This is a genomic window from Streptomyces sp. NPDC051020 (genome assembly GCF_040683105.1).
Classification (GTDB): Bacteria; Actinomycetota; Actinomycetes; order Streptomycetales; family Streptomycetaceae; genus Streptomyces.
Map to the genome: position 1 here is coordinate 57,672 of NZ_JBFBCG010000025.1, position 41,479 is coordinate 99,150.

35 protein-coding genes and 1 tRNA gene (1 of these 36 running past the window's edge) are annotated in these 41,479 nt (G+C 69.3%); 18 read left to right on the plus strand and 18 right to left on the minus strand.

Annotation, left to right across the window (positions count from 1 at the left end):
* Positions 1-484, plus strand: partial view of a DUF3574 domain-containing protein gene (locus AB0N06_RS16135; RefSeq protein WP_366135307.1) — the 3' portion only. 32 nt of this gene lie to the left of the window's left edge; the window shows 484 of its 516 coding nt (coding positions 33-516); the start codon falls outside the window, past its left edge; its stop codon occupies positions 482-484.
* A gap of 18 nt (positions 485-502) precedes the next feature.
* On the opposite strand, the gene AB0N06_RS16140 is transcribed toward AB0N06_RS16135, so the two are convergent.
* Complete coding sequence (locus AB0N06_RS16140; RefSeq protein ID WP_366135308.1) at positions 503-1,051, minus strand: HXXEE domain-containing protein; 549 nt, start codon at positions 1,049-1,051, stop codon at positions 503-505.
* An 80-nt stretch (positions 1,052-1,131) separates the two neighbouring features.
* On the opposite strand from AB0N06_RS16140, the gene AB0N06_RS16145 reads away from it, so the two are divergent.
* The gene (locus AB0N06_RS16145) at positions 1,132-1,713 is read left to right on the plus strand and encodes a TetR/AcrR family transcriptional regulator (protein ID WP_366135309.1); all 582 of its coding nucleotides are present in this window, start codon (positions 1,132-1,134) and stop codon (positions 1,711-1,713) included.
* A 132-nt stretch (positions 1,714-1,845) separates the two neighbouring features.
* On the opposite strand, the gene AB0N06_RS16150 is transcribed toward AB0N06_RS16145, so the two are convergent.
* From AB0N06_RS16150 to AB0N06_RS16160, 3 genes are all read right to left on the minus strand, one after another.
* A complete protein-coding gene (locus AB0N06_RS16150; RefSeq protein WP_366135310.1) occupies positions 1,846-3,138 on the minus strand; it encodes an SWIM zinc finger family protein in 1,293 nt (430 codons plus the stop codon).
* The gene (locus AB0N06_RS16155; protein WP_366135311.1) at positions 3,135-6,041 is read right to left on the minus strand and encodes an SNF2-related protein; all 2,907 of its coding nucleotides are present in this window, start codon (positions 6,039-6,041) and stop codon (positions 3,135-3,137) included. The genes AB0N06_RS16150 and AB0N06_RS16155 overlap by 4 nt, the downstream gene beginning before the upstream one ends.
* A gap of 99 nt (positions 6,042-6,140) precedes the next feature.
* A complete protein-coding gene (locus AB0N06_RS16160; RefSeq protein ID WP_366135312.1) occupies positions 6,141-7,115 on the minus strand; it encodes a slipin family protein in 975 nt (324 codons plus the stop codon).
* 205 nt (positions 7,116-7,320) lie between these two features.
* Between AB0N06_RS16160 and AB0N06_RS16165 the strand changes: the two genes are divergently transcribed.
* The gene (locus AB0N06_RS16165; protein WP_366135313.1) at positions 7,321-7,665 is read left to right on the plus strand and encodes a hypothetical protein; all 345 of its coding nucleotides are present in this window, start codon (positions 7,321-7,323) and stop codon (positions 7,663-7,665) included.
* Positions 7,666-7,765: 100 nt separating this feature from the next.
* On the opposite strand, the gene AB0N06_RS16170 is transcribed toward AB0N06_RS16165, so the two are convergent.
* The 3 genes from AB0N06_RS16170 to AB0N06_RS16180 all read right to left on the minus strand — a co-directional run bounded on the left by AB0N06_RS16170 (position 7,766) and on the right by AB0N06_RS16180 (position 10,262).
* The gene (locus AB0N06_RS16170) at positions 7,766-8,209 is read right to left on the minus strand and encodes a DoxX family protein (RefSeq protein ID WP_366135314.1); all 444 of its coding nucleotides are present in this window, start codon (positions 8,207-8,209) and stop codon (positions 7,766-7,768) included.
* A 155-nt stretch (positions 8,210-8,364) separates the two neighbouring features.
* Positions 8,365-9,060: a class I SAM-dependent methyltransferase gene (locus tag AB0N06_RS16175; protein WP_366135315.1), complete on the minus strand. Its 696-nt coding sequence runs from the start codon at positions 9,058-9,060 to the stop codon at positions 8,365-8,367.
* 83 nt (positions 9,061-9,143) lie between these two features.
* Positions 9,144-10,262 (minus strand): ADP-ribosylglycohydrolase family protein, encoded by a 1,119-nt coding sequence (locus tag AB0N06_RS16180; RefSeq protein WP_366135316.1) that lies wholly within the window; start codon positions 10,260-10,262, stop codon positions 9,144-9,146.
* Between the two features lie 79 nt (positions 10,263-10,341).
* Between AB0N06_RS16180 and AB0N06_RS16185 the strand changes: the two genes are divergently transcribed.
* Entirely contained in the window at positions 10,342-10,620 is a 279-nt protein-coding gene (locus tag AB0N06_RS16185; protein WP_326792199.1) for a DUF6343 family protein, read from the plus strand.
* Between the two features lie 201 nt (positions 10,621-10,821).
* On the opposite strand, the gene AB0N06_RS16190 is transcribed toward AB0N06_RS16185, so the two are convergent.
* The 4 genes from AB0N06_RS16190 to rpsA form a co-directional block, all read right to left on the minus strand.
* Positions 10,822-11,190, minus strand: a complete 369-nt coding sequence (locus tag AB0N06_RS16190) for a tetratricopeptide repeat protein (RefSeq protein WP_037691838.1) — start codon at positions 11,188-11,190, stop codon at positions 10,822-10,824.
* A gap of 91 nt (positions 11,191-11,281) precedes the next feature.
* Positions 11,282-11,896, minus strand: a complete 615-nt coding sequence (gene coaE, locus AB0N06_RS16195; protein ID WP_366135317.1) for a dephospho-CoA kinase — start codon at positions 11,894-11,896, stop codon at positions 11,282-11,284.
* Between the two features lie 64 nt (positions 11,897-11,960).
* The gene (locus AB0N06_RS16200) at positions 11,961-12,899 is read right to left on the minus strand and encodes a PAC2 family protein (protein ID WP_358860802.1); all 939 of its coding nucleotides are present in this window, start codon (positions 12,897-12,899) and stop codon (positions 11,961-11,963) included.
* A gap of 218 nt (positions 12,900-13,117) precedes the next feature.
* Positions 13,118-14,623 (minus strand): 30S ribosomal protein S1, encoded by a 1,506-nt coding sequence (rpsA, locus tag AB0N06_RS16205; protein WP_358860801.1) that lies wholly within the window; start codon positions 14,621-14,623, stop codon positions 13,118-13,120.
* Between the two features lie 397 nt (positions 14,624-15,020).
* Between rpsA and AB0N06_RS16210 the strand changes: the two genes are divergently transcribed.
* A complete protein-coding gene (locus AB0N06_RS16210; protein WP_366135318.1) occupies positions 15,021-15,833 on the plus strand; it encodes a class I SAM-dependent methyltransferase in 813 nt (270 codons plus the stop codon).
* Positions 15,834-15,922: 89 nt separating this feature from the next.
* Entirely contained in the window at positions 15,923-18,433 is a 2,511-nt protein-coding gene (gene hrpB, locus AB0N06_RS16215; protein WP_366135319.1) for an ATP-dependent helicase HrpB, read from the plus strand.
* On the opposite strand, the gene AB0N06_RS16220 is transcribed toward hrpB, so the two are convergent.
* The 3 genes from AB0N06_RS16220 to AB0N06_RS16230 all read right to left on the minus strand — a co-directional run bounded on the left by AB0N06_RS16220 (position 18,420) and on the right by AB0N06_RS16230 (position 21,591).
* Positions 18,420-19,430: a DUF3068 domain-containing protein gene (locus tag AB0N06_RS16220; RefSeq protein ID WP_366135320.1), complete on the minus strand. Its 1,011-nt coding sequence runs from the start codon at positions 19,428-19,430 to the stop codon at positions 18,420-18,422. The genes hrpB and AB0N06_RS16220 overlap by 14 nt on opposite strands.
* Before the next feature lie 12 nt (positions 19,431-19,442).
* Positions 19,443-19,580, minus strand: coding sequence for an SPW_0924 family protein (locus AB0N06_RS16225; RefSeq protein WP_266986840.1), 138 nt, complete (start codon positions 19,578-19,580; stop codon positions 19,443-19,445).
* Positions 19,581-19,932: 352 nt separating this feature from the next.
* Entirely contained in the window at positions 19,933-21,591 is a 1,659-nt protein-coding gene (locus AB0N06_RS16230; RefSeq protein WP_366135321.1) for a lytic transglycosylase domain-containing protein, read from the minus strand.
* A 209-nt stretch (positions 21,592-21,800) separates the two neighbouring features.
* Between AB0N06_RS16230 and AB0N06_RS16235 the strand changes: the two genes are divergently transcribed.
* Positions 21,801-22,670, plus strand: coding sequence for a DUF4184 family protein (locus tag AB0N06_RS16235; protein WP_366135322.1), 870 nt, complete (start codon positions 21,801-21,803; stop codon positions 22,668-22,670).
* A 44-nt stretch (positions 22,671-22,714) separates the two neighbouring features.
* Here AB0N06_RS16235 and polA read toward each other — a convergent pair whose 3' ends face one another.
* On the minus strand, positions 22,715-25,426 hold the full coding sequence (polA, locus tag AB0N06_RS16240) for a DNA polymerase I (protein WP_366135323.1): 2,712 nt from the start codon (positions 25,424-25,426) through the stop codon (positions 22,715-22,717).
* 158 nt (positions 25,427-25,584) lie between these two features.
* Here polA and AB0N06_RS16245 point away from each other — a divergent pair, with 158 nt between their 5' ends.
* From AB0N06_RS16245 to AB0N06_RS16280, 8 genes are all read left to right on the plus strand, one after another.
* Positions 25,585-27,861 (plus strand): FdhF/YdeP family oxidoreductase, encoded by a 2,277-nt coding sequence (locus AB0N06_RS16245; protein WP_366135324.1) that lies wholly within the window; start codon positions 25,585-25,587, stop codon positions 27,859-27,861.
* 361 nt (positions 27,862-28,222) lie between these two features.
* A complete protein-coding gene (locus AB0N06_RS16250) occupies positions 28,223-28,423 on the plus strand; it encodes a hypothetical protein (protein ID WP_366135325.1) in 201 nt (66 codons plus the stop codon).
* Between the two features lie 82 nt (positions 28,424-28,505).
* Positions 28,506-28,976, plus strand: a complete 471-nt coding sequence (locus AB0N06_RS16255; protein ID WP_366135326.1) for a hotdog fold thioesterase — start codon at positions 28,506-28,508, stop codon at positions 28,974-28,976.
* Positions 28,977-29,611: 635 nt separating this feature from the next.
* Positions 29,612-30,820, plus strand: a complete 1,209-nt coding sequence (locus AB0N06_RS16260) for a branched-chain amino acid ABC transporter substrate-binding protein (protein WP_366135338.1) — start codon at positions 29,612-29,614, stop codon at positions 30,818-30,820.
* A 108-nt stretch (positions 30,821-30,928) separates the two neighbouring features.
* Entirely contained in the window at positions 30,929-31,858 is a 930-nt protein-coding gene (locus AB0N06_RS16265) for a branched-chain amino acid ABC transporter permease (protein ID WP_366135327.1), read from the plus strand.
* Between the two features lie 5 nt (positions 31,859-31,863).
* A complete protein-coding gene (locus AB0N06_RS16270; protein ID WP_366135328.1) occupies positions 31,864-33,660 on the plus strand; it encodes a branched-chain amino acid ABC transporter permease in 1,797 nt (598 codons plus the stop codon).
* 5 nt (positions 33,661-33,665) lie between these two features.
* Positions 33,666-34,568 (plus strand): ABC transporter ATP-binding protein, encoded by a 903-nt coding sequence (locus AB0N06_RS16275; protein WP_366135339.1) that lies wholly within the window; start codon positions 33,666-33,668, stop codon positions 34,566-34,568.
* Positions 34,565-35,281, plus strand: a complete 717-nt coding sequence (locus AB0N06_RS16280) for an ABC transporter ATP-binding protein (RefSeq protein WP_366135330.1) — start codon at positions 34,565-34,567, stop codon at positions 35,279-35,281. The genes AB0N06_RS16275 and AB0N06_RS16280 overlap by 4 nt, the downstream gene beginning before the upstream one ends.
* Before the next feature lie 78 nt (positions 35,282-35,359).
* Here the strand turns inward: AB0N06_RS16280 and AB0N06_RS16285 are convergent, their stop codons facing one another.
* A complete protein-coding gene (locus AB0N06_RS16285) occupies positions 35,360-36,019 on the minus strand; it encodes a response regulator (protein WP_366135331.1) in 660 nt (219 codons plus the stop codon).
* A gap of 97 nt (positions 36,020-36,116) precedes the next feature.
* Here AB0N06_RS16285 and AB0N06_RS16290 point away from each other — a divergent pair.
* Together AB0N06_RS16290 and AB0N06_RS16295 are read left to right on the plus strand one after the other, a co-directional pair.
* Positions 36,117-36,191: transfer RNA gene (locus AB0N06_RS16290), tRNA-Leu, on the plus strand.
* A 109-nt stretch (positions 36,192-36,300) separates the two neighbouring features.
* Entirely contained in the window at positions 36,301-37,077 is a 777-nt protein-coding gene (locus AB0N06_RS16295) for a transcriptional regulator (protein ID WP_366135332.1), read from the plus strand.
* An 8-nt stretch (positions 37,078-37,085) separates the two neighbouring features.
* Here the strand turns inward: AB0N06_RS16295 and pyk are convergent, their stop codons facing one another.
* A complete protein-coding gene (gene pyk / locus AB0N06_RS16300) occupies positions 37,086-38,519 on the minus strand; it encodes a pyruvate kinase (RefSeq protein WP_366135333.1) in 1,434 nt (477 codons plus the stop codon).
* A gap of 126 nt (positions 38,520-38,645) precedes the next feature.
* Entirely contained in the window at positions 38,646-39,350 is a 705-nt protein-coding gene (locus AB0N06_RS16305) for an SIMPL domain-containing protein (RefSeq protein WP_366135334.1), read from the minus strand.
* A gap of 177 nt (positions 39,351-39,527) precedes the next feature.
* Here AB0N06_RS16305 and AB0N06_RS16310 point away from each other — a divergent pair, with 177 nt between their 5' ends.
* Positions 39,528-41,327: a 5'-nucleotidase C-terminal domain-containing protein gene (locus AB0N06_RS16310; protein WP_366135335.1), complete on the plus strand. Its 1,800-nt coding sequence runs from the start codon at positions 39,528-39,530 to the stop codon at positions 41,325-41,327.
* Positions 41,328-41,479 lie beyond the last annotated feature (152 nt).

The following is a 41,479-nucleotide window of genomic DNA, read 5'->3' on the forward strand; positions in this document are numbered from 1 at the left end:
GGATCTCACCGACCCGAAGCAGCACACCGCACTCACCGCGGCCGCCGCGGCCCTGGCCGTACTGGCCGTGGGCACGCCCGTCGCGTACGCCACCCTCGGCAACGATGCCCCCTCCGCCTCGAAGTCGGCGACATCGGCCGGCGCCGCTCGCGGGAAGGCCTACATCGAGACCCGGTTGCTCTTCGGTACCGAACGTCCCGATGGCGGGCCTGATGTGACAGACCGTCAATTTCTTGCGTTCATCGACGAGGAAGTCACGCCACGCTTCCCGAACGGCCTGACCATCCAGGACGGCCGCGGGCAGTGGCGGGATTCCCACGGATCGATCGAACGTGAGCGCCGTTACGAACTGACCCTGCTCTACCCGGCGTCCGAGGCACGCGTGCGCGACGTCCAGATCGAGCGGATCCGGAACGCCTACGAGAAGGCGTACGCCCAGGAATCGGTGGCTCGGATCGAGGAGCGCGCGAACGCCGACTTCTGACCCCGCGCCGCACCCCGCTCATGTGGCCGTACGGGCCCCGCGCCCGTGCGGCCGATTGATCCGGCGCGCCAGCCCGTGCGCTCCCGCGACGGCCACCGGGAAGAACGCCAGCGCCGCAGCCGCCGTACCGACGCCGCCGCTCTCGATACCGGCCGCCTTCAACCGCCGCAGGGCCCACAGCGAGTACGGGATGACAACGGTCGGCGACGTGGCGACCCCCGGTGTGTAGCCGCGGTACGCCACTGCCTGCGCCATGTGCACGACGCCGTGCAGCCCGAATCCGACCAGCACGGTCCGGAAGAACGGGCTGCGACCGCCGGTGCGCGCCCCGTCCGCCGACGCTGCCGCCATGACTCCACCCATGAGGCCGATGGCGACATTGGCGTCCCGCTGCGAGAGCTCCATTCGCGCCCAGACCCGTTCGGGCACTCTCGGGAATCGCTTCTGGAGCCGCGGCCGGGCGGACCGCGCCCAGCCGGCCATGGTGGCCAGCTCCTCCAGATCGTTGGCCACCCAGGCGGCGAGCAGCCCCCAGGTCACCGCCTTGGAAACCTCGGTCTCCGTCATACCAGCCCCCCACCGTCGCAGTACGATGACGACACCATACAACACAACGCAACGTTGCGTTGCTTTTCTCTGGAGTGCCCATGGCCGCCGATCAGACCGTGAACCGCCGCCCGGGCAAGGGCCCTCGTGCCGCCGAAGCGATCTTCGACACCACACTGCGCCATCTCGCGGAACGCGGATACGCCCGTCTCACCATTGAGTCCGTAGCTCAGGACTCCGGGGTCAACAAGACGACGATCTACCGTTGGTGGCCCTCGAAACCGGCGCTGCTGCGGGCGGCCATGCTCCATGCCCGGGTCCTCGACTTCGACATCCCCGATACGGGCAGTCTCCGCGGTGACCTGATCGCCCTCACCGAACAGATCGTCGGCCTGCTCACCGACGAGCGTACGGAACCGGTCGCCCGCGCCATGACCGCGGGCACCGGCCTGCCGGACGACGAACTCGCCGCGCTCACCCGCGACTTCTTCGCCGACCGGTTCTCCCGCGAGCAGCCGGTCTTCGCCCGCGCCGTCGCCCGTGGTGAACTCCCGGAGGACGCCGACCCGATGCTGCTGATGGACCTGATCGCGGGGGCGGTCTGGATGCGGGTGCTGCTCCGCCGCGAACCGGTACCGCCGGACTTCGCCCGCGATGTCGTCGCTGCCGTGCTGCCTCGCTGAGTGCGGTCCCGGCACGGTCCAGTGGTGTGCCGCGGCCGGGTCACCGGGACCAGTCGCATGCGCGGAACAGGGCTGTCTTCGTCTCTGCCTGCGCAGCTGACAGACAGCCAGGGAGTTCTGGCTGAGCCGGTGTCAGCGGCCGAGCAGCGCCATGAGTGCGCCCACCGGGTCGGAGTCCGGCATCGCGCGAGGCCACCAGTCGTCCTTGTCCCGGTCCGATTCGTAGCCGTACCAACGGCCGTCGCGCCCGAAGCGGAGCTGAAGGGTGCCGCCGGGGCGGGTGAGGCGGTTGCGCCAGGGGTGGAAGCGGGGGAAGTCGGTGGCTGCGAGCGCGGGGCGGGCCCGGTCGAAGGGACCGGCCGGGGGGTCCCAGGGAGTTTCCAGGACGTCCAGCCCTTCGGCACCACCCTGGCGCCAGGCGGCGACGGCGCGGGCCAGGTCGGTGGTGGTACGGCCGGTGGCGTAGGCGAGCTCGCGGTAGAGGGCACGGGTGGTGGCGGTGAGCCCGGCGGTGGGGCGGGCGGCGGCCAGCCGGACGGCGTCCTGCCAGGGGGTGAACCCGGCGAGCGGATCGTTTCCGCTGGTGAGGAGCGTGAGCGCGCGGGCCGCCGCGTCAGTGGCGAGGTGGTCGAGGGCGAGCGGGTCGCGGGCGCCGGGCAGTTCGGGGTACGAGGGCGGCTGGCCGGGATGCGCGGGTTCCGGGAGCGGGGAGGGCAGCGGCGGCAGGAATCGGTCGGCGAACGCGTCACGCGCCGGCACGGAAGGGATGGCGGCGGCCGTGGGCCGTTCCCGGGCGGAGTGCGCGGCGTTGCGCCGGCCCAGTTCCTCGACGAGTTCGCGCTCGCCCCGGCCGCGCAGCAGCAGCAGGACGAACGGGTCGGTGTCGAGCAGGCGGGCCATCTGGTAGCAGAGGGCGGCAACGTGCTTGCAGGGCCAGCCGTGGTCGGGGCAGGAGCAGCTCGGGTCGAGGTCGTCCGCGGCGGGCAGCAGTCCGACGCCGGCCTCGGCCGCCGTGTCGACCAGTCCGTGCGGCATCTCCTTGGCAAGCAGCGCAGAGAGATGGCCAGGCCGCTCGGCGACGGCGTCGAGGAAGGTGTCCCAGCAGGTTTCGGTGAGGGTCCGCAGCCGCAGTTCGGTCCGGTACGGGCGGGGGCGGCTGCCCTGGACGTAGGCGACGACGCGGCCGGGAGTCACGGTGATCGCGGCGACATGGCCACTGTCGGCGTACGTACGGCCGCGAGCGAGGCGCCCCTCGTCCATCGACAGGGACTCCAGCGCCGCCACCCAGGACCGGCCCCACCAGCTGTCCGCGAACGGTGCGCCGCCGTCGGACGTGCGGGGCGGCACGGCGTCGAAGGTGCGCCGCAGGTCGTCGGGGCCCGGGCGGGCGCGGACATACGACGCGGGCCGGGACCGGGGGCTCATGACGGCCTCCGGAGCGAGACGAGATCGGCGAGGTCACGATCGCTGAGTTCGGTCAGCGCGGTCTCGCCGGTGCCGAGCACCGCGTCGGCCAGGGCCTGCTTGGCCGCCAGCATCTCGCCGATCCGGTCCTCGACGGTGCCCTCCGCGATCAGCCGGTGCACCTGGACGGGCTGGGTCTGGCCGATGCGGTACGCGCGGTCGGTGGCCTGCTCCTCGACCGCCGGGTTCCACCAGCGGTCGTAGTGGATGACGTGAGCGGCGCGGGTGAGGTTCAGTCCGGTGCCCGCCGCCTTGAGGGAGAGCAGGAAGACGGGTACCTCGCCGGACTGGAAGCGGTCCACCATCCGTTCCCGTTCGGCCACCGGCGTACCGCCGTGCAGGAGCTGGGACGGGACGGCGCGCGAGGCGAGGTGGGCGGAGAGGATCCGGGCCATCGTCACGTATTGGGTGAAGATCAGCACGGAGCCGTCCTCGGCGAGGATCGTGTCGAGGAGTTCGTCCAGCAGAGCAAGCTTGCCGGAGCGACCGATGAGGCGGGTCGGCTCCTCCTTCAGGTACTGCGCGGGATGGTTGCAGATCTGCTTGAGCGAGGCCAGCAGCTTCATGATCAGTCCGCGGCGGGCGATGCCTTCGGAGGCCTCGATGAACGCCATGGTCTCGCGTACCGCCGCCTCGTACAGCGTGGCCTGTTCGCGGGTGAGGAAGACGGGGTGGTCGGTCTCCGTCTTGGGTGGCAGCTCCGGGGCGATGCCTGGATCGGACTTCTTGCGGCGCAGCAGGAACGGCCTGACCAGCCGGGAGAGACGCTCGATTGCTTCCTCGTTACCGAGTCCTGCCGCGGTGCCGGTGTTCTCGACGATCCGGGCGTGCCGGGCACGGAACGCCTTGAGGGGGCCGAGGAGCCCGGGGGTGGTCCAGTCGAGCAGGGCCCAGAGCTCGGAGAGGTTGTTCTCCACGGGGGTGCCGGTGAGGGCGATCCTGGCCGGGGCCGGGATGGTGCGCAGCGCCTTCGCGGTGGACGAGTGCGGATTCTTCACGTGCTGCGCCTCGTCGGCGACGACAAGTCCCCAGCTGTGCTGGGCGAGTTCGGCGGCGCTGGACCGCATCGTTCCGTACGTGGTCAGGACGAAGCCGTCGTCGGGGTCGTCGAGCGTGCGGTCGGTGCCGTGGAAGCGGCGGACGGGAACACCCGGGGCGAAGCGGTTGATCTCCCGGTGCCAGTTGCCCAGGAGGGAGGCGGGGCAGATCACCAGGGTGGGTGCGGGGTGCGCGCGGCGCAGATGCAGGGCGATGACGGTGATGGTCTTGCCCAGTCCCATGTCGTCGGCGAGGCAGCCGCCGAGGCCGAGCGATGTCATCCGGTCGAGCCAGGCCAGCCCGCGCAGTTGGTAGTCGCGGAGCGTGGCGTCCAGCCCGGGCGGCGGCTCGATGGTGGCGTCGTCGGCGAGGATGCGGGTGCGGAGTTCGGCGAGGGCACCGGCGGGCACCGCCTCGACCTGTTCGCCGTCCACCTCCGCGCTGCCGGTCAGCGCGACGGCGAGGGCGTCCACCGGGTCGAGCAGGCCGAGCTCACGCTTGCGTGCCTTGCGTACGAGCGCGGGGTCGACGACGACCCACTGGTCCCGCAGGCGCACCACCGGGCGGTGGGCCTCCGCGAGGATGTCCATCTCCCGCTCGGTGAGCTGCTCGGCGCCAAGCGACAGCTGCCAGTTGAAGGAGAAGAGCTGCTCGGCGTCGAAGAACGAGGTGCCGTCGGTGGCCGAGCCGGGCGCGGGCCGTACGACGGCGGCGGCCGTGAGGGAGCGGACGAGTTCGCGCGGCCAGTGGACGCTCACGCCTGCCGCCGCCAGCCGCGTCCCGGCGTCGCTCAGCAGCTCGTACAGCTCGTCCTCGGTGAGGGCGAGCACGTCGGGGACCGGCTGGTCCAGCAGCCGTTCCAGCGGCGCCCAGACGCGGGCGGCGCGGCGCAGTGCGAGCACGGCGTCGATCCTGGCCCGCGGCCCGAAGGGTTCTCCGCCACCGCCGTCCCACAGTGCGGCGGCGTCGATGACGTATGTCGGGTCGGCCAGGCTGTGCACCTGCGTGACCGCCGCGGCGGCATGCCGCGCGGCGCCGCGGTGGATGTCCGCGGCGTCTTCGGCGGAATCGGCGTCGGGGCCGCCGTACGTGTCGGCGGTGTCGAAGAGTTCGTACGCCGACAGGTCGAGCCGGAGCGACACCCGCACCCCCGCGTCCAGACCGGCAGCGACCTCGGCGGCCCAGTCGCGGGCGCGGGGCAGATGCTGGGCCTCGCGGGCCGCGAAAGGGGCCCCCATCGCGTACGCCGACGCAGGTGTCCGGGGCAGGGTGTCGGCGACCGCGTCGAGGAACGCACCGACCAGCGACTCGGGGTCCGGGAGCTGAAGCGGTGTGCGGCCCGGGAGCGGGACGGCATGCGCCTCGGGCGGCATGGCCGCGGCGATCGCGCGCAGATGGGCGATGTCCTCGGCGTCGCGCGGACCGGCCCGCCAGGCGTCGTGGTCCTCGGCCGTGAGACCGGGGACGAGCCGGCCGCGCGCCACCAGGTTGAGCCCATGGAGTGCGGCCGCTCCCCAGCAGCGGGCGGCCGGATGAGCGGACTGCCGGTGCCGGGCGCGGACCAGCAGGGGCAGGGCGTCGGCGACGGGCAGCAGGACAGCCGGCACCGCACCGACACGGACTTCGCCCTGCTGCCCGCGCCGCACGACGGTGATCTCGGCGCCCTCGGCCGGCCCGGCATCCGGAAGCGGACCGTCGTCCGGGTCCCAGAAAGCGACTCGCCCGTCCCTCGGCAGCGAGGCGGGCAGGAAGACGGCAGCGCACCGCAGGAAGCGAGCCGTGGCCGCGCCCTGCGCGTCCTGTTGCACACGTCCTGCCGAGGTCATCGCACCCCTCCCGTCCCGCGCTCGATCGTCTGATCTCACTGACTCCGCGAGTCTAGGCGGGAGGTCTGACAACCGGTCCTCGGCCGGCATTCGCTCAGGTCAGTGCCTGGCGAGTGGCTTCGGGCGGGCGACCCGCGTGGGCCCGGAGGCCACCGGCGCGGCGGCGGGTGCAGGTGCAGACGGAGGCGGCGGCGCGGCCGCAGGCACCCCGGGCGACATCTGTTGCGGCTGCGGCTCCGGCTGCGGTTGTTGTTGCTGCTGCGGTTGTTGTTGCTGCTGCGGTTGTTGTTGCGGTTGCTGCTGCAGCTGTCCGGGCTGCTGCGCCCGCTCCAGGAAGCGGAGCAGTTCCACCGGGAACGGCAGCACCAGTGTGGAGTTCTTCTCCGCCGCGACCGCGACCACGGTCTGCAGCAGTCGCAGCTGCAGCGCGGCCGGCTGGGCGGACATCTGGCCGGCCGCTTCGGCCAGTTTCTTCGATGCCTGCAGCTCCGCGTCCGCGTTGATGACCCGCGCGCGCCGCTCGCGGTCGGCCTCGGCCTGGCGCGCCATGGAGCGCTTCATCGTCTCCGGCAGCGATACGTCCTTGATCTCCACCCGGTCGATCTGGACGCCCCAGCCCACCGCAGGGCTGTCGATCATGAGCTCCAGTCCCTGGTTCAGCTTCTCCCGGTTGGACAGCAAGTCGTCGAGGTCACTCTTGCCGATGATCGACCGCAGGGATGTCTGCGCCATCTGCGACACCGCGAACCGGTAGTCCTCGACCTCCACGACCGCGCTCGCGGCGTCGACCACCTTGAAGTAGATGACCGCATCCACCCGCACCGTCACGTTGTCCCTCGTGATGCCGTCCTGTGCGGGCACGGGCATCGTCACGATCTGCATATTGACCTTCCGCATGTGCTCGATGCCGGGAAGGATCATGGTGAATCCGGGGCCGCGCACATCGTTGCGCAGCCTGCCGAGCCGCAGCACAACGCCCCGTTCGTACTGCTTCACGATCCGCGCAGCGGCCAACGCGTAGACCACACCCGCGGACGCCGTCGCCGCTATCGCGACCACCAGTTCTTCGACCATGACGGACCCCTGAAAGCCGGAAACGCCTAATTTGCACCCCTATTATCACGTTATGCCCATTAAGTACACGGGGCGAACCTCGGCCCACGCGATGATCACCCGGCAGGCCCTGCACCGGATGCCGGCGCCGCCGGGAGCGGGCAGGGTGACCATCGTCAGCACCTGATGTACGGACGAGCCGGACGAAACAGACGAGGACCCGCCCATGCCCGTGATCGATCAACGACGCCGCCGTCTCGGCATCGCAGCCGGGACCGCGCTGCTGACCCTCACCGTCGCCGGCTGTTCCGGACTCGGTCGTACCGCGGTCGGGCCGGTCACCTACGTCACCGAGCGAAATTCCGTGATCAGGTTGAACAGCCCCTTGGTGAAGGGCTGCCACCGGCTCTTCCCGGGTGCCAAAGCAGTGAGCAACGGGACCCTGATCGACATCATCCTGTACCGGACACAGGACTGCACGGGCCCGGGGACGACGTATCTCGCCACCACGTTCACCGATGTGAACGCAGCGACCTCCCTCCCCTGGCGCAGCTTCAGCACGGTCCACTGACCGCGGTGGCGGCGAGCCGCCGCAGCCCGGCACCGAGGCGCATCCGCGGGACGCCGTTCGGTGCCGGGCTGCGGCGGTGCACGTACGGAGGCCGCTCGCCCTACGCGCGCCTGCGGATGAGCGCGACCAGCCGTGCCGTTCTGTCCCGCTGCTCCCGGGCGATCAGGACGACCAGCCCGATGAGCAGTGCGGGCATGATCGCGTTCACCGGATCGAGCAGCGTCAGCTGGACGATGGAGGCGCCGGCCAGCAGTCCGGCGAAGGCCATCGCCGCGACGCCGGACAGCAGGGGAACCAGCAGGGCGATGGCTCCCGCCATCTCCAGGGCGCCGATGAGGTACATCGCACCATGGCTCCAGCCCATGCGGTCGAAGGACTCGACCGCGGTTTCATGGGCGATCAGCTTGGCGAACGCGCTGAAGGCGAAGAACAGGGCGAGTACAACCCGCGCGACAGTCAGCGCGACCGCACCGCGGCTGCGTGCGGTGTTCTCCGTCGTGGCGTCGGTGGTCGTCGTGTTCGTCGCCGTCGTGGTCTCGGACATCGGGGTCTCCTCGAAGAAGCGTCGCGTGGTGTCGCGTACACAGGGGTAGACCCCACCGCCGTCCGAAACTCATCGCTCCTCCCCCGCCTGGGGCCTTTCGTCGGGAACAGGCCGGACCAGACCCCGCGAGCCCGGCATGATCCACACGCGAGGCCCTACATCGGCAGGGCCCGCACCCACACCCCGTCAGCCGTGAGATACCGGTCGACGGTCAGTCCCGCTGCCTCCAGATGCCCCTCGAACTGTTCCTTCGTCAGCTGACGCGAAAGAAAGGTCTGGGTCCATCGCGCATCGTCGAAGACGTACTCCGCGCGCACCGCACACACCTCGTCGCCGACGGGGTCCGCCGAGACGATCCGTACGGTGCAGCCGGACGCGTCGACACGCTCCCGCGGCAGATCGGTGTGGTAGTCGATGCCCTCACGCTGCAGCAGCACGACGCCACCCTCCCTGACGTGCCGTCGGCAGACGCGCAGCATTCCGTCGCGCACCCGGTGTTCGCTCGCATGCACCAGGAACGACGCCAGCATCACCACGTCGAAGGTCTCGTCGCCGAGGTCGAGCGACTCGATCGGGCTCTGCACCGTACGCGCGCCCCGTACGTGTTCCAGCATCTCCGGCGACTCGTCCACGGCCGTGACCTCGAAGCCGCGCTCGACCAGGGCATGGGTCACGCGGCCCGCCCCACAGCCGAGTTCGAGAATGCTCGCACCGGCGGGTACCGCCCCCGCGATCACATCCGGTTCGCCACCGGCGGAGAGCCGTCTGTACAGCTCGACCGCGCAACCGTCCGGAGTGATCGAGCCGGGTCCCGTCCCTGAATATCCCTCACGCACCCGTTGTCCGCTCATATGCAGCTGAACGAACGGCCGTTGGGCGTGGTTCCCGGCACGCGGCGCGTTCCCGCGCCGGGCTCCTCGCCGCCCGGTGTCCGTCAGCACACCGGATAGCGCTCCTGCGGCCACGCCACCGCCTGCTCGAACTCCAGGCACAGATCATCCGCCAGCTCGGCGATCACGGCCCGTCCCTCCGTCAGCACGAGCCAGGAGGAAGGGAGTTGCACGTCACCGTGATGAGCGCCGAGCAGATTGCCGCAGACCGACCCGGTGGAATCGCTGTCGCCCGAGTGGTTGACGGAGAGCAACAGCGACTCCGCCACCTCGTCGGCGCCGGGCAGCACCAGGGCGCAGTACACGGCGATGGCGAGGGCCTCCTCCGCCACCCAGCCCGCCCCCAGCGACTCCACCTTCTCGGCGGTCGGCGCCCCCTGCGCGGCCAGGTCGACGGCCGCGCGCAGCACCGCCGTAGTCTCCTCGTGCCCCGGGTGGCGGGCCAGCAGCTCCATGGCGCGCAGCACGGCGCCCGCCATCGAGTCGCCCTCCAGCAGATGGGCGATGATCGCGGCGAGGGCCCCGGCGGCGAACGCACCGGTCGGATGCCCATGGGTGATCTGGGCACAGCGGGCGGCGAGCGCGAAGCCGGTCGCCGCTCCCTCGCCGATCAGGCCGAAGGGCGCGGACCGCATCACCGTGCCGCACCCCTTGGACCCGGTGTTGACCGGACCCGGCAGGCCGATCGGGCCCGTCGGGTCGGGAATGTGGCCGGCCGCGAGTCCGGTGAGGCAGGCGTTGCCGGGTGCCCGGCGGGCGTACAGGAAGCGCTGCTGCCGTAGCCACCCGGTCCGTACGAGGTCGTCCCCGCCGCGGGCGGGCGGCGCCGGATGGTTCTGGGTGTCGAGCCAGCGCAGATAGGCGTTGCGGACCATCGCGGTCTCGGCGCCGCCCATCCCCTTCGACATGGCCCGGGAGTGCGCCCTGATCAGCCCTTCCGCGGTGAACAGGGTCATCTGCGTGTCGTCGGTGACCCGGCCGACGACCCCGTCCCCGTCCGCGACAGGTTCCCGGACCCCCTGTTCCCCGTACGCCCGGCGGATACCGGCGAGCGACAGGAATTCCACCGGATTCCCCAGGGCGTCCCCGATCGCACCGCCGAGCAGCGACCCGCGGACCCGGGCCCGGCGGGTGGCGCTGTTCCCCCATGGTGTGCCGTTCACGGACGGTCCCCCACATTCTGTCGTCGTCGTTACTCAAAACCGCCGGCGCGGGTCCATCCTGGGAGGAGAGGCGATCACCATGCGTACCGGTAACGAACCGATGACCGCACGTAGTCCGCTGCGCCTGCGACTGTGCCTGAGTCTATGGGGCATGGCCTGGGCGCTCTTCGGCCTGACAGCCTTCAGCCTGGTCGACCGCCCGGGTTGGGCCGCGGCCTGCGGTCTGCTCCTGCTGCTGACGCTGGTGGATCTGGCAGTGATCGTCCACCACATCCACCAGGGCCCGCACTACCAGCCGGGCCGCAACATCCCCCCGTACGAACCGGACCACGGTGGACGCGGCCGGTACGGGCACTGACCTCCGGGTCCCGGCGCGGGGCTCCGTCATCAGGGACAGGAATCAGGGACAGGTCCGTAGGGGCAGACATCGACGCCGCACAGCCCCGGCCCGCGCACAGGCACGCCGGCGTCACCGCCCCGCAGGACCGCATCGGGCCCCGATCAGGGCCGCGGAGGGCCCGTCCTGAGAGCCGTGATCCTCATGGACGGGACCGTGGCGTCAGCCGTCCGTGTCGAAGCGGGCCGCTCGCAGATACTCCGGGTTCGGGTCGAGTGCGGCGGCCAGCCGGAAGTGACGCACGGCCTGTTCCGAACGGCCGGAGCGCTGGAAGGTACGGGCCAGCGCGAAGTGCGCGAACGCGTTGTCCGGTTCGCGCTCCAGAACGAGTTCGAATTCCAGCTCGGCCGGGCGCAGTTGGGCGGCGGCGAAGAAGGCGCGTGCGCGCAGCAGACGGGCGGCCGTGTTCTCCGGATGGGCCGCGATCACCGAGTCCAGGAGCTTGACCGCGCCCCGCGGGTCGCGCGCGGCCAGCAGGCGTTCGGCCGCGCGGAAGTCGATGACATGGGTTTCCGGGGTCCTCTCGGGCACGGTCGCATCCTTCCCTTCGTCAACCCGTTTCCAACGTCCGGCCGGGTGCCGGTATTCCGGTCGGTGGACCGGCCCGAGGCGGCCCGCCGTGTCAGTCCCGTCCGGAGACGGCCGCGGCCCGCTGCGTCAGTTCCGCCCAGACCTTGCGGACCTGTGGCTCCAGCGCCTCCAGCGGTCCGTCGTTGTCGACGATCAGATCGGCGACGGCCCGTCGCTGCTCGCGGGTGGCCTGCGCGGCCATCCGGGCGCGGGCCTCGGCCTCCGTCATGCCGCGCAGCCGCACGAGCCGGTCAAGCTGGGTCCCGGGGGCGGCGTCCACGACGACGACCAGGTCGTAGAGCGGGGCAAGTCCGTTCTCGGCGAGGAGGGGGACGTCGTGGACGACGACGGAGTCGGGGCCCGCCTCCCGCTCCAGTTCGGCTGAGCGGGCGCGGACCAGCGGGTGGACGATCGCGTTGAGCGTGGCGAGCCGGTCGGCGTCGGAGAAGACGATGGAGCCGAGCTTCGGCCGGTCCAGGGTGCCGTCGGCGGTGAGGATGCCATCGCCGAAGGCCTCGACGACGGCCGCGAGTCCGGAGGTTCCGGGCTCGACGACCTCGCGCGCGATCCGGTCGGCGTCGATCAGTACCGCTCCGTACGAGACGAGCAGTCGTGACACTTCGCTCTTGCCGGCGCCGATTCCGCCGGTCAGGCCCACTTTCAGCATGGTCGAGAGAGTAGCGCCGCCTCCGGGCGCCGTCATGGCCCGGTCACGCCGTCCGGGCCGGCGGTCAGCCGTCGCCCTCCCGCTCGGCGAGGAACCGTTCGAATTCGAGGCCGATCTCGTCGGCGGACGGCAGGTCGACCGGTTCCGCGACCAGGTTGCCGCGCGTCTCGGAGCCCGCGAGCGCGTCGTACTGGTGCTCAAGCCCCTCGACGAGCGAGACGAGCTCCTCGTCTCCCTGGTCGATCTGGCGGTCGATCTCCGTCTGCGTGCGGTGGGCCTCCGTGCGCAGGGAGTGCGCGACGGCCGGCAGAACCAGGCCGGTCGCGGCCGTGATCGCCTCCAGTGCGGTGAGCGCGGCGTCCGGGTAGGCGGAGCGGGCGACGTAGTGCGGCACATGGGCGGCGACGCCGAGGACGTCGTGTCCGGCCTCCATCAGCCGGTACTCCACCAGTGCCTCGGCGGAGCCGGGGACCTGTGCCTCGTCGAAGGGGCTGCGGTGGCCGGGCATCAGGTCCGTGCGGTTGCCGTGCGGCGTGATGCCGACCGGCCGGGTGTGCGGGACACCCATCGGGATGCCGTGGAAGTTGACCGCGAGACGCACCCCCAGCCGCTCGACGATCTGCTCGACGGCGGAGGCGAACCTCTCCCACTCCACGTCCGGCTCGGGCCCGGAGAGCAGCAGGAAGGGCGCCCCGGTGGCGTCCTGGACCACCCGGACGTCCAGCGTCGGGGTCTCGTACGCCGCCCAGCGGTCACGCCGGAAGGTCAGCAGCGGGCGCCGTGCGCGGTAGTCGACGAGCCGGTCGTGGTCGAAGCGGGCCACGACCTGGTGCGGCAGTGTCTCGAGGAGGCCGTCCACGATCTGCTCGCCGGTCTCACCCGCGTCGATGTACCCCTCGAAGTGGTAGAGCATGACCAGGCCGGCCGACTCCTGGGCGAGCGCCATGTCGACGACGGCCAGGCCCTTCGGCTCCCATTCGTACAAACTCTGCGGATCAGGCACGGTTACCGCTCCTCCTCGTATTCCTGGGGAAGAACGCCCGGCGGGACACAGGCATTCCCGGTCTGTGCCCTTTCACAGGGTGGTTACGCCAGAACGCGCGTGTGCGGTGCGGTGACCGCCATCCGCCCGGCCGCGGAAACGAGTGAGGCCCGCTCCCCGAAGGGAGCGGGCCTCACCGTCAACTACTGCAGCCGATGACCGGCCGGAGGGTCAGAGCGTCAGCTCTGGCCGCCCGCCAGCTTCTCGCGCAGGGCAGCCAGGGCCTCGTCCGACGCCAGGGCGCCGGAGTTGTCCGCGGACTCCGAGGAGTACGAGCCGCCGGCGCCGGAGGCAGCCGGGGCGCCACCGGCCGGGGCAGCAGCACCCTCGGCAGCAGCGGCCTCGTCGGCCTCGCGGGACTTGATGACCTGGGCGCGGTGCTGCTCGAAGCGCTCCTGCGCCTCGGCGTACTGCGTCTCCCACGCCTCGCGCTGGGTCTCGTAGCCCTCGAGCCAGTCGTTGGTCTCGGGGTCGAAGCCCTCGGGGTAGATGTAGTTGCCCTGGTCGTCGTAGGACGCGGCCATGCCGTACAGGGTCGGGTCGAACTCGACCGAGGCGGCGTCGGCGCCGAACGCCTCGTTGGCCTGCTTCAGCGAGAGGCTGATGCGACGGCGCTCGAGGTCGATGTCGATGACCTTGACGAAGATCTCGTCGTTGACCTGGACGACCTGCTCCGGGATCTCCACGTGGCGCTCGGCCAGCTCGGAGATGTGGACCAGACCCTCGATGCCCTCGTCGACGCGCACGAACGCACCGAACGGAACGAGCTTCGTGACCTTACCGGGAACGACCTGCCCGATCTGGTGCGTACGGGCGAACTGCTGCCACGGGTCTTCCTGCGTCGCCTTGAGCGACAGCGAGACGCGCTCGCGGTCCATGTCGACGTCGAGAACCTCGACGGTGACTTCCTGGCCGACCTCGACAACCTCGGAGGGGTGGTCGATGTGCTTCCAGGACAGCTCGGAGACGTGCACGAGACCGTCGACGCCACCGAGGTCCACGAAGGCACCGAAGTTGACGATCGAGGAGACGACGCCGGAGCGGACCTGACCCTTCTGCAGGGTCGTGAGGAAGGTCTGACGGACCTCGCTCTGGGTCTGCTCGAGCCAGGCACGGCGGGACAGGACCACGTTGTTGCGGTTCTTGTCCAGCTCGATGATCTTGGCCTCGAGCTCCTTGCCCACGTAGGGCTGGAGGTCGCGGACACGACGCATCTCGACGAGCGACGCCGGGAGGAAGCCGCGGAGGCCGATGTCGAGGATGAGACCACCCTTGACGACCTCGATGACGGTACCGGTGACGATGCCGTCCTCTTCCTTGATCTTCTCGATGGTGCCCCAGGCACGCTCGTACTGAGCGCGCTTCTTCGAGAGGATCAGGCGGCCTTCCTTGTCCTCCTTCTGGAGAACCAGGGCCTCGATCTCGTCGCCGACCTTGACGACCTCGTTCGGGTCGACGTCGTGCTTGATCGAGAGCTCGCGGCTCGGGATGACACCTTCGGTCTTGTAACCGATGTCGAGGAGAACCTCGTCCCGGTCAACCTTGACGATGACACCGTCAACGATGTCGCCGTCGTTGAAGTACTTGATCGTCTCGTCGATCGCCGCGAGGAACGCGTCCGCGTCGCCGATGTCGTTGACCGCAACCTGCGGAGTGGTGGCGGTGGTCTCGGTGCTGCTCGTCATGTGGGAAAGGGCTCCGGTACGGACAGTGAGTCGTAGGTACTGCTACGCCGAGAGCCCGTATCGCCTCTGCAGAAGCCGGACAGCCGAGGAAGCGCCCGACCCGGCGAGCGGGAGGCACCTCGTGAACCGAGGGGACATGCAACAGACGCAAGCGCGGCCTGCTAGGTCTGAGGCGCGCAGGCTCGCAGCGCAACTTGTAGCATACGGGGGCAGCCGGGCAGGGTCAATGCGCGAAGGCGCACACGGGGGGCACAAGGGCCCATACCCGGCACAATTCCTGTTCCCCGAGGCCACATCGGTCCCGGCCGTGTTGCGTGAGTACGGTTCCGTACTCAGGGGTACCCCCAGGTACGTACCGCGTGCGGCGGGGTGAAGGCAAACTACAACGACGGACACGATGAGCCAAGAGATCTACACCACCGAACCGGAAGCGACCCGCCGCAGCGCCGGCGAAGCGGAGAGCAGCCGGGCAAGTCGCGGCTGGTGGGACCGGAACGCCGACGAGTACCAGAGCGACCACGGCGCCTTTCTCGGCGACGACCGTTTCGTCTGGGGCCCGGAGGGCCTCGACGAGGCCGAGGCCGGCCTGCTCGGCCCCGCGGAGTCGCTGAGCGGCCTGGACATCCTGGAGATCGGGGCGGGCGCGGCGCAGTGCTCGCGCTGGCTGGCCGCCCAGGGTGCCCGTGCCGTCGCCCTCGACCTCTCCCACCGCCAGCTCCAGCACGCGCTGCGGATCGGCGACGAGGTGCCCCTGGTGGAGGCGGACGCCGGGAAGCTGCCGTTCCGGGACGGCTCCTTCGACCTGGCCTGCTCCGCCTATGGCGCGGTGCCGTTCGTCGCCGACCCCGTGCAGGTCTTCCGCGAGGTGCACCGGGTGCTGCGCCCGGGGGGCCGCTGGGTCTTCTCGGTGACGCATCCGATCCGCTGGGCGTTCCCGGACGAGCCCGGGCCCGAGGGCCTGTCCGTCGCGGCCTCCTATTTCGACCGCACCCCGTACGTCGAGCAGGACGAGCAGGGCAACGCCGTGTACGTCGAGCACCACCGGACCGTGGGCGACCGGGTGCGGGACGTGGTGGCCGGCGGGTTCCGTCTGGTCGACCTGGTCGAGCCGGAGTGGCCCGCCTGGAACCACCAGGAGTGGGGCGGCTGGTCCCCGCTGCGCGGAAACCTGATCCCGGGCACGGCGATCTTCGTCTGCGTACGGGACTGAGCTCCAGCCGGCACGGCTGAGCCCCGGTCGTGCGCGACCGGCCGCTCCCGCCGTAGGGGCCCGCGCACCCGTCGTACGACACTGGGGGCGTGATCCGTACCGACGCCCTCGACCGGCTGCCCGTCCGTACCGCCGTGCCCGCGCTCCGGCAGGCGCTCGACGACCGGGGTGTCGCGGTGCTCTGCGCACCGCCCGGCACCGGCAAGACGACGCTGGTCCCGCTGGTCGTCGCCGGCCTGGTCGGCGACGGCCCCGCGCGCCGCGTGGTGGTCGCCGAACCGCGCCGGATCGCGGCCCGCGCGGCGGCGCGGCGCATGGCGTGGCTCCTCGGGGAGCGGACCGGGGAGCGGGTGGGGTTCACGGTCCGCGGGGAGCGTGTGGTGGGGCGCGACACGGTGGTGGAGGTGGTGACCACCGGTGTGCTCCTGCAACGGCTCCAGCGCGACCAGGAGCTCGCCGGGGTCGATGCGGTGATCATCGACGAGTGTCATGAACGGCATCTGGACGCGGACACGGTCGCCGCCTTCCTCCTCGACGTACGGGAGGCGATCCGGCCCGATCTGCGGCTGGTCGCCGCGTCGGCGACGACGGACGCGCAGGGGTGGGCGCGGCTGCTCGGCGATGCGCCGGTGGTCGAGGCGCAGGGCGTGTCGCACCCGGTGGAGGTGGTGTGGGCGCCGCCGGTGAGGCCGGTCGGGCCGCCGCACGGGATGCGGGTCGACCCGGCGCTGCTGACGCATGTCGCCTCGGTGGTGCGCCGGGCGCTCGCCGAGCGGGTCGGCGACGTGCTCTGCTTCCTGCCCGGGGTCGGGGAGATCGGCCGGGTGTCGGGACAGCTGGCGGGGGTGCCCGCGGAGGTGCTGCAGGTGCACGGGCGGGCACCGGCGGCGGTGCAGGACGCGGTGCTGGCGGGCTCGTCCGAGGGGCGCCGGGTGGTGCTGGCGACCTCCGTCGCGGAGTCGTCGCTGACGGTGCCGGGGGTGCGGATCGTCGTCGACTCGGGCCTGGCCAGGGAGCCGCGTACCGATCATGCCCGCGGACTGAGCGCGCTGACGACCGTGCGGGCCTCGCAAGCCACCGGGAGGCAGCGGGCGGGCCGGGCGGGGCGTGAGGCGCCGGGCGCGGTGTACCGGTGCTGGGAACAGGCGGAGGACGGGCGGCTCGCCCGGTTCCCGTCACCGGAGATCAAGGTGGCCGATCTGGCGGCGTTCGCGCTGCAGGCGGCCTGCTGGGGCGATCCGGACGCGTCGGGGCTGGCGCTGCTCGACCCGCCGCCCGCCGGTGCGATGGCGGCGGCCCGCGAGGTCCTGACGGCCGTCGGCGCGGTGGACGCGGCCGGCCGGGTGACCGACCGGGGCGTACGGATGTCACGGCTCGGCCTGCATCCCCGGCTCGCCCGCGCGCTGCTGGACGGCGCGGCCGAGGTGGGCGGGCGCCGGGCGGCGGAGGTGGTGGCGCTGCTGAGCGAGGAGCCGCCGCGGGAGTACGGGGACGACCTGGCGGTGGCGCTGCGTACCGCCCGGCGGGGCGGCTGCGGCTACGCGGCACGCTGGCGGCAGGAGGTACGGCGGCTGTCGTCGTCCCTGGAAGGCGCCCGCGACGGTTCCGGCACGGGTTCCGGCACGGATGATTCCGCCGTCGGCCTGGTGGCCGCGCTGGCGTTCCCGGAGCGAGTGGCGCGGGCCCGCGGCGAAGGAACGTTCCTGATGGCGTCGGGGACGGGCGCGGAGCTGCGGGACGGATCGCGGCTGCGCAGCGCACCCTGGCTGGCCGTCGCGGTCGCTGACCGCCCGGCGCACGCGGCGTCCGCACGGGTGCGGCTCGCAGCCGTCATCGACGAGGACTCGGCGCGGCAGGCCGCCGGGCATCTGCGGTTCGCGGGCGAGGAGGTCAGGTGGGACGGCCAGGACGTGGTGGCCCGCTCCGTGGAACGCCTGGGCGCTGTCGAACTGTCCGTGCGCGCGCTGAAGCAGCCGGACCCCGCGCTGGTGCGGGCAGCGCTCGTCGACGGGTTGCGGCGCGAGGGGCTGGGCCTGCTGCGCTGGACCCGGGAGACCGAGCAGCTGCGCGAGCGGCTCACCTTCCTGCACCGGGAGCTGGGGGTCCCGTGGCCCGATGTGTCGGACGTCGCGCTGCTGTCGCGTACCGAGGAATGGCTGGAGCCCGAGCTGTCACGGGCCCGCCGCCGCTCGGACCTGGCCGGCATCGACGCCGGGCAGGCGTTGCGGCGGCTCCTGCCGTGGGCCACGGGCGAGGCGGCCCGGCTGGACGAACTGGCGCCCGAGCGAATCGAGGTGCCGAGCGGGTCCCGGATCCGGGTCGAGTACGGCGGGGCGCAGCCCGTGCTCGCGGTGAAGCTCCAGGAGCTGTTCGGTCTCACCGAGACACCGGAGGTGGCCGGGGTGCCGGTCCTCGTGCACCTGCTCTCCCCCGCCGGCCGCCCGGCGGCGGTCACCGCCGATCTGGCATCGTTCTGGCAGGACGGCTACCGGGCGGTGCGGGCGGAGCTGCGCGGCCGCTATCCGAAGCATCCGTGGCCGGAGGACCCGACGACGGTCGCGGCGACCCGGCACACCTCGGCGCGGCTCAGGCGGGAGTAGGCGCCGGATCCGGGGCGGGTGCGGTCGCCGCCTCCGGCTCCCGGCCGCCCAGCCGCCGGGACCGTGCCTCCAGCCACAGCGCGAGCGCCAGCAGCCCGGCGGCAAGGATCAGGAAACCCCGGGGCAGGTACGAGGTGAGCAGCAGGATCAGCACACGCTGGGACGAGACCAGTGCGACAGTGGACTCGACGTAGTCCTCGCGTATCTTCACGTGTCCGGCGAACACGGTGACCGTGTCCTCGGGCATTCCCATCGCCTTCGCGTTGCGCAGCTCCTCCTTGTGGATCTCCTCGCCGTTGACGGGCGCGCCGGTGACCGGGTCGACCCAGAACATCCGCTTGGTGGTGTACCAGCGGGTCATGCCCGTCTTGGCGACCTGCGCGGCGGTCACGCCCTCGATCGGCATCTTCTTCGGCATCGGAACCTTGGTCCACGGGATCGTCTGCTCGAAGTAGTAGACGTCCATGCCGCGAAACGTCCGGGTGCCCCGATAGTGGATCGGCGAGCTGGTGCGGGTCTGGGCGTCGAAGTACTCGTAGTCACGTTTCTCGGTGAGGAACGGCCATTTGAACTCGATGCCCTCGCGCTCGACGGGGTCGCCGTCGACGCTCTCGCCGGTGGCGTGGACGGGGGCCTGGCTGTGCGCGTCGAAGATGTAGCGCTCGGGGATCTGCGAGACCGTCGCGCCGTTCGGGCCGACCACGTAGCTGAGGGTGTCCCAGACGACGACGTCGCGGCCGGCGCTGCGCTCGATCTTCTCGGACTCCTCCACATTGCCTTTGAGGGTCTGCACGATGGTGACCTTGGGGACCTCCTTGACCTTCATCCCGTCGCTGTAGTCGAGGAGCGTGGCGGGCTTCGCCTCCAGAACCATCTCCTGGTACTGGCCGGGCGGGATCTTCGCCAGCCGCGGGAAGGCGTACCAACGCAGCAGTGGCGACAGCGCGGCGAAGAAGACGGCGAAGGCCAGGAGTACGAGTCCGGCTCGGCGGCGCATGGCGCCCTCCCTCTACTTCTTGGGTCCGGGGACGGTGGTCAGCAGGGGTTTGGGCGAGGTCTCGCCGGGTGGTGCGCCGATCGCGGTGACCGTGAACACAAGGGCGAGGGCCGCGGCCAGCCCGATGGCGGCGGCGATGACGGCACGCATGCTCGGCCTCCTGGAGAGCGCAGACCTGACAGGTCGTCAGGATTGCGGCACCGTAGCAACGGAGACGCGAGATGAGAACACGTGAGACCGACCGGCAATGGGGGGGTGGGTGAAGGAGCGGGGCTGGGGTGCGTGCATCGCAAGGCGGAGGATTGAGCCATGGCGAATGGGGCCTCCCCTGCTCGAGCCAAGCCGAGAGCTCGGGGAACATGGTGAGGGACGACAACGCCGCGAGGTGCGTGCCCCAGCCCCGGGACGCCGCCCCCCAAGTGCCGGCCGGACTGAAGCAGCCCCGGTGCCGGGTGGTGGCACAGGGGCTGCTTGAGGACGCGGTACGGCTCCGGGGTTGCCGTCAGGCGGCGGGCGCCTCGACGTCGAGCTCGATGACGACGGTGGCGCCGCCCTCGGTGGTCAGGCGGAGCCTGTACGTGCCCGCGGTGTCGTCGGCGTAGATCTTCGGGAGCCTCAGCGTACCGTCGGCGCCGGTCTTCAGGTCCGTCAGGCTGCGGACCGGGTTGCCGCCCGCGTCCTTGAAGTACGGGCCCTTGTCGTTCTCCACCGGCGTGCCCCCGTCGGTGATCATCGTCGCGGTGACGGCGACCCCGGACGCGACCGCACCCCGGTACGTCGCCTTGACCGCGACGGTGTCGGCGAACTCGGCTCCGGGGGCGGCGGTCAGTGCCTTGCCGTCGGTCCTGGCGATCGCGTCGGCCTGCCGGGCCGTCACGGTCGCCGTGTACGGGACGGCCGGCAGCGAACGTCCGGTGGCGATGGCCCGGACCGTGAACCGGCCCGTCTTCTCGCCCGCTTGCAGCACCGGAGCCGTCACCGTGCCATCGGCACCCGTGGCCAGGGTGACCGAGGTCTTCCCGCCCTCGAAGCGGGCGTCGGTGTCACCGGAGATGGTGAAGGTGACGGACACCTTGGCGAGTGGGCCACCCAGAGTGTTCTTCGCCCGCACCTTGATCCGTTCGGCGAACGCGTCGCCCGCGGTGGCGGTCAGCTTGCCGGTTCCCGCGTTCTCCACGGCGTCGAGGGTCTGCGCCGGTGTCGGCTCGGGACTCGGCTCGGGGCTCGTCGAACCGCCGCCCGGCTTCGAAGGCTTCGAAGGCCTCGGGTCCGGCTTTTGGCTCGGGGGCGGCGACGGCGACGTGCCGGGGTTCGGGCTCGGGTCCGTGCCACCGTCGAGGGGCGGCGGGACGACGCCGCTGCCGTCGGGGACCTCGTGCGTGCCGCGCCTGTAGTAGTCGAACCAGGAACGGACCGTACGAAGGTATTCGTTCGAGTGGTTGTAGCTGAGGACCGCCCGGTCGAGATCAGCCGCCACCGCCAGGTCGCGCGACCCGGCGCAGAGATAGTGCCCGGCGGCGAGCGCCGCGTCGTAGATGTTGTTGGGGTCCTTGCGGCCGTCGCCGTTGCCGTCCTGGCCCCACGTCGCCCACGTCGACGGGATGAACTGCATCGGGCCGACCGCGCGGTCGTGCGTCGAATCCCCGTCGTACACCCCGTTGTCGGTGTCCTTGATCATGGCGAAGCCCTGACCGTTGAGGACCGGACCGAGAATCGGGGAGAACGTGGTGCCGTTCGCATCGACCCGGCCGCCGCGGGCCTGGCCGGACTCGACCTTCCCGATCGCGGCGAGGAGCTGCCACGGCAGCCGGCAGGCCGCGTCGGTGCCCGCGAGAGACCGCTCGGCCTTCTTGTACGCGGCCAGAACCGAAGCCGGTATGCCCGATTGCGCACTACCGATGATCGGCAGATTCGTCGACGTACCGGGCTTGTTGGGGCTGACCAGCGGAGGCAGGTCCGTGTAGTACGGCGAGTTGCCGCTGGCCGCGGGGTCGTCGGACGGTGTGGAACCGGCGGCCGGCTGGTCACCACCGGTGTCGGCGCCGGCCGATGCGAGTACCGCACCGGGGCCTTGCGAGGCGGCGAGCGCCGCCACAGCAACTGCGGCCACCGCAGTGGTGGTCGCCCCTCGGCGCAGTCGGCGGCCGAATTGCGCTGCCATACGTCTGATCCCTCCCCGTCGACGGCTGCCCGCGCTCCCCAGCGCAAGGACTCAGGCGACCCTACGGCAACTTGTGCCGCTCGAACACAGTGACCTGACCGCTTCTTACCGGTATTTCACGTTGCATACCGCAAGTTGTACGACGGGCGTCGCCTGTGCATCGCCAGAACACCGGATCAGCGCCGACGTGCTCACCCATACTTGCCGCCATGCCGTTCACCCTGAGCCATGCCGCCGCCGTCCTCCCGGTGATCCGCCGGAACGGCACCGGGCGCGGACCGCTCGTCGCCTCGGCGCTCGTCGCCGGTTCGTTCGCCCCCGACATGACGTACTACGCGGACACGGCAATCCCGGGCGCGATGGAGTTCGGAGCGGTCACCCACGCGGTATGGGGTGTGTTCACGGTGGATGTCCTGATCACCGCGGCCGTGGTGGCCCTGTGGCTGCTGCTGCGCGAACCACTGGTGGCACTGCTCCCGCAGCCCTGGCAGGGGCGCGTGTACACCTTCGTGCGGGGAGAGCGGCGCGGCCCGTGGGGGGTGCCCGACGGCGCGTGGTTCGTCCTGTCGGCGGTCCTCGGGGCGGGCAGCCATGTGGTGTGGGACGCGTTCACCCATCACGACCGGTGGGGCACCCGGCTGGTGCCGGTGCTGGGCGAGAGCATCGGCGGCTTTCCGGTGTTCCAGTACGTGCAGTACGGCAGTTCGGCCGTTGCGCTGACCGTCCTCACCTGGTTCACCGTGTCGGGGCTGCGGCGGACCGGGGCCCGCCCCGCCCCGCCGCCCCTACCCGCCCTCGACCACCGGGACCGGTGGTACGCGGGCACCCTGCTGAGCCTCTGCGTGCTGCTCGGCATCGTCCACCGGTGCGCCCGCTGGTACGCGTCCTTCGGGCACATCGACACACCACTGGACATCATCCCGACCGCCTGCTTCGGCGCCGGAGCCGGCCTCGCCGTCGGACTGGTGCTGTACGGGGTGTGGATCCGCCTCCGCGAACGGAGACGAAACCGACCGCCCACCGGGGCCGCGGATCCCGGCCGCCGGACGGACCTCGTATCGAGCCCGCCCGGCGTGTGAGCTCCTCTGAGCACCGTACGACCGCCGGGACCACCCCGCTCACGTCAGTGCGCGGCGGACTCCCAGTCCGCACCCACACCGACCGACACATCCAGCGGGGCACGCAGCTGCACCGCCGTCGACATCTCGTGGCGCAGGATCTCCTCCACCTTCTTCCGCTCGCCCTTGGCGATCTCCAGCACGATTTCGTCGTGGACCTGGAGCAGCATCCGGGACTTCAACTGCGCCTCGGTGAGCGCCCGGTCGACCTGAAGCATGGCGACCTTGACGATGTCCGCCGCCGTCCCCTGGATCGGTGCGTTCAACGCCATCCGCTCAGCCGTCTCGCGGCGCTGCCGGTTGTCGCTGTTCAGGTCCGGGAGGTAGCGGCGACGGCCGAAGACCGTCTCCGTGTAGCCGGTGGCCCGGGCCTCCTCCACCACCCGGTGCAGATAGTCACGGACCCCGCCGAACCGCTCGAAGTACGTGTCCATCAGACCGCGCGCCTCGCCCGCCTCGATGTTCAGCTGCTGCGACAGACCGAACGCGGAGAGCCCGTACGCGAGCCCGTAACTCATCGCCTTGATCTTGCGGCGCATCTCCGCGTCGACAGCGGACTTGTCGACACCGAAAACCTGCGAGGCCACCGTGGTGTGCAGGTCCTCACCGGACGTGAACGCCTCGATCAGGCCCGCGTCCTCCGACAAGTGGGCCATCACCCGCAGTTCGATCTGGCTGTAGTCCGCCGTCATCAGCGTCTCGAACCCGTCACCGACGACGAAACCGCGCCGGATCGCCCGGCCCTCGTCCGTGCGGACCGGAATGTTCTGCAGATTGGGGTCGGTCGACGAGAGCCGACCGGTCGCCGCGACCGTCTGGTTGAACGTCGTGTGAATGCGGCCGTCCGCCGCGATCGTCTTGACCAGGCCCTCGACCGTCACCCTCAGCTTCGCCTGCTCGCGATGGCGCAGCATGATGATCGGCAGCTCGTGCTCCGTCTGCACCGCCAGCCACGCCAGCGCATCCGCGTCCGTCGTGTAACCCGTCTTCGTCTTCTTCGTCTTCGGCAGCCCCAGCTCACCGAAGAGAACCTCCTGAAGCTGCTTGGGCGACCCGAGGTTGAACTCACGGCCCACCGCGGCGTGCGCCTCCTTCACCGCCTGCTGCACCGCGCCGGCGAACTGCTGCTCCATGCCTTCCAGGTGCTCCCGGTCCGCTGCGATGCCGTGCCGCTCCAGGCGGGCCAGCAGCGCGGACGTCGGCAGCTCCATGTCGTGCAGCAGCTCGGCGGCGCCGACCTCCTGCAGCCGCACGGTGAACGCCTCGCCCAGATCAAGGACCGCACGGGCCTGCGCCATCAGCGCCTCGGCCTCCGCCCGGTCGTCCGCACCGAACGCCAGCTGCCCGTCGGACGCCGCCGCGGGGGCCAGCTCCCGGCCCAGATACTCCACCGACAAGGCGTCCAGCGCGAAGGACCGCCGGCCGGGCTTGACCAGATACGCGGCCAGCGCCGTGTCCATCGTCACGCCGTCGACCCGCCAGCCGTGCTCCGGGAAGACCCGCATCGCACTCTTCGCGTTGTGCATGACCTTCGGCCGCCCGGCATCCGCGATCCAGGCGGCGAACGCCCGCTCGTCCGCCTCGTCGAGCTGCGCCGGGTCGAACCACGCCGCCGCCCCGTCCCCCGCGGCCAGCGCGATCTCCGTGACACTGCCGGTGCCCAGCGCCCACGTGTCCACCGAGGCGACACCCAGCGGCTGCCCGCCGTGCTCGGCCAGCCACGGCGCCAGCTCACCGGCACCCAGCACCGCACCGTCCAGCTCGACGCCCGCGGCAGGCGCCGGGGCCTCGGCCTCCGCAGCCCCCGGGTCCACGGCCAGCAGCCGCTCCCGCAGGCTCGGGTTACGGATCTCCAGCACATCCAGCACACCCGTGACCGCCGACCGGTCGTACGGCGCACGCTCCAGATCCTGCGGAGCCTTCGACAGCTCCACATCCCGGACCATCTCGGTCAGCCGCCGGTTCAGCTTCACGGACTCCAGATGGTCCCGGAAATTCTGCCCGGCCTTCCCCTTGACCTCGTCGGCGCGCGCGACCAGCTCGTCGAACGAACCGAACTGATTGATCCACTTCGCGGCCGTCTTCTCACCGACCCCCGGAATACCCGGCAGATTGTCCGACGGGTCCCCGCGCAGCGCCGCGAAGTCCGGGTACTGCTGCGGCGACAGCCCGTACTTCTCCTCGACCTTCGCCGGGGTGAACCGCGTCAGCTCCGACACACCCTTCGTCGGGTACAGCACCGTGACGTTGTCCGTGATCAACTGGAACGAATCCCGGTCACCGGTGACGATCAGCACCTCGAACCCGGCCGCCTCCGCCTGCGTCGCCAGCGTGGCGATCACATCGTCCGCCTCGAAACCGTCGACCGCGAAACGATCGGCATGCATCGCGTCCAGCAGCTCACCGATCAGCTCGACCTGCCCCCTGAACTCGTCCGGCGTCTTCGAACGGGTCGCCTTGTACTCCGGGAACTCCTGCGACCGCCACGTCTTGCGCGAGACGTCGAAAGCCACCGCGAAATGCGTGGGCGCCTCGTCACGCAGCGTGTTCGCCAGCATCGACGCGAAGCCGTACACCGCGTTCGTCGGCTGCCCCGCCCCTGTCGTGAAATTCTCCGCAGGCAGCGCAAAGAACGCCCGGTACGCCAGGGAGTGCCCGTCCATCAGGAGCAGGCGCGGTCGGTTGTCTGCCGTCTTCTTCGATGCCGTCTCAGCCACGCCCCCGATCCTGCCACGGACCACCGACAATCCGGACCGCACACCACTCGCCCGGCACCCGTCCCGCGCCGCGTGACACGATCGCCGGAGACAGAAGAACACGGAAACACACGAAGCGACACCGCGCAGGTTCGCAGCTGGCTCGAAGGGGAGCAGACATGGCCACCAAGCCGCCCACCGGTGACCCGGTCCAGGACGCACCGCACGTCGAACCGGCCCAGCACGCCGCCGCCGGACTGCCCGCCGTCGCCCACAGCCTGCGCATCGCCCAACAGCAGATGGGCATCCGCCGCACTGCCCGGACCCTCCTCAAGGTCAACCAGAAGGACGGCTTCGACTGCCCCGGCTGCGCCTGGCCCGAGGGCGACAAACGGCACACCGCCGAGTTCTGCGAGAACGGCGCCAAGGCCGTCGCCGAAGAAGCCACCCTGCGCCGCGTCACCCCCGACTTCTTCGCCGCCCACCCCGTGGCCGACCTGGCCACCCGCAGCGGCTACTGGCTCGGCCAGCAGGGCCGCATCACCCAGCCGATGTACCTGCCCGAAGGCGCCGACCGGTACGAGGCAGTGACCTGGGAGCACGCCTTCGAGATCATCGCCGGGGAACTGCGCGCCCTCGGCTCCCCCGACGAAGCGCTCTTCTACACCTCCGGCCGCACCAGCAACGAGGCCGCGTTCCTGCTCCAGCTGTTCGCCCGCGAATTCGGCACCAACAACCTGCCGGACTGCTCCAACATGTGCCACGAGTCCTCCGGCTCCGCCCTCACGGAGACCATCGGCATCGGCAAGGGCAGCGTCTCCCTCGAGGACCTCCACCAGGCCGACCTGATCATCGTCGCCGGACAGAACCCCGGCACCAACCACCCCCGGATGCTCTCCGCCCTGGAGAAGGCCACATCCGCAGGCGCCAGGATCATCTCGGTGAACCCACTGCCCGAAGCCGGCCTGGAACGGTTCAAGAACCCGCAGACACCCCAGGGCATGATCAAGGGCACCGCCCTCAACGACCTCTTCCTGCAGATCCGCATCGGCGGCGACCAGGCCCTCTTCCGGCTCCTCAACAAGATGATCCTGGAGACCGAAGGCGCCGTCGACGACACCTTCGTACGCGAACACACCCACGGGTACGAGGAATTCGCCGCCGCCGCCCGCGCCGCCGACTGGGACGAGACCCTCACCGCCACCGGCCTCGACCGCGCCACCATCGAGCAGGCCCTCACCATGATCCTCGCCTCGAAGCGCACCATCGTCTGCTGGGCCATGGGCCTGACCCAGCACAAACACTCCGTCCCCACCATCCGCGAAGTCGTCAACTTCCTCCTGCTCCGCGGCAACATCGGACGGCCCGGCGCCGGAGTCTGCCCCGTCCGCGGCCACTCCAACGTCCAGGGCGACCGCACCATGGGGATCTTCGAACGCCCCGCCCCCGGATTCCTCGACGCCCTCGACAAGGAATTCGGCATCACCTCACCACGCCACCACGGCTACGACGTCGTCCGCTCCATCCAGGCCCTCCGCGACGGCGACGCCAAGATCTTCTTCGCCATGGGCGGCAACTTCGTCGCGGCCACCCCCGACACCAACGTCACCGAGGCCGCCATGCGCCGCGCCCGCCTCACCGTCCACGTATCGACCAAACTCAACCGCTCGCACGCCGTCACCGGCACCCGCGCCCTGATCCTGCCCACCCTCGGCCGCACCGACAAGGACATCCAGGCGAGCGGCAAGCAGTTCGTCAGCGTCGAGGACTCCATGAGCATGGTCCACGCCTCCCGCGGCAACCTCACCCCCGCAAGCCCCCACCTGCTCTCCGAACCCGCCATCGTCGCCCGCATGGCACGCGCCGTCCTCGGCCCCGGATCCACCACCCCCTGGGAAGATTTCGAGAAGGACTACGCCACGATCCGCGACCGCATCTCCCGCGTCGTCCCCGGCTTCGAGAACTTCAACGCCCGCATCGCCCACCCCGGCGGATTCACCCTCCCGCACGCCCCGCGCGACTCCCGCCGATTCCCCACCGCCACCGGCAAGGCCAACTTCACCGCGGCACCCGTCGAATACCCCGAACTCCCCGAAGGCAGACTGCTGTTGCAGACCCTGCGCTCCCACGACCAGTACAACACCACCATCTACGGCCTCGACGACCGCTACCGCGGCATCAAGGGCGGCCGCCGCGTCGTCCTCGTCCACCCCGCCGACGCGGCCGAACTGGGCCTGGCCGACGGCTCGTACACCGACCTGGTCAGCGAATGGAAGGACGGCGTGGAACGGCGCGCCCCCGGCTTCCGAGTGGTGCACTACCCCACCGCCCGGGGCTGCGCCGCCGCCTACTACCCGGAGACCAATGTGCTGGTACCGCTGGACGCAACCGCGGACACCAGCAACACTCCTGCGAGCAAGTCCGTGATCGTACGGTTCGAGCACCCGGACAGCTGAGGACATCACAGCCCTATAGCACGGCAGATCGCGACGGCTCTGTGCGACAGCAGCCCTCCCGACAGCACTCACCGCCGGCTGCGCCGGCAGCCCCGCCCCCGACAACCCGTCCGGACAGCAGGGCGGGGACGCCGGCAGCCGGCAGGCCACCCCCGGGGTCGTATCCGACCCCGCGGAACTCCAGAAGGGCCTCGGCCCCCTGCCGCCCGAGCTGCGCAAGGCCTACGACGGCTACTGGGCAGCCTGGATCGAGGCGAACGCCACGTCCGACCCGGACAACGCACGCCTCGGCCGCGCGGCCGGCGGCGATCTGCTGCCGCTGCTGCGTGACAGCCTCGCCCGGGCGAGGGCGGCGGGCACCGTGCAGAAGGGGACGGTGGGCCATGAGGTCCGCGGAGCCACCAGCCGGAACGGCGGCCGGGCCGTCGTCGACTGCACCGATCTCGACAACTGGCTGATCTACGACACCCGCACGGGCAAGGAGACGCTCCGAGTACTACCTGTCGAACAAGAACGCCCCACACTGCTGACGGAGAACGCCGGAATGGAAACCCTGCTCTAAGCGTTCGCTCAGGCACCTGGTAAGACGGTGCACAACGCACTGAACAACCTGAGAGACCTGACAACGATCGGAGCCGGGCCCCATGGGCGAGCAGAACACTGTGAAGTTCCCGCAAGAGGTCATCGACGAGTACGCCGCCCTCGGCGTGGACCTTCCCGCGCTGTTCTCCGCGGGGCACCTCGGCACCCGCATGGGCGTCCAGATCCTCGAGGCCTCCGCGGAGCGGGTCGTCGGCACCATGCCGGTCGAGGGAAACACCCAGCCCTACGGGCTGCTGCATGGCGGCGCCTCGGCCGTCCTCGCCGAGACGCTCGGCTCCGTCGGCTCGATGCTCCACGGCGGCTCCCAGAAGATCGCCGTGGGCGTCGACCTGAACTGCACCCATCACCGAGGGGTACGGAGCGGACTCGTCACCGGCACCGCCACCCCCGTACACCGCGGCCGTTCCACCGCCACCTACGAGATCGTCATCACCGACGAACAGGACAAGAGGGTCTGCACCGCCCGCCTCACCTGCCTGCTCCGCGACGCCCCCAAGGCTGCCGCCGCCTGACCCACCGACACCACAACACACTCCTGCCCGGCCGGATGGAAAATCCGGCCGGGCAGACCCATATCCACGCACAACAACCCGCCCACACAAGACCGTTGAACAAGCTCCACACCCAACACCCTTGACCCCACAACCCGTTGTGTGGCCCACTCGGCAGCCACACACGACCCACCGACACCACAGGGCGTGGACCACACCCCACCCGGCGTAACACTGCGTAACAAGCGCCCCATGCCGGAGCGCCGCCGGGCAGCACAAAGAACCCGGCCCCGCAGACACCGGGCACCCCGTCGCGCCCTCACACCCCCCGATGACGTGACAGCACCAAGATCGCCTCAAGCCCCTTAGCAGAGCTGCGCGTTCTCAGAATGCGGTCACTTTGCCGTCCAGTAAAAAGCCGTACATGTCCCCACAGCCACCTCAAGCGTTCCTCAACGGCATAACAAGACAGTCACATCCTCCGCCGACCCATCCCCGACTCCGCCACCTGCGCCTAGAGTCACGGCCAGTCACCGCGCCGCCGGGCGCGTCTGCAGCACGGCCCTGTACCAACCCAGTACGGCCCGGCGAACGACACGGCACCTCAAGCAGAGGAGGCCGCGCCAGGGAAAGGACCTTTCGTGCGACACCGTTCTTTGCTCATCCTCACCACAGTGCTCACCACAGGAGCCCTGACGCTCACCGCCTGCGGGTCGCGCGACGACAGCAAGAAGAGCAGCGGCGGCGACACCCAAACCGTCGTCATCGGCGTCGACGCGCCCATCACGGGCGACCTGTCCGCCCTCGGCCTCGGCATCAAGAACTCCGCCGAACTCGCCGTCAAGACGGCGAACAAGGAAAAGACCGTCCCCGGCATCAAGTTCGAGGTCAAGCCGCTCGACGACCAGGCACAGCCCTCCGTCGGCCAGCAGAACGCCCAGAAGTTCATCGACGACGACGCCGTCCTCGGCGTCGTCGGCCCGCTGAACTCCGGCGTCTCCCAGTCGATGCAGAAGCCGCTCAACGACGCCTCCCTCACCCAGATCTCCCCCGCCAACACCGGCACCGAGCTCACCCAGGGCGAAAACTGGAAGACCGGCGACAAGAAGCGCCCCTACAAGACCTACTTCCGCACCGCCACCACGGACCAGGTCCAGGGCGCCTTCGCAGCGAAGTACCTCTTCAACGACGCGAAGATCAAGCAGGTCTACCTCATCGACGACCAGAAGCCGTACGGCGCCGGTCTCGCCGCCTCCTTCAAGGCGACCTTCACCACCCTCGGCGGCAAGATCGTCGGCACCGACCACGTCAACCCCGACGACCGCGACTTCAACGCCGTCGTCACCAAGGTCAAGAAGTCCGGCGCCAAGGCCGTCTACTACGGCGGCGAGTACCCCGCCGGCGCACCCCTGAGCCAGCAGCTCAAGGACAGCGTCCAGATCCCCCTCATGGGCGGCGACGGCATGTACAGCGCCGACTTCATCAAGCTCAACAAGAAGTCCCAGGGCGACATCGCCACCTCCGTCGGCAAGCCCGTCGAGGAACTCGACTCCGCCAAGAAGTTCATCGCGGACTACAAGACGGCCGGATACAAGGACGCCTACGAGGCGTACGGCGGCGGCACCTACGACGCCACCTGGGCGATCATCGAAGCCGTCAAGCTCGCCGTCTCCGAGAACGACGGCAAGCTCCCCGACAACGCCCGCGCCAAGGTCCTCGACGCCATGAGCAAGGTCAAGTTCGACGGCGTCACCGGTCCCGTCTCCTTCGACGAGTACGGCGACACCACCAACACCATGATGACCGCCTACCAGGTCGACGGCGGCAAGTGGACGTCCAAGCTCAGCGAGGTCTACAAGCCCTGACCCGGCCCGCCCTCCCGGGCGCGCACTGAACCGACACCAGACCGCGCGGGGGCGCTACCAGGGCTCCCGCGCGGTGCCATATCCGAACCACTCCACGGAGGCCCTGCGGTGAACGAACTGCCGCAACAGCTGGCCAATGGACTCATCCTCGGCGCGATGTACGGTCTCATCGCGATCGGCTACACGATGGTCTACGGAATCATCCAGCTCATCAACTTCGCCCACGGCGAGATCTTCATGATCGGAGGCTTCGGAGCTCTCACCGTGTACCTCTGGATGCCGGCCGGTGTCTCCCTCCTCGCGATCATCCCACTCATGATCATCGGCGGCGTCATATGCTCCGTCGCCGTCAGCGCCGCAGCCGAACGCTTCGCCTACCGGCCCCTGCGGGGCGCCCCCCGACTGGCCCCGCTGATCACCGCGATCGGACTCTCCCTCGCACTCCAGCAGGCCATCTGGAAGTGGTACCCCGACGCCAAGAAGGACCGCTCCTTCCCCCAGTTCAAGGGCGAAGCGATCGACATCCTCGGCGCCCACATCCAGCGCGGTGACCTCTTCGTCCTCATCACGGCACCCATCTGCATGCTCGCCCTCGGGCTCTTCGTCTCCAAGACCCGCTCCGGCCGCGGCATGCAGGCCACCAGCCAGGACCCCGACACCGCAAAGCTCATGGGCATCAACACCGACCGCATCATCGTCATGGCCTTCGCCATCGGTGCCGCGTTCGCCGCCGTCGCCGCCGTCGCCTACGGGCTCAAGAACGGCCAGATCGGCTTCAGAATGGGCTTCATCATGGGCCTCAAAGCCTTCACCGCAGCCGTACTCGGCGGCATCGGCAACATCTACGGCGCCATGCTCGGCGGCGTCGTCCTCGGCATCGCCGAATCCCTCGCCACCGGCTACATGAGCAACGTCCCCGGCATGGAACTCTTCGGCGGCGGCGCCTGGAAGGACGTATGGGCCTTCGTCCTCCTCATCATCGTCCTGCTGCTCCGCCCCCAGGGCCTGCTCGGCGAACGCGTCGCGGATCGGGCGTGATACGGATGACCACCAACGACACCACCACACCCGGGGCCGCCCCCTTCCTCGCGATCCCCGCAGCCGCGGCCCGCATCGGCACCCTCGCAGGCGCCGCAGTCGCACTCGTCGGCACTTTCCTCGCCTGGACCTGGACCAGCGAATTCCCCGGCGACCTCACCGTCACCGGCTACCCCGGCGGCCTCCAGGTCCTCACCCTCATCAGCGCCGCACTCACCCTGCTCCTCACCCTGTCCGGATACGGCATCCGAGGGCTCCGCTGGCTCACCCCCGGCGGCACCAACAGCCCCGTCCGCCTCCTGGCACTCGGCACCCTCGGCACCACCGGCTACACCATCGGTGCCATCGCCTACGACCTCGGCGGAGTCGTCAACCTGGAACCCGGCGCCTGGGTCAGCGGCATCGGCGCACTCGTCGCCGCCGTGGCCGCACTCGGACTCCCCGGCGACCAACCCACCTCCAACGCCACCGCAGCCGGCGCCTGGGAACGCTTCCGCGACAGCCTCCGCGCACCGTCGGCCCCCCGGGCCAAAACCCTCCCCGACTGGGCCGAAATCCTCATCATCGTCGTGTCGTTCGGCATCGGCCTCCAAGTCTTCGCCTACGGCATCGACACCGACTACACCGAACTCTTCATCGGCTTCCTCATCACCGTCGGCTTCGCCTTCACCGCACTCCACCGGGCCGGACTCGTCTCCCGCCTCACCGCGCTGACCGCGAAACACCGCAACATCACCCTCACCGCCGCCCTCGTCGCAGCCGTCTGCTTCCCGTTCACCCAGCAGAAGGAGGAATACGCGCTCATCGGCGCCAACATCCTCATCTTCGCCACCGTGGCACTCGGCCTCAACGTCGTCGTCGGCCTCGCCGGCCTCCTCGACCTCGGATACGTCGCCTTCCTCGGCGTCGGCGCCTACGCCGCCGCCCTCGTCTCCGGCTCCACATTTTCGGCCATCGGCGTCGAATTCCCCTTCTGGGCCGCCGTACTGACCGGCGCCGCAGCCTCACTCGTCTTCGGCGTACTCATCGGCGCACCCACCCTCCGACTGCGCGGCGACTACCTCGCCATCGTCACCCTCGGCTTCGGTGAGATCTTCCGCCTGACCGTGAACAACCTCAACGGCAACAGCGGACCCGACCTCACCAACGGCTCCCAGGGCATCCCCAGCATCCCCGACCTCAACTTCTTCGGATTCGACTTCGGGATCAAACACGACATCCTCGGCTTCAACCTCGGCAGGTCCGCCAACTACTACCTGCTGATGCTCGTCTTCACCGCCGTCGTCGTCCTCGTCTTCCGCCGCTCCGGAGAATCCCGCATCGGCCGCGCCTGGGTCGCCATCCGCGAGGACGAGACCGCAGCCACCGCCATGGGCATCAACGCCTTCCGGCTCAAGCTGATCGCCTTCGCCCTCGGCGCCACCCTCGCCGGCCTCGCCGGCACCGTCCAGGCACACGTCAACTACACCGTGACACCCGAGCAGTACCAGTTCGCCGGCTCCGTACCCCCCAACTCCGCCTTCCTCCTAGCCGCAGTCATCCTCGGCGGCATGGGAACCCTCAGCGGACCTCTCGTCGGCGCCGCACTGCTCTACCTCATCCCGGCCAAGCTGCAGTTCATGCAGGACTACCAGCTCTTCCTCTTCGGCGTCGCACTCATCCTCCTGATGCGCCTGCGTCCCGAAGGCCTCGTCGCCGACCGCAGGAAGCAGCTCGAATTCCACGAGAACGACCCGATCGACGTACCGGAACCACGGCAGGCCGAAGAGACCGGCGTCGGCATCGCCAAGGCGGGGGCGTGACCACCATGACCACCACCACGAAAACCGCCACGACCGTCCTCGACGCGAGCGGCGTCACCATGCGCTTCGGCGGCCTCACCGCCGTACGCAACGTCGACCTCACCGTCAACACGGGCGAAATCGTCGGCCTCATCGGCCCCAACGGCGCCGGGAAGACCACCTTCTTCAACTGCCTCACCGGGCTCTACGTCCCCACCGAAGGCAAAGTCAGCTACAAAGGCACCGTCCTGCCGCCCAAGCCCCACCTCGTCACCCAGGCAGGCATCGCCCGCACCTTCCAGAACATCCGGCTCTTCGCCAACATGACCGTCCTGGAAAACGTCCTCGTCGGACGCCACACCAGGACCAAGGAAGGCCTCTGGTCCGCCCTCCTGCGGCTCCCCGGCTTCACCAAGGCCGAACACGCCAGCCGCGAACGCGCCATGGAACTCCTGGAATTCATCGGCCTCCAGGACAAGGCCGACCACCTCGCGCGCAACCTCCCCTACGGAGACCAGCGCAAGCTGGAAATCGCCCGCGCACTGGCCAGCGACCCCGGACTCCTGCTCCTCGACGAGCCCACCGCCGGCATGAACCCGCAGGAAACCCGCGTCACCGAAGAGCTCATCTTCGCCATCCGCGACCAGGGCATCGCCGTCCTCGTCATCGAGCACGACATGCGGTTCATCTTCAACCTCTGCGACCGCGTCGCCGTCCTCGTCCAGGGCGAGAAGCTCGTCGAAGGCACCTCCGACGTCGTCCAGAGCGACGAACGCGTCGTCGCCGCCTACCTCGGCACCCCCTTCGAAGGCGCCCCCGGCGCCGAAGAAGTCGCCGAAGTCGAAGCAGCGGAAGCCGAAGCACACGCCGAAGCCGCCACCGACGACGACACCAGCACCACCCGCACCGAAGAGGAGGACACCCCATGACCGCACTGCTCCAGGTCGAAGACCTCCGCGTCGCCTACGGCAAGATCGAAGCCGTCAAGGGCATCTCCTTCACCGTCGAAGCAGGCCAGGTCGTCACCCTCATCGGCACCAACGGCGCCGGCAAGACCACCACCCTGCGCACCCTCTCCGGGCTCCTCAAGCCCGTCGGCGGCAGCATCCTCTTCGACGGCAAACCGCTCACCAACGTCCCGGCCCACAAGATCGTCTCCCTGGGCCTCGCCCACTCCCCCGAGGGACGCCACATCTTCCCCCGGCTGACGATCACCGAGAACCTCCAGCTCGGCGCCTACCTCCGCAACGACAAGGCAGGCATCGAGAAGGACATCCAGCGCGCCTACGACCTCTTCCCCATCCTCGGGGAACGCCGGAAGCAGGCGGCCGGAACCCTCTCGGGCGGCGAACAGCAGATGCTCGCCATGGGCCGCGCCCTCATGTGCCAGCCCAAGCTCCTGATGCTCGACGAACCCTCCATGGGCCTCTCCCCGATCATGATGCAGAAGATCATGGAGACCATCGTCGAACTCAAGGCGCAAGGCACCACCATCCTGCTCGTCGAGCAGAACGCCCAGGCCGCACTCTCACTCGCCGACCACGGCCACGTCATGGAGGTCGGCAAGATCGTCCTCTCCGGCACCGGCCAGAACCTCCTCCACGACGAATCCGTCCGCAAGGCGTACCTCGGCGAGGACTGACCGACACCGCTCCACACGGATGAGGCCCGCACCCCGATCGATCCGGGGTGCGGGCCTCATCCGTACGTACCTACGCGGCTACTCGCCGTCCTTCGCCGCCCTCTTCTTCTCCTCGGCATCCTCGATCAACGCCTCGGCAAGCTGCTGCATCGACAGCCGACGGTCCATCGACGTCTTCTGAATCCACCGGAACGCCGCCGGCTCCGACAGCCCGTAATCCGTCTGCAGAATGCTCTTCGCCCGGTCCACCAGCTTCCGCGTCTCCAGCCGCTGCGCGAGGTCCGCGACCTCGCTCTCCAGCGCCTTCAGTTCCGCGAACCGGGACACGGCCATCTCGATGGCCGGCACCACGTCGCTCTTGCTGAACGGCTTCACGAGGTACGCCATCGCCCCGGCGTCCCGGGCCCGCTCGACCAGGTCGCGCTGCGAGAACGCGGTGAGCATCAGGACGGGCGCGATGGACTCCTCGGCGATGCGCTCGGCGGCGGAGATGCCGTCGAGGATCGGCATCTTCACATCGAGAATGACGAGGTCGGGCCGGTGCTCACGAGCGAGCTCGACCGCCTTCTCGCCGTCACCGGCCTCGCCGACGACCGCATAGCCCTCTTCCTCGAGCATCTCTTTGAGGTCGAGGCGGATGAGGGCCTCGTCCTCCGCGATGACGACGCGGGTCGTCAGCGGCGGAACGTGCGACTTGTCGTCGTCGGCGACGGGCTGGGGCGACTCAGGCGTGGTCACGGGGCTCCTCGTTACGGGCAGGTGCAGCTCCCCTGAGCCTACCCACCTGCGGTATGGTGGTCGCGCAACGGGTCGAAGAGCACCTTCGATTCTGTGAGCCCCGGTAGCCCAATTGGCAGCAGGCAATGGATTCAAAACCCATACAGTGTCGGTTCGAGTCCGACTCGGGGCACTTTTCCTTCGATTCCAAGGCCGCCAAGGAATTGCAGAACTTCACATGAACGTGTGAATGCTGACTTATTCCACCTGTGGGTCACCAAGATCCAGCCAGGCTCAGCTTTGTGTACGACATTGATACGCGGAAGCGCGCTCTGGCACTCCTTGCACAAGGCTTCAGCCAGAACTCCGTAAGCAAGCAGACCGGCATCTCTCGTGCCGCCATCCGTTCGTGGCAGACACGAATAGAACCCCTCGACCGGAACCACGCTTCAGCCTGTCCGAGATGCTGCGGCCTGCCGAGAGATCCCGAAAACCCCGCCGCGTACGCATACTTACTGGGCCTCTACCTCGGTGACGGCTGTATCAGTTCAGCCAGAAGAGGCGTGTACTTCCTCCGTATCGCCTGCGCCGATGCCTGGCCGGGCCTCATCGACGCCTGTGCCGAGGCCATGCAGACCGTGCGCCCCGGAAACAAGGTGTTCCGGGTCCAGCGTCAGGGCTGCCAGTACGTGACGTGCCACAGCAAGCACTGGCCCTGCCTCTTCCCTCAGCACGGACCTGGCAAAAAGCACGGTCGCAAGATCGCTCTCGAACCCTGGCAACAGAGGATCGTGGATGCCCACCCATGGGAATTCATCCGCGGCCTCATCCACTCCGACGGATGCCGGATCACCAACTGGACCACTCGCCTCGTCGGTGGTGAACGGAAGCGCTACGAATACCCCCGGTACTTCTTCACCAACAAGTCGGACGACATCCGCAAGCTGTTCAGCGACACGCTCACCGCCGTAGGGGTCGAGTGGACAACCCTCGCACGAGGCAGCAGCCCGCTCAACATCTCCGTCGCCCGACGGGCGTCCGTCGCGCTCATGGACGCTCACGTCGGGCCGAAGTACTGACGACCGGGTTACTTGGGGCTGTCGTCCTCGCCGATGTGGTGCACACGCACCAGGTTCGTCGATCCGGGGACGCCCGGCGGGGAGCCGGCCGTGATGACCACGATGTCGCCCTTCTCGCAGCGGCCGATCCGCAGGAGTTCCTCGTCGACCTGGGCGACCATCGCGTCCGTGGAGTCGACGCGCGGGCCGAGGAAGGTCTCGACGCCCCAGGTCAGGTTCAGCTGGGAGCGGGTGGCCGGGTCCGGGGTGAAGGCCAGGAGCGGGATGGGTGAGCGGTAGCGGGAGAGTCGCTTGACCGTGTCGCCGCTCTGGGTGAAGGCGACGAGGAACTTCGCGCCGAGGAAGTCGCCCATCTCGGCGGCTGCCCGGGCGACCGCTCCGCCCTGGGTGCGGGGCTTGTTGCGGTCGGTGAGCGGGGGCAGGCCCTTGGCGAGGATGTCTTCCTCGGCTGCTTCGACGATGCGGGACATCGTGCGGACCGTTTCGACCGGGTATTTGCCGACGCTGGTCTCGCCGGAGAGCATCACGGCGTCGGTGCCGTCGATGACGGCGTTGGCGACGTCGGACACTTCGGCCCGGGTGGGGCGGGAGTTGTCGATCATCGAGTCGAGCATCTGGGTGGCGACGATGACCGGTTTGGCGTTGCGCTTGGCGAGTTTGATGGCGCGCTTCTGGACGATGGGGACTTGTTCGAGGGGCATTTCGACGCCGAGGTCGCCGCGGGCGACCATGATCCCGTCGAACGCGGCGACGATGTCGTCGATGTTCTCGACGGCCTGGGGTTTTTCGACTTTGGCGATGACGGGGAGGCGGCGGCCTTCTTCGTCCATGATGCGGTGGACGTCGTCGATGTCGCGTCCGCTGCGTACGAAGGAGAGGGCGATGACGTCGGCGCCGGTGCGCAGGGCCCAGCGGAGGTCTTCGATGTCTTTGTCGGAGAGTGCGGGGACGGAGACGGCGACGCCGGGGAGGTTGAGGCCCTTGTTGTCGGAGACCATGCCTCCTTCGATGACAGTGGTGTGGACGCGGGGGCCGTCGACGTGGGTGACTTCGAGGGTGACGCGGCCGTCGTCGACGAGGATGCGTTCGCCGGTGGTGACGTCGGTGTGGAGGCCTTCGTAGGTGGTGCCGCAGGTGTCGCGGTCGCCTTCGATGGGTTCGACGGTGATGGTGAAGCTGTCGCCGTGTTCAAGGAGTACGGGGCCTTCGCGGAAGCGGCCGAGGCGGATCTTCGGGCCTTGAAGGTCGGCGAGGATGCCGACGCTGCGTCCGGTTTCGTCGGAGGCTTTGCGTACGTGGCGATAGCGCTGTTCGTGTTCGACGTAGGAGCCGTGGCTGAGGTTGAAGCGGGCGACGTCCATTCCGGCTTCGACGAGTGCCTTGATCTGCTCGTATGTGTCGGTGGCTGGGCCCAGGGTGCAGACGATTTTTGCTCGGCGCATGGTTTGACCCTAGACCTTACCTACGGGTAGCGAATTGGGTCTGCGTGTCGTCTCAACAACCTTTGGGTGAAGGGTTATTGACAAGTGTTGAATTGTGCAGCGGGGCGCTCTGATGAGCATTGTTTTTCAGAGTTTTGGGGGTGCCATGGTGAAGCGGGCGTTCACCTGGGCGTAGAGGGTCTGCCGTTGGGGTTCGAGGTCGAGGGCGGGGGGTGTTTCGGGTTCCGCTCCGCCGTATGCGGCGCTGGCGCGGAAGCTGCCGGGTGCGGCAGGCATGGGTGCGAGGGGGGCGGCATTCTCGGCGCCGAGGTCGGCGATGTCGAGGAGGGCGGTGAGGTGAGTGCCGAGGGCGTCGGCGTATTCGCGGGCGCGTTGGACGGCTTCTTGTACGGCTTGGCGGCGGGCCCTGGCGTGGGCGGGTGAGTCGGGGCGGAGGTTCCACCAGGGGCCGTTGATGTGGGTCATGTCGAGGTCGGCGATGCGGGTGGTGAGTTCGCCGAGTGCGGTGAAGTCGCCGAGTACGGCGGTGATGTGGACGCGGCCGTGGTAGGCGCGGATCTTTTCGTCGCGTCCGCCTGCGGTGAGTTCGGGCGTGACGGAGAAGGCGCCGGTTTCGAGTTTTTCGACGGCTTGTCCGTAGGTGCGTACGAGTTCGAGGACGTGGGCGTTGCGTCGGGTGAGGTCGTCGAGGGCTGTTCGGCGGTCTTTGCCCCGGGCGGTGACGGTGATGGTGATGTGGGCGGTTTCGGGGTCGACTTCGAGGCGGGCTTCTCCGCAGACGGCGACGCGGGGGTGATCGGGGGTGCCGTAGGGGGCTGGTGTGACGGTCATGGGTTCACTGTCGCACCGGGGGGTGATCCGTGTGGTCATCAGATAGAAACCTGCAGGGGGTGTTGCGTGGTGCGGCTGGTGGGTCATTATCTACGCGCGTTGTGTACTGCATCTACGCGCGTTGTGTACTGCATCTACGCGCGTTGTGTACTGCGAGATCTGACTGTGGGAGACGAGATGCCGCTGAACCGTAGGACGTTCCTGGGCACATCGGCTGCGGCCGGTGCCGGTGTGGCGATGGCTGGGGGTGTGGCTGCGCCTGCCGAGGCCCACGGTCGTGGTCCTGGGCGTCCACCGAAGCGGTATGCGTTCACGGTGATGGGGACGACCGATCTGCATGGCAATGTCTTCAACTGGGACTACTTCACGGACAAGGAGTTCGACGACAAGGCGCACAACGATGTGGGTCTGGCGAAGATCTCGACGCTGGTGGAGCAGGTCCGTGCGGAGAAGGGCCGTCACAACACCCTGATGATCGATGCGGGTGACACGATCCAGGGCACGCAGCTGTCGTACTACTACGCGAAGGTCGATCCGATCACGGCGAAGCGTGGTCCGGTGCATCCGATGGCGCAGGCGATGAACGCGATCGGGTATGACGCGGCGGCGCTGGGCAACCATGAGTTCAACTACGGCATTCCGGTGCTGCGGAAGTTCGAGGAGCAGTGTGATTTTCCGCTGCTGGGTGCGAACGCGCTGGATGCGAAGACGTTGAGGCCGGCGTTCGCCCCGTATGTGATCAAGCGGATGCGTACGCCGCACGGTCCGGATGTGAAGGTGGCGATTCTGGGGCTGACGAACCCGGGGATCGCGATCTGGGACAAGGCGAATGTCAGCGGCAGGATGGTGTTCCCGGGGTTGGAGGAGCAGGCGGCGAAGTTCGTGCCGCGGCTTCGGTCCATGGGGGCGGATGTCGTGATCGTGTCGGCGCACTCGGGGACGAGCGGGACGTCGTCGTACGGTGATCAGGTTCCGTATGTGGAGAACGCGGCGGCGCTGGTGGCGGAGCAGGTGCCGGGTATCGATGCGATTCTGGTCGGTCATGCTCACTTGGAGATCCCCGAGTACTTCGTGGAGAACAAGGAGACGGGCAAGAAGGTGGTGCTCTCCGAGCCGTTGAAGTGGGGGCAGCGGTTGACGCTGTTCGACTTCGATCTGGTGTGGGAGAAGGGTCGCTGGGTGGTGGAGCGTGCGGGTTCGCGGGTGTTGAACTCGAACACGGTGGCCGAGGATCCGAAGATCACGGGGTTGTTGGCGGATGAGCACAAGAAGGTTGTGGCGTACGTCAATCAGGTGATCGGTACGTCGACGGCGGCGATGACGACGGCGGAGGCGGCCTGGAAGGACGAGCCGATCATTGATCTGATCAATGTGGTTCAGGCGGAGACGGTGAAGGCGGCTCTGGCGGGTGGTGCGTATGCGTCGCTGCCTGTGCTGTCGCAGGCGTCGTGTTTCTCCCGTACGGCGCAGATACCGGCGGGGAATGTGACGATCAAGGATGCGTCGGGGCTGTATCCGTTCGAGAACACGCTTGAGGCGCGGTTGCTGACGGGTGCGCAGATCAAGGATTATCTGGAGTTCTCGGCGCGGTATTACGTGCAGACGGCTGCGGGTGCTCCGGTGGATACGGCGAAGCTGACGAATGCGGGGAATACGCCGGACTACAACTATGACGCGGTGTCGGGTCTGACGTATGAGATCGATATTGCGAAGCCGAATGGTTCGCGCATTGTGAATCTGTCGTTCGAGGGCAAGGCGATCGATCCGGCGGCGGAGTTCGTGCTGGCGGTGAACAATTATCGGGCGAGCGGTGGGGGTAACTTCCCGCATGTGCCGGGTGCGAAGCAGCTGTGGGCGAATTCGGAGGAGATCCGGAACACGATCATTGGCTGGGTGCAGGCGAAGGGTTCGGTGGATAGTGCGCGGTTCGCTTCGGTGGACTGGCGGCTGACGCGGGATGGTGTGCCGGTTTTCTAGCGGCTGGATAAGACCGACCGGCACATGGGGGGTGGGAGAAGGAGCGGGGCTGGGTGTGTGCAGCTGCAAGGCGGAGGAGGGAGGCAACGCGAAGGGGGCCCCTCCCATGCCTTTCGGGCTATGGGGGAGTTGTTGACTGACGACAACGCCGC

Excerpts from the sequence above, each read along its gene's own strand:
- AB0N06_RS16310 (WP_366135335.1), top strand. The coding sequence starts at position 39,528 with ATGCCGCTGAACCGTAGGACGTTCCTGGGCACATCGGCTGCGGCCGGT.
- coaE (WP_366135317.1), bottom strand. The coding sequence starts at position 11,896 with ATGCTGAAAGTGGGCCTGACCGGCGGAATCGGCGCCGGCAAGAGCGAA.
- AB0N06_RS16230 (WP_366135321.1), bottom strand. The coding sequence starts at position 21,591 with ATGGCAGCGCAATTCGGCCGCCGACTGCGCCGAGGGGCGACCACCACT.
- pyk (WP_366135333.1), bottom strand. The coding sequence starts at position 38,519 with ATGCGCCGAGCAAAAATCGTCTGCACCCTGGGCCCAGCCACCGACACA.
- AB0N06_RS16175 (WP_366135315.1), bottom strand. The coding sequence starts at position 9,060 with ATGAGCGGACAACGGGTGCGTGAGGGATATTCAGGGACGGGACCCGGC.
- AB0N06_RS16305 (WP_366135334.1), bottom strand. The coding sequence starts at position 39,350 with ATGACCGTCACACCAGCCCCCTACGGCACCCCCGATCACCCCCGCGTC.
- AB0N06_RS16255 (WP_366135326.1), top strand. The coding sequence starts at position 28,506 with ATGGGCGAGCAGAACACTGTGAAGTTCCCGCAAGAGGTCATCGACGAG.
- AB0N06_RS16145 (WP_366135309.1), top strand. The coding sequence starts at position 1,132 with ATGGCCGCCGATCAGACCGTGAACCGCCGCCCGGGCAAGGGCCCTCGT.
- AB0N06_RS16210 (WP_366135318.1), top strand. The coding sequence starts at position 15,021 with ATGAGCCAAGAGATCTACACCACCGAACCGGAAGCGACCCGCCGCAGC.
- AB0N06_RS16150 (WP_366135310.1), bottom strand. The coding sequence starts at position 3,138 with ATGAGCCCCCGGTCCCGGCCCGCGTCGTATGTCCGCGCCCGCCCGGGC.
- AB0N06_RS16185 (WP_326792199.1), top strand. The coding sequence starts at position 10,342 with ATGCGTACCGGTAACGAACCGATGACCGCACGTAGTCCGCTGCGCCTG.
- AB0N06_RS16170 (WP_366135314.1), bottom strand. The coding sequence starts at position 8,209 with ATGTCCGAGACCACGACGGCGACGAACACGACGACCACCGACGCCACG.
- AB0N06_RS16275 (WP_366135339.1), top strand. The coding sequence starts at position 33,666 with ATGACCACCACCACGAAAACCGCCACGACCGTCCTCGACGCGAGCGGC.
- AB0N06_RS16245 (WP_366135324.1), top strand. The coding sequence starts at position 25,585 with ATGGCCACCAAGCCGCCCACCGGTGACCCGGTCCAGGACGCACCGCAC.
- AB0N06_RS16280 (WP_366135330.1), top strand. The coding sequence starts at position 34,565 with ATGACCGCACTGCTCCAGGTCGAAGACCTCCGCGTCGCCTACGGCAAG.
- AB0N06_RS16165 (WP_366135313.1), top strand. The coding sequence starts at position 7,321 with ATGCCCGTGATCGATCAACGACGCCGCCGTCTCGGCATCGCAGCCGGG.
- AB0N06_RS16225 (WP_266986840.1), bottom strand. The coding sequence starts at position 19,580 with ATGCGTGCCGTCATCGCCGCCGCCATCGGGCTGGCCGCGGCCCTCGCC.
- AB0N06_RS16160 (WP_366135312.1), bottom strand. The coding sequence starts at position 7,115 with ATGGTCGAAGAACTGGTGGTCGCGATAGCGGCGACGGCGTCCGCGGGT.
- AB0N06_RS16220 (WP_366135320.1), bottom strand. The coding sequence starts at position 19,430 with ATGCGCCGCCGAGCCGGACTCGTACTCCTGGCCTTCGCCGTCTTCTTC.
- AB0N06_RS16235 (WP_366135322.1), top strand. The coding sequence starts at position 21,801 with ATGCCGTTCACCCTGAGCCATGCCGCCGCCGTCCTCCCGGTGATCCGC.
- AB0N06_RS16270 (WP_366135328.1), top strand. The coding sequence starts at position 31,864 with ATGACCACCAACGACACCACCACACCCGGGGCCGCCCCCTTCCTCGCG.
- AB0N06_RS16155 (WP_366135311.1), bottom strand. The coding sequence starts at position 6,041 with ATGACCTCGGCAGGACGTGTGCAACAGGACGCGCAGGGCGCGGCCACG.
- rpsA (WP_358860801.1), bottom strand. The coding sequence starts at position 14,623 with ATGACGAGCAGCACCGAGACCACCGCCACCACTCCGCAGGTTGCGGTC.
- AB0N06_RS16140 (WP_366135308.1), bottom strand. The coding sequence starts at position 1,051 with ATGACGGAGACCGAGGTTTCCAAGGCGGTGACCTGGGGGCTGCTCGCC.